Below are 46,128 nucleotides of genomic sequence, written 5' to 3' on the forward strand. Positions count from 1 at the left end.
ATTGTATTGATGCTCTTGGACAATTTGGATGATTTCCCGATCCGACAGCTGAAATTGTATGACAATGATGGGGAGCGGCAAGACAAGATAGCCGGCGCCTGTGAAGTGTTGGTTCGAGAAAGGGCTCCGCACATTCAATTTTTAGCGACAACCGATCCGGAAGAGGCGTTTTCCGATGTTGATTTTGTCATGGCTCATATCAGAGTGGGCAAATATGCGATGCGCGAGCTCGATGAAAAGATCCCTCTGAAATACGGAGTCGTCGGCCAGGAGACGTGCGGACCCGGAGGGATTGCGTACGGAATGAGGTCGATTGGCGGCGTCCTTGAGCTCATTGATTATATGGAAACTTATTCACCTGATGCGTGGATGCTGAACTATTCAAACCCGGCTGCAATCGTTGCCGAAGCGACGAGAAGGCTGCGGCCGACATCAAAAGTGCTGAACATTTGCGATATGCCGATCGGTATCGAAGACAGGATGGCTCAAATTCTCGGGCTGTCATCACGAAAAGAGATGGTCGTCCGTTATTACGGTCTTAATCATTTTGGCTGGTGGACGTCAATTTGTGATAAAAACGGCAATGATCTGATGCCGGCGATCAAGGAGCACGTCGGGAAGTTCGGCTATATTCCTGAACACGAACATGAAAAGGCTGAGGCCAGCTGGAACGACACGTTCAAAAAAGCGAGGGAAGTATATGAACTCGATCCTGAGACGCTTCCAAATACGTATTTGCAATATTATTTTTATCCCGATGACATGGTGAAAAAATCAAACCCTGAATTCACGCGGGCGAACGAAGTAATGGAAGGGCGGGAAAAATTCATTTTCGGCGAGTGTGAAAAAATCGCAAAAGCCCAATCCAGCGCCGGCAGCAAAATCAAAATTGATGATCATGCTTCATATATTGTCGACCTTGCGCGCGCCCTTGCTTTTAATACCGGTGAACGGATGCTGTTAATTGTTGAAAATAACGGAGCGATCCAAAACTTCGATTCATCGGCGATGGTTGAGGTGCCTTGCATTGTCGGCAAAAACGGTCCGGAGCCGATCACAATCGGCAAGATACCGCAGTTCCAAAAAGGGCTGATGGAACAGCAGGTGTCTGTTGAAAAGCTTGTCGTTGAAGCCTGGATTGAAAAATCGTATCAAAAGCTTTGGCAGGCTCTGATTTTGTCGCGCACCGTGCCGAATGCAAGAACAGCCAAACTGATTCTCGATGATCTGATTGAAGCGAACAAAGCATATTGGCCGGAGCTCTCCGCGGAACATCTTCAGCCGTCGCTTTAAGGATAAAAGCGCCTGGGCTCCTGAGCCATACCGGCCAGCCCAGGCATATCTCCCATTTATTCTCGTATTTTATATAATAGAGACAGAGAATAAATGGGGTGAAAATGATGCAGTTGGAAGAATTAATGAACAAGCATTATAAAAAATTGAACGAAAACGACTTTCATGTTTTGAAATATATTTTGAACCATCAAGACACTTGCTACAAGCTGGGCATCAACGAATTAGCAAAGAAATGCAACGTATCCCGCACATCGATTTTAAGGCTTTCTCAAAAATTGGATTTCAGCGGGTACAGTGAGTTCAGGGTGTTTCTGAAATGGGAGGCCGAGAAACGGGAAGAAGAGCGGGAAGATTGCCGTTCCTTTGAATGCCTCATGAGGGATATGGAAGCAAGCATGAAGTATTTGAAAAATACGGATTTGCGCAAGATGTGTCAGCTCATTGACGAAGCAGACCGCATTTTTGTCTATGGTTCAGGTACCGCTCAGACCACGTGCGCTTATGAGCTGCAGCGAATGTTTGTTTCTCAGCACCGTTATTTGACGGTGATCAAAGATCAAATCGATTTCCACCTCATGTTTCCTGATTTTAGCCCGGCCGATCTGATCATCATCATTTCGCTGTCAGGAGAAACCCCGTCGCTGATTCCGCAGGCACAGTCTCTGTCGGCAAAAGGCATTCCTTTTATCTCTTTGACTAATTTGAAAAATAATCTGCTCGCCCAGCTCACGCCTTACAATCTCTATGCGCCGAGCCAGACGGTGACGGTTTATCCAAAAACGGAGCTGACAGCTTTTGCGCCCTTTTTTCTCGTTGGGGAAGCGCTGTTTCGCAGCTATGTCGACTATGCTGAAGAAAAGAAAAATCAGGAATAACAGGGGGGATTCGCATTGATGCAAAAAGTACAGCGATTCGGAAGCGCCATGTTTGTGCCGGTTTTGCTATTTGCCTTTGCCGGGATCGTCGTGGGCCTCAGCACATTATTTAAAAATGAGCAGCTGATGGGAGCGCTTGCCCGTCAGGACACCTTTTGGTATCAATTCTGGTATATCCTTGAAGAAGGCGGCTGGACTGTCTTCAGGCAAATGCCGCTGCTGTTTGCGGTCGGAATTCCGATCGCACTGGCGAAAAAAGCGCAGGCGAGGGCATGTTTGGAAGCGCTTACTACCTATCTGACCTTCAATTATTTTGTCAGCGCCATTTTGACAGTATGGGGCGATTTTTTAGGTGTTGATATGACACAGGAAGCCGGAGGAACAAGCGGACTTGCGGAAATCGCCGGCATCAAAACCCTTGATACGAACATTATCGGGGCGATTCTGATTTCATCGATTGTCGTTTATATCCACAATCGCTACTTTGATAAGAAGCTGCCCGATTTTTTAGGAATATTTCAAGGCTCTTCATTTGTCGTTATCATTTCATTTGCGATCATGCTTCCGGTAGCGCTTGCGACCGCGTGGATTTGGCCGATGGTGCAGGGCGGCATTGCGTCGCTGCAAAGCTTCCTTGTCGCCTCAGGAGCATTCGGTGTATGGGTTTACACATTTTTGGAAAGAATTTTGATCCCTACAGGCCTGCATCACTTCATCTACACGCCATTTGTTTTCGGCCCGGCCGTAGTTGAAGGCGGAATTGTCACCTATTGGGCGCAGCATCTCAGCGAGTTCTCGGCAAGCTCTGAGCCGTTGAAAGAGCTCTTTCCTCAAGGCGGATTCGCGCTCCACGGAAACTCTAAAATCTTCGGAATTCTGGGGATCGCGCTCGCGATCTATGTAACAGCCAGAAAAGAAAAGAAGAAAATCGTTGCCGGTCTGCTGATTCCGATCACGCTGACAGCGGTGATTGCGGGGATCACGGAGCCGATCGAATTTACGTTTTTATTCATTTCGCCGCTGCTGTTTTTCGTACACAGTCTCTTGGCCGCGACGATGGCAACCTTGATGTATGCTGCAGGGGTTGTCGGAAATATGGGCGGCGGTTTAATCGAGATTTTAACGCTCAACTGGATCCCTCTGTTTCATCAGCATGGCAGCACTTATATTTTTCAAATTTTGATCGGCTTGTCTTTCACCGCCATTTACTTCTTCGTATTCAGGTTCTTGATTGTAAAATTGGATATCGCCACACCGGGGCGTGAAAAAGACCAGCAGCAGGAGACCAAATTTTATTCGAAAAAAGAATACAAGGCGAAAAAAGAGTCCGAAAAAGAGGTTTCTGCTGCGCAGGAAATGGATGAAACCGATCAGGCGGTTCTTTGCATCAAAGCGCTCGGCGGAAAAGAAAACATAGCTGAAGTGACGAATTGTGCGACAAGACTGAGAGTCAGCGTGTATGATGAATCGAAAGTGGAGCCGGACAGTACGTTTAAGTCCTTTGGCGTTCACGGTGTCGTCAGAAACGGGAAAGCCTTGCAAATTATCATCGGTCTTTCGGTTCCGCAAGTCCGTGAAAGGGTTGAGAAGCTGCTGGATCAATCATAATTGTGCCGGGGAAAATAGCATCTCCTGAAACGACAAATGCAAGTTGCGGAGACTTGCATGTACGATTGGGGGATGCTCTTTTGATGCAGAGACAAGCTAACGCTTCACAGGTTATCCGCATTAGCTCGCTGCATGCCAATTCCCGTTTATTATCTTTTTTTGCAGTTCAGCACGTAAATTTCATTCTTCAGCTGTTCAGATGTTTTAATGACGACTTTTTCGCTGCCCTGAAAATCCAATATGCCGTCGTATCTTTCGATGACTTCGTCAATATGTTTGAAGTGGCGGACATGGGCGCGAGAATCATAGTTAGGCACAGAAATCACCATATCGCTCCCTTGAGGAAGACTTGATAAAAACGCCTTGTCTTTCTCGATATGCTCTAATACTTCCAGCAAAACAAAAACATTGTATTTTTGCAGCATCCGGACGATCGCCTCGTCATATACATTCCCTTCGATGAAAGTAAACGAGGGATTATACCTTTTGGCTTCTTCAAGCATTCCTTTGGAAAAATCGATGCCTAAATATTTTCTGTATCCTTTGTCATATAAAAGCTTTGCGAATCTCCCTGTGCCGCAGCCAATATCAACAATCGTTTCATCTTTGGACTCCGGCAATAGACGTGCAGCTTCTTCATACACCTTTTTCCAAGGGCTTTTTTCAAGCGGAATCAGATGTCGGTCAATAAATTGATCATAAAACTCAGCGGGCATTTCCGTTCCCATGTTTTTCACCTCGAAATCTTTTAAATCATCAGTAATAGAAATATATGTCCGAAAAGAAAATGCGTGCGGGAACAATCCCGCCGGATAAGAAAAATGGATCCATTCATCACCGTTTCCGCTGCTCCAAAAAATCTATTATCGCGTCTGCTATTTCTTGTGCGCGCGCATGATAGGTATGCCGCGAATGAACGAGACGGTAGCCGTTGTCTGTGATACGCTGCCTTTCTTTTTCGTTTTGAAGATAGTATTTTGCTTTATCATAAAAGTCTTCAACTTCACAAGCAATGAAATGGGTGCCGTCTTTAAAACCAAGATCGTAAATATCTTGATTTGGTTCCGCCAGCAACAACGTTCTGCAGGCAGGAGCTTCAAAAAATTTCAACAACGGGTAGCGAAGGGTGCTTCCGCACGTGAAAAATATCTTGGCCCTGTTCAGTTCCTGGGCATACTTTTCATTCAAAAAAGCCTGCTTGATTTCTTCTTCATCAGTTATGACATTGCCGGGATGGGGGTGGTGAACAAACCCTTCTTCATGCTTCATGGTCTGCAGTACAGCTTCCCTAAAAAGGTATTTTCCTTTTGGGGGGTATCTTTTGTTTCCTTCATGCACGAGTCCCATGAGCAAATAGTCTATCGTTTTTTTCAACTTCCAGTCCTTGAATATTTCTGGATCAACTGCCCATGGAACCCATCTGAATTTTTCTTCATACTGGGGATATTCATTTAAAAAATGCTCTTTTGTCACTGAAAAAATTAAATCAATTTGGTTTTCTTCGAAATAGCTGCTTCTGATCTGTTGATTAAAATGAGAATCGATCACAAACGCGCCGGTGGGGATGTTTGTATCCTTGAGCCCCCTTATGTTTGGGGATAATGAGAAGCCGTAGGCAATGTCGTAGTGGAAAATGAAATCAGGGCGAAATTGGATTTTGTCCAAAATATCCGGAAGATAGCCGTCTGTATGCCAGTACATGACTTCGGCAAACTCCTCCAGAGATTTCATCATTTTATACTTTACTTCATGTTTGGGCATGGTCTTCCAAAACGTTTTAATCAGAACTAATATTTTCAAGCATCTCCGCATTTCTTTCTCCTCTCAGGAAGTAATCTTTCCCTATTTAATATATGAGGATTAAAAATTGATGTTCAGGCAAGCATGAAAAGGCGGGGATCTGAAAAATATGCGGAATAAAACGGCAAAACAAAAAGGCGATGCACTTGAGATGCACGCCTTTTTTAATGATTTTCCCGTTCATTGGCGCCGTCCGGATCGATCCATTCCTGCGACCATTTTTCCATTCCTTTAAGGACCGATTCGAGCGCCTGTCCTTTTTCAGTCAGGGAGTATTCGATCCGCACCGGAGTTTCTGGATACACGTGCCGGTGGATGATGCCTTCGTGTTCGAGTTCTTTTAATCTTTCGGATAACAGCCTTCCGCTGATGGGAAGGGAAGATTCTATATGGCAAAACCGCTGCGGTCCGTTAAGAAGCTGGTGAATGATGAATCCATTCCAGCGCTGACTTATCATTTTCATTCCTTTTTCGAATTTCGGACATAAAGATGATAGGCTCATATTTCTCACCTCTCTAGGTCTATTATAACGGTATATCAATGAATGAGCAAAGCTCATAAAATGTCTTGACGTAAGTTTCTTATTTATATATACTAACTTACACAAAGTAAGTAACGAACGAAAAAAGGAGGACACTGCAGACTTCTTATGCGGATGATATGTTGATAGATGGATAAAGTTGGTGTACGTCATTGGTCTTTTAAATAAAAAATAAACTAGAGGAGAAAATAATGAACAACAAATACGAATTAGGTGCATTTATTTTACGTTTGGTTACCGGTCTTACATTTTTGCTTCACGGTCTCTCAAAATTTCAAGGCGGGATTGAAAATACTGTAGGATTTTTTAGCAGTGTCGGAATTCCGGGCTTTCTCGCCTATATCGTAGCGATTATCGAATTGGCCGGAGGGGCTTTAATGATTCTCGGGCTCGGTACGCGTGTGATTGGCCTTTTATTTGCGATTGTCATGCTGGGGGCCATTTTCACTGTTAAGCTATCCGCCGGATTCATGGGAACGGATGGAGGCGCAGGCTATGAATTTGATGTAGCGCTTCTTGCAATGTCTATATACTTGGGCTTGAGCGGAAGCCGCATGCTGTCTCTTGATGGTTTATTCCGTTCCAAAGGGCAGGAGAAACCAAGGAAAGAAGGAAAAACAGATGACGCAGCAAATCCACCCGGGCACTGAGCTCGGATATGTAAAGCTGAAGGTGAGCCGTCTTGAAAGATCGGTTTCTTTTTACAGGGATGTGATCGGTTTTCAAGTATTAAAACGTGACGGAAAAACGGCGGAGTTCACAGTTGACGGGAAAAATCCGCTTCTGATTATTGAGGAAATTCCAAATGCTGTTGTGCTGCCTGAAAGATCGGCAGCAGGCCTTTATCATTTTGCCATTTTGCTTCCAAATCGAAAGCAGCTCGGCATGGCTGTGAAGCATTTGCTCCGCTCCGGCATTGAACTCGGCCAGGGAGATCACCTTGTCAGCGAGGCGCTTTACTTGTCAGATCCTGATCAAAACGGAATTGAAATCTACCGGGACCGCCCGCGTGAGGGCTGGAAGCGTGATGAACAGGGGAACTACGTAATGGGTACGGAGCCGGTTGATGTCCAAGGTCTTCTTGAAGAAGCCGATGGTCACGAATGGCAAGGTCTTCCCTCTGAAACAAAAATCGGACACGTCCATTTTCATGTCAAGGATTTAAAGCTGGCGAAAGAATTTTACCACTCTGTGCTGGGATTTGATATCACAGGAGATTATCAACACATGTCAGCGCTTTTCGTCTCTGCCGGAGGCTACCATCACCATATCGGCTTAAACATCTGGGCCGGACAACATGCGCCATTTGCTCCACTTAATGCGGCAGGCATGGCATATTACACGGTTCTTCTCCCGAGTCAGGCGGAATTGGACTGCATCGTGAAAAAACTGAAAAGCTCAGGTTATGCCGTTGAGCATCAAGAAAACGCATGGTTTGTTAAAGACCCGGCTTCAGGCATTGATATCAGGTTGACTGCTTGAAAAGGCGAAACTTTAGTTTCGCCTTTTTTTTATGCCATTCAATCAAAGGACAACAATAGCAAAGAATGAGAATAAACAGACATTAATAACAAAGATTCAGGGGCGGCAGCTGTGCTAACATGAATTTGAAAAATTGGAAATGAAACAGGGGTGAAGGTTGATGGCAAAAAGCCTGACTGGCAAGGCGAAACATCCGCCTGTCTGGAATCCGAATGTTGACGGCGGGCGGTTTTGCAATCCCGTTCTTTTCATGGACTACTCAGATCCCGATGTCGTTTGGAAAGGCAGCGACTTTTTTATGGCGGCCTCGAGTTTTTCCTGTTTTCCCGGAATTCCCGTTTTGCACTCTACAGATTTGGTGAATTGGTCTTTGATCAGCCATGTGTTTGACGAGCTCCCCTTCGGCGAATACGAGGCCCCTGCTCACGGCAAAGGAGCATGGGCGCCGAGCATTCGGTACCATAACGGGGAATTCCTGGTGTATTTCGCTACGCCTGATGAGGGAATCTTTATGAGCAAAACATCAGATCCGTTTAAAGGATGGGAGCCTCTCATACACGTCAAAAAGACAAAGGGCTGGATTGATCCTTGTCCATTTTGGGATGACGACGGAAATGCCTATTTGATCCACGCCTATGCCAACAGCAGAATCGGAATCAAGAGCAAGCTGAATCTCTGCCGAATGAAAAAAGACGGAACGGCATTGGAAGACGATGGCGAGATCGTCTTTGACGGTACGCTGAACCACCCTACCATTGAAGGGCCGAAACTGTATAAAAAAGACGGCTATTATTATATCTTTGCCCCGGCCGGAGGGGTGAAGACAGGCTGGCAGACGGTTTTGCGGAGCAAGCAGATTTACGGTCCCTATGAAGATAAGGTTGTCCTCCACCAAGGAAATACAGCGATTAACGGTCCGCACCAGGGAGGCTGGATTGAGCTTGATTCCGAAGAATCATGGTTTATCCACTTTCAAGATCGCGGAGCATTCGGCAGAGTAGTGCACCTTCAACCTGTCCGCTGGATCGACGGCTGGCCGTTGATGGGCGAAGACATAGACGGCGACGGGATCGGCGAACCTGTTTTGCAATGGGAAAAGCCGAAGACAAACGCCAAAGAAGTGAAACAGCCCTTTGACCATGCCAATGATGATTTTTCTTCAGATCGCCTTGCGCTTCATTGGCAATGGGAAGCGAATCCGAAGCAAGACTGGTACTCTCTCAGCGCCACTCCCGGCCGGCTTCGCTTGTACAGCCGCGGCATCCCGCATCCGTTCAAACTGAGCCGTCTGCCGAACCTTCTGATGCAGAAATTTTCGGGCCCAAGCTTTACAGCAACGGTCAAATTGTCGCTAAACGCCTTCTCGGACACTATGCTGGCCGGCTTGGCTGTAATGGGAAGGGAATACGCCTATCTCGGCTTTTCGAAATCGGAAAACGGCTATCGGCTTTCTGTATACAAAGGCCGTATGGAAGGTGAACAGGAAGATGTCAAAACAGAAGAGCACGGTGTACAGGCGGAAACGGTCTATTTGCGCGTGACTGTTGATGAACAGGCGGTGTGCCGTTTCAGCTACAGCATGGATCAGCGTCATTTCACACAGATTGGGGATTCGTTTCAGGCTGTTCCCGGGCGATGGACGGGTGCCAAGGCAGGTGTATATTGCACGGATACCGGAGGAGCAGACGGACAGGACGGCTGGTGCGATATCAATTGGTTCAGGGTCGAACCGGCAGGAGGGGAATGTCATGAATGGTGAACACACATATACGAACCCGGTGTTGACCGGTTTTCACCCAGATCCTTCAATTATCAAAGTCGGGGAAGATTTTTACATGGTGAACTCAACGTTTCAGTATTTCCCGGCAATCGTTATTTCCCACTCTAAAGATTTAGTCCATTGGAAGATCATCGGCCACGGAATTACGGAGAATGACAGATTGGATCTGTCTGATATCAAAGATTCACACGGCATTTGGGCGCCCGATATCTCGTATCATGACGGAACCTTCTACATTTTCGCGACACACAGGCTGAACGGACCGACCGTCATCAACGGACGAGAGCTGATCCGCAGGCAAATCATGATCAAGTCCAGCCGTCCTGAAGGCCCTTATTCAAAGCCCGTTTTCATTGATGAAGGAAGCGGCATCGATCCGTCTCACTTTGTTGATGACGACGGGAAACACTATATGCTGCTCAGTCCTGCTTGCACGCTCTTTCCTTTAAATGACGAGTGCACAGAAGTTTCCGGCGAGCCGGTTCAGATTTGGGAAGGGACCGGCAGAAGGGCGCCTGAAGGGCCGCATGTGCTGAAAAAAGACGGGTATTACTATGCGATATTGGCGGAAGGAGGCACCGGATATTCCCACTCGATCACGATAGCCCGCTCGACGCATTTGTACGGTCCTTATGAGCCCTGCCCGTATAACCCGATATTAACGCAGACAGACCCGGATGCTCCGATTCAAAGAGCGGGGCACGGCAAGCTCGTTGAAACCCAGAATGGAGAATGGTGGGCGGTGTATCTATGCGGGCGGCCCAATGAGGGAAACTATACAACGGTTGGCAGGGAGACCGCTTTGGATCCCGTCGAATGGAAGGATGACGGCTGGTTTGTCATCAACGGCTTGAACGGCCCGAGTCTGATCCAGCGCGCTCCCAACCTTCCTCCGGTCAAATGGGATGAAAAGACTTTCGACGATTTTGACGATGATACGCTCGGTCTTGACTGGCAGTTTGTCAGAAATCCCGACCATTCAGGCTGGTCTTTGACCGAAAGACCGGGATATCTCAGGCTATGGACAGGTGATTGGGATTTACACGACATCCGCGCAAAAAATACGGTCGTCAGAAGGGAAAAGCACCACCAATACAGCGCCGGCGTGAAACTCGACTTTTCACCTGCGGCGTCCGGCGAGCAAGCGGGGATCGTCTGCTACTACAGCACGCATAATTATTTGAAATGCTGTCTGACCTATGAAGAAGGATTAAAGATCAAGGTCATGGAAAATCGCTCCGGCTTCCAAAAAACGCTTGGGGAAAAACATGCCGAAGCCGGCCCGCTGTATTTAAAAGCCGTCATCAATAAGCAAAAGAGGGATTTTTACTACAGTTATGAAGGGAAGCATTGGCATCACGCAGGCGGTACTTATGATGCCCGTTTCTTAAGCGATGAGGGGTCGCGTGACGCAAAAGGACATACAGGAACGATGGTGGGGGTATTCGCCAATAATGGCGGAAGCGGCAGAAAGGCCGTCGCTGATTTTGACTGGTTCCGTTATACCGCATATTAAATGTCTCTGCTTTTTTTCCTGTATTGAAGCGGCGGGATGCCGACGATTTCTTTAAATACTTTATTAAAGTGGCTGATATGCTTAAAACCGGTATCCGCGGCGATGTCCAATATTTTCTCGTCTGTATCACGAAGCCGTTTTTTCGCTTCGCGGATTCTGATATGCCGGATATACTCCTGAAGATGAAAGCCGGTCACTTTTTTAAACACTCTGCTTAAATATGATGGGCTGATATAAAATTGTCCGGCCAGCCCGTTTAATGTCATCGTTTCTTGAAAGCTGCCATTGATATATGAAGCGATTTCCGAGATTTTTTCATCCATCGGGTGAAGCGGCCGTGTTTGATTGCGTCCGCCGCCCGCAAGGCTCCGGTAAATGGTAAAAAGCAGCTGAAACAATAGCGCCCTCACGACATCTTCGTGTCCTTCTTTTTTCAGCTTGCACTCCTTCTTCATCTCCATCAGCAGGTGTTCGACTGCCGCCTGTTCACGGAGGGAAAATGCGATGAAATTTTGATGTTCCGGAAACGGAAGCAGCCGATAATGGCTGCACTCAAGCAATGGTTCAATGAAATTGTGCGAGAAATTAATCAGGATGCGTTCGAACTCTTGAACTTCCGTGCTTGACGTTCGGTGGAGGTCGTGGGGGTTGATGATGATCATCGAGCCTTTTTCCGCGGTATAGACGCTTTGGTTAATAAAATACGTGCGTTCTCCGCTGAGCAGATAATACAGTTCATAGCCTTCATGAACATGCGGCGCGTTCATCTCGGTAAATCCTTTTCTCTGCATATATTGAATCGAAAAAGAATGCTCGGCTATGAAATATTTAGGATGGAGCATGTCGGGCATTCCTCCTTGAAAACGTTTTCTTATCAAGCGGGAGGGATCATATGAAAAAGTTATGTTGCCTGATCTTGATCTTGGTTTTTTCAGCGGGCTGCACGCAGCAAAAGGCGTCAACAGAAGAGGGCGGGGCGCTTGAAATCGATTGGCTCGTACCGCTCCACACGCCGCAGCCTCCGAAGGAGAAGGCGCTTGAGATCATTGAAGACAAAACGAATACAAAGCTGAAGCTCATTTGGGTTCCGGATTCAACAAAAGAAGAGCGGATCAATACAACGCTTGCTGGCGGAAGCATGCCTAAAGTGATGACATTGCCTGATCTTGAAGATTCAGCGGTTGTCAGCGCGCTGCGGTCGGGAATGTTCTGGGAAATCGGTCCGTATTTAAAAGACTATCCGAATTTAAGAACGCTTGATAAAACCATTTTAAAAAATATCTCGGTTGATGGCAAAGTTTACGGGATTTATAGAGAAAGGCCGATGGCCAGACAGGGAGTCGTGATTCGGAAAGATTGGCTCGACAATCTCGGCTTGGAAATGCCGGAAACCGTTGATGACCTTTATAAAATAGCAAAAGCGTTCACAGAACAGGACCCCGATCAAAACGGAAAAGACGATACGATCGGTCTTGCCGACCGCAATGATCTCACCTTCGGAGCGTTTAAAACCTTGGCTTCGTACTTTGGCGCACCGAATGAATGGGGGACCGACGAAGACGAAAATCTGTTTCCTTATTTTAAGCATGAGGCCTATAAAGACACAATGGCATATATGAAAAAGTTTTATGAAGAAGGCCTGATGAACCGGGACTTCGCGGTGACAAGCAAAACGCAGCAGCAGGATTTAGTGATTCAGGGAAAAGCGGGAATCTACATCGGCGCAATGAGCGATGCCATGAACTTGCGTGATCAGGGACTCGCTTTGAATCCCGAATTTCAGCTTGAGATCGCAAACCTGATCAAAGGCCCCGACGGCAAGGAGCGCACATGGGCGCTCGGCGGTCATGGCGGGATGTTCGCCATTTCGAAATCAAGCGTCAAGACTGAAGAAGAGGTCAAAAAAATTCTCGCATTTTTTGACAGAATCGCTGAAGAAGACCTCAACAATTTAATGCTGTATGGAATAGAAGGCGTACACTATGAAAAGAAAGGCGACAGCGGCTATTTTCGAAAACAGGAATACTACCATCTGTGGGAAGCGGAAATTCAGCCGTTAAACCAGCTGATCGGCATCAATAAACAAGCTTTAAAAAGCGCTGAAGATCCACTGCGCGCCAAAAATGAAAAGCTTGAGGAGGACAACCGGGCAATCGCAGTCCAGAATCCGGCCGAACCGCTGTATTCCGCTGCACAGATGGACAGGGGAACAGAATTGAAGAAAATCATCGATGACGCCACATTCAAATTTATTCTCGGGGAAATCAATGAAAAAAGCTTTGACAAGGCAGTCGTAAAATGGGAGAAGCATGGCGGCGGAACGATTATGAAAGAGCTGAATGAAGATCTGAAAAAGGCAAACTAAACAGAAAAACCCTTTCCGTTTTTTCAAAAGGAAAGGGTTTTTCATCATATTTGCTCCAAGTTCATTTTCTTTAAATTCTGCAAAATAAACAATATAATTCCATCAAAGGACGAAAAGGAGGAAGCGATATGCAGACTGCCGTTATATATGCACACCCAAATCCAAACAGTTTCAACGGAGCCATTTTAAATCAAGTCATAAAGGCGCTTGAGGACGGTAAGCATTCTTATGACGTCATTGATTTGTATAGAGACCGGTTTGTGATCCCGTTCTATTATTTGATGAAAAGAAAAGGCGTTCTGATATGAAGCGCGACCCGGAAACCGCCGAATATCGAAGAATTGTCAAAAACGCCGACCATCTGATTTTCATTTATCCGCTTTGGTGGGGCGGGATGCCGGCGATCATGAAAGGATTTATTGACCGCGTTTTTGTAGCCGGAGAAGCTTATACATATCAAGGAAAGCTGCCAAAAGGCCTGCTGAAGGCGCCTACGGCTTCGGTTTACTACACGGCTGACGCCCCATCATGGTATTTGCGGTTTTGGCGGCGGGATGCCGACTGGGTGACGGTTAAAGATGTGATGTTGAAGTTTTGCGGCGTACGGCGGGTAAGGCGACTGCTGTTTGCCGGTGTGAAAGACAGCTCCGACGGAAAACGAACGCAATGGCTTGACCGTGTCTACCGGTCTATAGCTCCTGCAGATCGGGGGATCAGCGAATGAAAAAGGATCTGAAATGGCTGGATTGGGCAAAGGAAATTCAAGCCATCGCCCAGGCGGGGCTTGCCTATACAAAAGATGACTTTGATCGTGAACGTTTTGAGCGGCTTCGCGAGTTGAGCTGTGAAATTATCGCCGATTATGCGGAAACCGATTTCTCAAAAGTGAAAGAGCTTTTTGCCGGAGAATCAGGCTATCAAACACCTAAAGTCGATGTGAGAGCCGTGATTTTTAAAGATCATAAGCTCCTCCTTGTCCAGGAAAAAGCAGACGGTAAATGGGCGCTGCCAGGCGGATGGGCAGACATCGGCTTTACGCCGAAAGAAATTGCGGTTAAAGAAACGCTTGAAGAGACAGGTTTGAAAGTCAAGGCGCACAAACTTTTGGCGGTCATGGATAAAAAGCGCCACAACCACCCTCCTTCCGCCTTCCACATCTATAAGCTGTTTATTGCCTGTCAAATTGTCGGAGGCAAGGCGGAAGCGGGGATGGAAACGCAAAACCTTGGATTTTTCCCATTGGAGAATCTGCCTGAATTATCGGAAGCAAGGAATACGTATGAACAGATCGAATACCTTTTTGGAAAGCATGATGCAGTGTATTGCGACTAGGGGAGGAACAGACAATGGATCAGTTGAAATATCCGATCGGCACTTTTTCAAAACCGCTTGAAGCGGAAGAAAGGGAACGGAAAAAATGGATCGGGGATCTGAAGCAAGCGCCGCATCTCCTGAGTAGCGCGGTGGCGGGACTAAATGAAGAACAGCTTGATACGCCGTACCGGACCGGAGGCTGGACTGTCCGGCAAGTCGTTCACCATCTTGCCGACAGCCATATGAACGGCTATATTCGAAGCAAATTGGCACTGACTGAGGAGGCGCCTTTGATCCGCACGTTTGACGAACAGAATTGGGCCGGACTTACCGATGCCAGAACGCTCGATCCGGCTTTGTCGCTGGCGCTTTTGAACACGCTGCATCTGCGCTGGACCGCTTTTTTTGAATCTTTAACAGAAGCGGATTTTGAAAAAGCGTACATTTATCCTGACACAGGAGAGGAAATGAAGCTGTATCAAGCGCTCGCTCTCTATGTGTGGCACTCACACCACCATATTGCCCATATTACAGAGCTTCGAAAAAGAATGGGTTGGAACTGAAAAAACGCGCCGCTGCGCGTTTTTTGTTTACCGTTTGTTTTCAGGGGGGATGGTTAACACTAACATAACAGCAGAATCGTTGGTTTTTGCTTTTTCTAGCCGGTAAATTAAGGTAAGATATATGAGTTATCACTCAAAACGTGATGGATTTATCCTGTGATTAGAGAGAAGTGGTTTTTCATGAAAAAAAATGCGCTGGCGATTTTAAGGATTGTAATTCCGGCGGCTGTTCTTTTGTTTGTCTTTTTTCAAGCGAAAAAAGAACTGGCCGGGCTGTCTTTTAAAGCAACATTTTTGATTATCGATCAAATTAATCGGGTTGACCTGTTTATCCTTGTTTTTCTCGGACTTGCCGCCATTTTGGCGATGACATTATACGATTTTGTTCTGGTTCGCTCACTCGGAATGAAGGTTTCGAAATGGAAGACGATCAAGGTGTCCTGGATCGCTAACTCGCTTAACAATGTTCTCGGGTTCGGCGGATTGTCCGGTGCAGGATTGAGAACGATCCTTTACAAAGAGCATGTTGATGATGTGAAGAAGCTGATCAGGGGGATCGCATGGCTTGCGTCTTCGATTCTTCTCGGGCTGTCTGTCCTCTGCCTTCTCGTCCTTGCCGGGATTCTGCCTGCCGGAGATCTGTTTACAGAAAAAGCGTGGGTGCTGCTGGCTGTTACCGGTACGGCGATAATCGCTCCCGGTGCGGCCATCATTTTAATGATCAAAAAGAGGAGAAGCGCAGGAGCCGAAAAAGGCATGCGGCTTTCGGTCTTCTTTTCGTATTTGGGTGCATCTGTGATCGAGTGGTTTGCCGCTGCAGCGGTTATGTATTATTCCCTTGTAACGATGGGGGTCGATTTAGATGCGAAAACCGTTCTCGGCGTTTTTACAATTGCATCTGTAGCCGGAATGATCAGTCTCGTTCCCGGCGGATTCGGTTCGTTCGACCTGCTTTTTTTGGTGGGGATGAGCAAGCTTGGGGTTGATCAGGAAATCACTCTGACGGCGATTGTGCTTTACAGGCTTGCCTATTCGTTTATCCCTTTTGTATTCGGCCTTATTTTTGCAGCAGCCGATTTGACTGGGAATACAATGAAGAAGCTCGAAGAAAAGCCGATTATTGCCCCGGCAATAGAAACGACCAATATTCTGTTGATTTTACACAGAGCGCTGTTATTCAGACTGCTGAACGGTTCGCTTTCAGTCATCGCGTTTTGCAGCGGAGCGATTGTGATCGCATCCGTGGCGCTGCCGATTGACAGGATTACATTGATACCGAATATTCCGAAGTACATGCTGGTGTTTTTTAACGGCTTGTCCCTCAGTTTCGGCTTGATTTTGCTGATCCTGCCGCTGGAGCTTTATCGGAGGACAAAGAGATCTTATTATATGACGCTGACCGCTTTGGTTCTTGCCTTTCTGTTCACGCTTTTTAAAGGTTTTAATATTAGCGCGGTCTTCATGATTCCTGTGGTATTTGTCCTGTTTGTCCTGCTGAGGGGGCAGTTTACAAGGGAGCGGGCTGTCTACACATTTGGGCAAATCGCATGGGGAGCTTTTATCTTTCTCTTTACTTTGCTGAATTACAATATTATCGCTTCAAACATTTGGGAGGCGCTCGGCCATATTCTCGTAAAAGATTATTTCATTCACAGTGAACGCCATGTCGACTTCGCGACGTTTTTTGCATTATTTTTCGTTCCGCTGTATTTCGTTGTTTTCATCTGGACGTTTAACAGGAAAACGAAAGAGGTCGGTGAAGCTCCTGACCCGGAGAAACTGGAGGCATTCTTAAAAGAAAAAGGCGGAAACGCTTTGAGTCATTTGGGTTTTTTAGGTGACAAGCGGTTTTTTTATTCAAGCGACGGGAATGCGCTGATTCAATTCGCCAAAGTCGGCCAGCGTCTCGTTGTGCTCGGCGACCCGTCCGGCCTGGAAGGCTCGTTTCCGCTCGTGATCAAAGAATTTCTTCATACGGCTGACCAAAAAGGGTATCTTGTCATTTTCTATCAGATCGAACGAGAAGACATGGGGCTCTATCATGATTTCGGATACCGTTTTTTCAAGCTTGGAGAAGAGGCGATTGTCGACCTTGACACCTTTACAATCACCGGAAAAAAGCGGGCCGGGTTAAGGGCGATTCACAACCGCTTTGAACGGGAAGGGTATACATTTCATGTCGAACAGCCGCCGTTTTCGGCAGAATTCCTCAACGAGTTGAGGCAGGTATCTGATGAATGGCTCGGCCGAAAAAAAGAAAAAGGCTTTTCGCTCGGGTTTTTTCATGAAGATTATTTGCAGAAAGCGCCGATTGCCGTTTTAAAAAGCGAAGAAGGCGAGATCGTCGCGTTTATGAATATCATGCCGATGTACCGCGAAGGGGAAATATCCATCGATCTGATGCGCTATTCGAAGAAAGCGCCGAAAGGAATCATGGATGCGCTGTTCATCTATTTATTTCAATGGGGAAAAGAACAGGGCTACACGGCCTTCAATATGGGAATGGCCCCTTTATCGAATGTAGGGACATCGTTTCAGTCATTCTGGACGGAGCGATTAGCCGCTGTGATTTTCAACAATGTCAGCTACATGTACAGTTTTAGCGGACTGCGGTCTTTTAAAGAAAAATATAAACCGGTTTGGCGGGGAAAATATTTAGCCTACCGGAAAAACCGATCTCTCCCGGTGACGATGATCCTTGTGACGAGGCTGATCGGAAGGAGAACGAAGTGAGGCCGTTTTTTAAAACGGTCTTTTTTAGATTGCCATTGTAAGAAGCAATGAAAGGCGGTATACTGCAAATGATTGGAAGGAAAGGATCGAACTCGACAAATGGGGGATCAAAATGAAGCAAATTGAAGTATTAAGATATGATGCATTTTCAAAGACGGCGGGTCTGGGAAACCCGGCGGGCATCGTGCTTGAAGCAGACGGATTGACCGATCGTGAAATGCAGAAGATCGCTGAACAGGCAGGCTATAACGAAACGTCTTTCCTGCTGCCGAGCGAGTCGGCCGACATAAGGATCCGCTACTTTACGCCGGGCCATGAAATGAATCTATGCGGACATACGACTGTTGCTTCACTTTATGCGCTTCTGGAAAAAGGCGCGATCGAAGCCGGGGCGGAGTTGAAGGTCGAAACAAAAGCGGGTGTTCTTTCCGTGTATACCGCTTCTGACGGCAATCAGCGGTTTTTGGTGACGTTGGAGCAGGCGCCACCGAGTTTTCAGTCATTCACAGGAAGCAGAAGCCAACTGGCGGAAGCGCTGGGGATCAGCGAAGCGGACTTTCATGAAGCATTGCCCGTTGTTTACGGCAGCACAGGGATATGGACATTGCTTGTGCCGGTGAGAGATTTGGCCGCAATCCGCAGGATGAAGCCCGTTCAAGCTGAATTCCCCAACATTTTAACCGAAATGCCGCGGGCATCAGTCCACCCGTTTTGCCTGGAGACGATTCATCGGGATTGCCAGCTTCACGGCAGGCATTTTTCATCGCCTTATTCCGGAACGAGTGAAGATCCTGTCACAGGAACAGCATCAGGAGTGATGGGCGCTTATATGAAAACGTACGGAAAGGAATTCTGTGAAGAGGGCCGGACTGATTTTCTAATCGAACAGGGTCAGGAAATGGGAAAAGACGGAAAAGTGAAAATCGAAGTTGCGGAACAAAACGGCATCATGAAAGTGCGGATGACAGGAACCGCTGTATTTGCTGAAAAGCAGAGCTTCGAGGTGTAAAACAGATACCGCCTTTTTTTAACGAGTGATGATCATTGCAAACGCCAGCGGTAAACATTATAATCAACAATGATAATCATTTTCATTTGAGGGGGCGGCCACATGAACGACACGCTGGAAATTCAAAGTATTCGCGATTGTGTCAGAAATAGAAGAACGATTCGAAAGTTTAAACAGGATCCGGTGCCGAAAGAAGTGGTGCTGGAACTCTTGGAAGATGCGGTTTATGCGCCGAACCACAAGCTGACAGAACCGTGGCGGTTCATTTATATCGGGACGGAAAGCGGGAAAAAGAAGCATGCCGACAATTTAAAAGCGGCGTTTAAAGAGCTCAAGCCGAATATGCAGGAAGAACAAATCAATAAGTTCAGAGAGCATATTCTCAGCGTTCCGGCTTTTCTCTTCGTTATTATGAAAGAAGACGAAAACGAACGGGTCAGAAGAGATGATTTTGCAGCTGTCAGCTGTTTGATCCAGAATCTTCAGCTTCTCGCTTGGGAAAAAGGCATCGGCATGGTATGGAAGAGCGGGGAAGTTCTTTCTCATGAAACATTGCACAGGTTAATGGGGCTGAAGCGCGATGAGCGGGTAGCAGCTCTCTTGCAGATCGGATATCCTGCGGAAATTCCTGAAGCGAAGCACAGGACCCCGGCAGCACAGCTACTGACCGAATTAACTTAAAGAATGAGGCCCGGGAATCCCGGGCCTCGATTATTATTTTGACTGCCGCTTTTCCGCGCGCTTATCAGCCGCCTGCATGCGGGCTTGTGCTTCGCGGTCATCCTGATCGGCGAGTTCCGCAGAATATTCCTCGTATACTCCGTCAGCTTCTCTCTTATACTGATCAGGAACTTGAGGGAGCTTTTGCTTGTTTTTGTCACGGTTTTTGTGGATTGCATTTCTGCCCATATGATCACTCCTCATCAATAATCGGCCGGTCAAGCTTTATTGTTCGCTGATCAGGCTCCCGCTATGCATTACGATTTTTCCCTTGCGGCGCGCTCAGCCCTTTTAAATTCGCGCGAATATCTGACTTCCTGCGTCTTGTTCAGAGAGGATTTAAAATGCTCTCGTTTTTTCTTGTCAGCCATCTTTTCAAGCCTCCTCAAAACCTCAGTTATTCACAGGCTGTCCGTTTCAACGGCATTTATACAAGTTTTAAGCTTCTTTTAACCGGCGGTTTTCCTCTTCGAATGTTCTCATGCTGTACAGCGTGTACATATCTTTCGGAATTTCATACAGGTGAAATGTATCGCTGCCGGCCCAGTCAAGATCAGTCTTGACGGCATAGGGGAGCTTTTCCGCCGCTTTGAGGGAGCGCATATTTGTTTTTCTGATTTTCATAAAAACGGCTTCGATTTGCTTTTCATAAAAAAGCTCGCAAAAAAACGCGTCTTTCGCCCGTTGATTCAAGCCTTTTCCATGATAAGGTTTGCCGAGCCATGTGCCAAGGAAGCCTTTTTGATCTTCGATTTCATACAAGCTGATGCAGCCGACAGGGTTTTCCCATTCATCAAGTATCGTTCGCGATATCAGCTTTCCCTGTTCTTCTTCTTCGATCATGTTTTTGACATGAAACATATACTCTTCAATCGTCTCCGCTTTATTTCTGACAAAAGGGAAGACATCCGGATGGATCATAAGTTCAAAAAGTGCATAGCAGTCGGTCAGTTCCCGTTTCTTCAGCATGGCAGCCCCTCCTTAGTTTGAGGGCGGCTTTTACAGCAGAACGGGACGCATAAATCCACCCTCGGAATTTTTTAATTTGCGGAAACAGTTGTCCGCGTATCTTGCACATCCATTAAAAAATTCGGGGTGGGAATCGAACCCACTAAAACCAGAGACCTGGTGGCGCACCATTTGCCTTCCCTGTATTGTATGCTGCTAAAAAGATACTTACATTTTACGCAGCTGGGAAAGGAAAAGCTACAAGGCTTTTGTTGGGAAAACAGCTTTTATGTCAAAAGGTGTTGCAGGGCATCTTCCAGTTCGGGATATATGAAATGATAGCCGTTCTGAAGCGCTTTTTTCGGGAGGACGCGCTGCCCTTTCAGCACGAGCATGCTCATTTCTCCGAGGATGCCTTTTATTACAAATTCGGGAACCGGGAGCCAGTGGGGGCGCTTTCCTACTTTCGCGACGGTTTGTCCGAAGGTTTCCATCTGAACGGGATTCGGTGCCGTGACATTAACAGGGCCGGACAGCTGAGGCTGCTCAATCGCTGATAATATCATGCCGACGACGTCTTCGATATGAATCCACGGCACCCATTGCTGCCCTGAGCCGACGCGTCCGCCTGCAAACAATTGATAGGGGAACACCATTTTTGGGAGCGCCCCTCCGTCTTTTCCAAGCACCATGCCAAAACGCATCCAGACGGTGCGGATGCCAAGCGCTTCAATTGGTTCGGCTGCTTTTTCCCACGAAGCTGTCGTTCTGCTTAAAAAATCCTCAGCTGAGACGGGGGATTCCTCTGTGAATGTCTGTTCAAGACTCGTTCCGTAAATGCCGACTGCGCTCGCCTGAATGAAGGTGTTCGGCTTCTTCCGAAGACTTTGTATGATGCGGGCCGACTCCTGCACGGAGCGGAGGCGGCTTGCCGCGATTTCCGCCTTCGTTTTTTCATTCCAACGGCCGAAAAGTGATTTTCCGGCTAAATTGATCCAAACATCGATATCGGTCAGCTCTGTTTCAGGGCGGGTGCCGTTTTTTTGCCAGAGAACGTAAGAAGTGTTTTTTTGTTCGGTTTCAGCCGGTTTTCTTGTTAAAATATAGACGTGATGTCCCTGGGCGGTTAAGGCGTTTGTCAAATGCTTGCCGATAAAACCCGTCCCGCCGGAAATCGCAATCTTCATCATGATTCCTCCCTTTCATGATCATTAACCTTATTGTAAAAGAAGAAAACAAAAGAAGGGAGTTATTTATGCCATATATTACAAAGATTTCTGCCCAGAAAAACAATGAAGAACGGGTCAATATTTTTCTGGATGAAAAGTATGCGTTCAGCGTCGACCTGGACGTGCTCGTCAAGTTTGACCTGCGAAAAGGCAAAGAGCTTGATGAGCTTGATATCATTGAGATTCAGTACGGAGACGACGTTAAAAAAGGGTTCAAAAGAGCGCTCGATTATTTGTCATACCGGATGCGCTCGACAAAGGAAGTTAAAGACCATCTCAAGAAAAAAGACGTCGCAGACTCCGCGATCACAGAAATCCTGCATATGCTTAAAGGTTATAAATATTTGGACGACCGCGAATTTGCGGCTGCATATGTCAGCACCCACAGAAAAACGAGCGGCAAAGGCCCCGATGTCCTATTCAGAGAGCTTAAATTGAAAGGGATCGATGATGAACTGATTCAGGAAGCGCTCAGTTCGTTTTCGTTTTCCGATCAGGTCGAGGCCGCGGTCAAGCATGCGGAAAAAGTGCTGAAAAAAGAAAAAAAGCTGTCCTCCAAAGAGACGAAACAGGCCATCGAACAGCACCTTGTCAGAAAGGGGTTCTCCTTCGATGTCATCTCGGCCGCGCTTCAGGAAACGGATTACGAAAACGACGACAGCGCTGAAAGGGAAGCGCTTGAGAAGCAAGGGGAAAAAGCGATGAAGAGGTGCGGTTATGACGGATCATACGAAACGAAAATGAAGGTCAAACAGCATCTGTTCAGAAAAGGCTTTTCAATCGACATGATTGATCAATTTTTAGATGAAAAGGGATGAGAATATGGAGAAAAGATACAGTGAAATGACTGCACACGAACTGCACCAGGAAATCGCGGGTCTGACCGAAAAGGCAAGAAAAGCGGAACAAATGGGGATTGTGAATGAACTGGCCGTCCACGAACGAAAAATCGCGATGGCGAAAGCTTACCTTCTTGATCCGGCCGATTTTAAAGCCGGCAACGTATACGAAATCGAAGATGGGGGCGACGATTTCCATATCCGCTATATAAACGGCGTGTTCGCCTGGGGATACCGTCTTTCGTCACCTGATCATGAAGAGGCTCTGCCGATTTCTTTATTAAAAGAAAAGGGCTAAGCCAAAAGCTTAAACCCTTTTCGCAAATGTTATCTTGTCCGGATGCGCGTGTTGCGCTGGAGAATGATGAGGTCCTGGGTCTGCTGCGTTTCTCCGTTTACCTGCGCGCGCGCATGCTTTGTGTTTGCCCATGGCTGCGGATAGTTTTGCGTTTTCATCTGGTTAAAATCGTTTGTATACGGTTTGCGATTTGCACACAAAAGAAATCACTCCATCCCAGAAAAGTTTAGCGTTTGCCGGAAGCCCTCATTCTTTCTTGCGGATGAGTATTTGTGCTTCCGTCAGGGCGCTTTGAAGCAAAATCATCTTTGGCCCGGGGCTCGCCTTCAAATTTATTGTTGTTCATGTTCGGAAAGCCTCTTGATTTATTTCGCATCTCTTTTAGGCTCCTCCAATCAAGTCCATAATGTTTGCGTCTTCGGTTCGGAAGACGTAAGGTTAGTATATGAAAAGGACGACGTTTTCAAAAAGAAAGTTTTTTCCTTAGGGAAAGGGGGAAAAGCCAAGTGGAAGAGTACTTTGAAAAGCTGACAAATGCGCTTCTTGAAAAAAATCATATGCTGAGTTACGCACAAGCCAGAACATGGGTTGAACTGCTGTGGGGGGATTTCGAGGCGACATTTGCAAAGGCCGGCCACCCGTACAGAGGAAAAGAGCTGACAGAGCGTGTCGTCAAAGAGTGGATTGAGCACTATGGCAGCAAGTTGCATTTATTTCAAAATGATAAGCCTTCTTACAAGGATCTGTTCTCCGGAGGCCGCGGGCTGCTTCATTAAGCATTTCTTTCGAAAAGAATGATTGGCGTGAAAGCGATTGTCATTGGTTCCGGATTGCCGGTGCCAGCGCCGCATATCAAAAGGAGCCCGGATGGCGCATGAAGGGCGTGAAGGCAAGGCGAGGCCGGAGCGGGAGCCGTCTGTCCGTTGAAGCGAAGACTGGTGTAAGCTTGCCTGATCAATGACCATTACATTGTGTCATTCGCCGATTCCCGGGTTGTCGGGAGGAGCCGCAAGAGGAGCGGGGTCACGGTTTCGACTGCAGCATAACGGCGTGAAGTCATGAAAAAAGCTCTGTCTGCAGCGTTCGGTCTTCCATCATGGAACAGTCGGAGAAATCAAATCCGGTTTTCACCCGATGACAAAGGGCATATTAAGGGGAAGGATTTGATTGCGGCGGCGGGCTTTGACCTCCGGTTTGACAAGCGGTCCTTACGAGGTTTTCCCTGCGGCTTCTTTGGCTTTTGGTGAAGAGCAGGGGTTTAATTTGGAAAAATATGATTCAATGCGAAAAATGTCGTAAAATGGGAAAACCATTAGGTTATCGTGTTTGATTCTAAAGCAATATCATTTTTTTACCACTTGTTCATAGATGTCTGATATAATGACAAAATAATCTTGTAGAAAATAGTACAGCGTGCCCACAGTTTTCCTTTTGTTGTGTGGGAAGCGGCTAGATGCAAGTATCCTGCCAAACGGATGCCGGATGCAATTTTATTATGTCCAAAAGAGGTGCCTTTAAGTGAAGAGAGGATTCGTTTCAATCATTATTCCTTCATACAATGAAGCAAGCAATATTAAATTGATTTATGAATCGTTGAGGAACGAATTTCAATCCATTGATTATGATTATGAAATTTATTACATAAATGATGGAAGCACTGATCAAACATTGGAGGAAATTAAAAAGCTAGCCGAAAAAAGCAAGCGTGTGAAATATATTTCGTTTTCACGGAATTTCGGCAAGGAGGCAGCCATCCTTGCCGGTTTTCAGCATGCCCGCGGCGATGCCGTTGTGGTGATGGATGCGGATTTGCAGCACCCGACATACCTCCTGCACGATTTTATTAAAGGGTATGAGGAAGGCTATGATCAAGTGGTCGCCCAGCGCAACAGAAAGGGAGACAACCCTGTGCGCTCCTACTTGTCGTCCCTTTATTACCGCTTTATCAATAATGCCGTGGAAGTCGATTTAAGGGACGGCGTCGGCGATTTTCGTCTTTTAAGCAGAAAAGCAGTCAATGCGATGCTGAAGCTGAGCGAAGGCAACAGGTTCTCAAAAGGGCTGTTTTGCTGGATCGGTTTTGACCAAAAGATTGTTTATTACGAGAACGTCGAAAGGAAAAACGGAAAGTCCAAGTGGTCGTTCCGCCACTTGTTGAACTATGGAATCGACGGGGTTGTGTCGTTCAACAACAGACCGCTGAGAATTTGTTTTTACGCCGGTATTTTTATCCTTTTTCTATCGCTTATTTATATCGCTGCGACATTCATCAGAATCTTAAAATACGGTGTGATCGTTCCCGGCTATTTTACGATTATTTCCGCCGTCCTGTTTCTCGGCGGCATCCAGCTTCTCAGCCTCGGAATCATCGGCGAATACATCGGGCGCATTTATTATGAGACGAAAAAGCGGCCTCATTACTTAATACAGGAGGCAAACATCGCTCATGGAGAAACTCATGAAAATCGTGAATCCTGAATTTATTCGCTTCGCCGTCGTCGGTGCAGTGAATACTTTGAATTACTATGCGGTGTATTTGCTGCTGCATGTTTTGCTTCAGTTGAATTATATGGTTTCTCATATTGCCGCTTTTTTCGTCAGTCTTGTGATTTCTTTTTTCTTGAACTGCTATTTTACATTTAAAATCAAGCCGACGCTGGCAAAGTTTTTGCAATTTCCGCTGACACAGCTGTTTAATTTGACGGTATCTTCTTTGTTCGTCTACACGTTTGTGAATTTTTTCAAGATGAACAGTGAGGCAGCTCCGCTTGCCTCCATGTTTTTAACCGTTCCTCTGACATTTTTAGTGACAGGGAAGATTTTGAAAAAAGACAGGGGAAGAGTATGAAGAAAACAGTTTTTTTATTTGTGATCGCAAGCGTTGCAGTTTCCTTGGCCGCCCATTCCTTTTTTCTGTATGAATGGGCGCATGACCGCTACATGACTGGGAACGGCGACGGACTTGCACAAATGATTATTTTTAAGTCGTTTCTTTTTGAACAATACAAACAAGGGAACTTCTTTTATTCGTATTCTTTCGGTCTCGGAGGCGGGATCTACAGCCAGCTTGGCTATTATTTCACGACGTCTTTTGTCTTCATCGCTTCATCCGCAGCCATTTTTCTGATGCAGCTTTTGCATTTGGCCGGGGATGCGGACCCTTTGTTCTGGGCGCAGGCCTCTGTATTCATCAGTGTCATTAAGCTCAGCCTGATCATTTTAGCGGCAGCGTATGCGTTAAACGGCATGGTGAAAAACAAGCTTGCCGCCTTTACAGGTGCGGTCTTGTACGGTACGTCGGTCATCTATTTCAGGCACACGGTGTTCTGGGAATTTTTCAGTGACGCCATGCTGTGGCTGCCGCTGCTTGTCGCCGGAGCCGAGAAAGTTATCAGGGAAAAGCGGACAGGACTGTTTATTACGGCTTGTTCTTTAACGCTGATCAATAACTTTTATTTTGCCTATATCAACTTGATTTTCATTGCGATCTATATTATCTTCCGCTGGCTGATCCGGCTAGACCCGGAAAAGGAAGCGCCGAGGTGGAAGCAATTCGGGATGTTCGCCGCTTCATGCCTGATTTCTTTCGGAATCAGCGCGGTTTCCTTTGTGCCTGCAGTTTACGGATTTTTAAACAATTTACGGCCGCCGTATGAACAGGCTGTCGCTGTATACGATCTGACGGACAACATTCTGTTTTCCAGCCGCATTGTCTTGCTGCCGGCTGTCTTTATGCTGTTCTTGTTCGCGTTTTCGTTCTATAAAAATAAAACGTTCAGGCTGTTTGCCTCAATCAGTGTGCTGCTTGTGCTTTTGCACTACAGCCCGCTTGCGGCAAGCGCGTTCAACGGTTTCTCCGCTCCGCAGAACCGCTTTGAATACCTGCTCGCTTTTACGATCGGGGGAGCGGCGGCCGCAGGAATGACAGAACTGAAAAACATCAGGCGGAAAGAGATGATATGGTCCATCCTGCTCGCCCTTCTGGTTTATATCGCGGTCATTTGGCGAAAAGACGTGGATTTATCACTGATGCAAAATTGGAGCATGCTTGTGCTTCTGTTCCTGACAATCGCCATCTTTACGGCGGCGGGGTTTCAATATAAGAAATCGCAGCTTTTTTTGCAAGCCTGCATTTTATTATCGTCCGTTCTCGTAGCGAACACGTATCAGAAATATGTTCTGTCTGAGTCAAGCGGCATTAAAGACGTCACAAAAAGCTATTTGACCAGCAATGAGTACAATGGCGAAGAACAGCGCCGCCTCTTAAACAACATTCGAAAAGACGATGACGGTGACCCGTATACAAGAATCGACTGGATGAACGGCGTGCGCAACAATACTCCGCTGATGCAGGATTTTAACGGCTTCAGCGCCTACTCAAGCATTCTCAATCGCGATCTTCTCCTGTTTTATTGGGAAGACCTGCAAATCGATATGGGAAGGGAAAGCGTCAGCCGCTACGCATCGATGGGCGACCGGGCCAATTTGTACAGCTTGCTGTACGGCAAGTATTACATGACGGAAAAAGAGAATGCCGCCAATGTTCCGTACGGGTTTAGCAAAACGGATGAATCAGAGCACTACGCGGTCTATAAAAACAAATACACCATGCCGTTTATCCGGACCGCGCGGACAGTATTTACGGAAAAAGATTTAGCGGATGCGCCTGTTTTAGCGCGGGAGCATGCGATGCTTGAAGGAATCGTGCTTGAGAATGGCGATGATGAAAAAGTGCAGCCGCCGGACGTTCCTGATTTGATGAAGCAGACGAAGCTGAAAACCGAAGGGGCGAGCTATCATAACGGCGTCCTCGACGTCACCGCCGAAAATGGCGGCATCGATCTCATTCCCGAAGGCGGGCTTCCGAAAGAAGGCGACTATTATGTCGGATTTTATTTAAAAAGCCTTGCAAAAGACCAATTCTTTAACTTGCGGGTCAATGATTATGTAACATCAAGAAAATCGAACGAGTCGATTTACAAAACAGGTGTTTACGATTTAACGATCAGGGTCCCGAAAACAGATAAAATTTCAATCAGGCTACCAAAAGGGAAATATCAATTGGACCATTTGAGCCTGCACCAGGAAGACTATCAATTGCTGAAAAAAGCGGCCGCCGAAAAAGCGCCGGCCGCCGACTTGGACTGGCGGAACAATCAAGTGTCCATCAGCTTTGACAATCAAAATGGAGACCGCTACATGGTCCTGCCGGTTCCGTACGAAAAAGGCTGGGAAGTCACTGTAAACGGAAAACCGCAAACCGTCCATAAGGCAAATTACGCGTTTATCGGATTTTCAATAGAAAAAGGGAAAAACGACATCCGGCTCGTTTATTACCCGCCGTACTTCAAAGCTGCCTCGGCCGTGACAGTCATCAGCCTCATCATCGGAATCTGGTACGGCAGAAGGAGAAAAAAGCTTGGCTCTTAAACAGAGCCAAGCTTTAATTTTTTCTGAAGTTTTTCCTCGCTGAAAATCCATCCCGTATAGGAGGTGATTAATTCGAGCGTGTCTCTGTCGATGTGCGCGATCGCCACGAAAGGGTAGTGTCCTTTGCTGCGGTATCGCAGATCGATAAAGCGGACTTCGTAGTGATCCTTATACGTATCGATCTCCCATTTGTAAACCGGTGAGAATGAAAGAAACGCCGAAATGTTCTTATCCTGTTTCGCCGCTTTCATCACGTCCGTATCCGGCACAGGCACCCTGTTGAAGGTGTCAACGATGACGACGTTTCCGTCCATGCTTCGTCCGACGTAAAAAGCCGATTTTGCTTTGACGGCAATTCGCCACTGCCTGAATTTCATCGTAGGCGAAATAATGATTTCTTCAATATCTTCGATTTTTTCACGGAGTTCATGCTTGATGTTCCTCTGCATGAAATACCTCACCAGATAATAACCGGCCAAGACGATGTAAAGAGCCAAAAATGTATAGCCCTGATGCGCGCCTGCCAGCCAAAAGGCGATGGCTATGAGATGGCTGACGAAAATAAACGGATCAAATGTATTAATCAAGCCGAGCGCTACCCATTTCCTTGAAAAAGGTCTGATCGCCTGTGTTCCGTATGCATTAAAAATATCCACGAACACATGAAGCGCGACCGCGGCAAAGGTCCAAAGCCACAGGTGAAGCAGATTGGCTTCGGGATAAAAGAGCATGAGAATGCCCGGAATCATCAGCGACCAGGCGAGAACAGCGGGGATGGAATGGGTGAATCCCCTGTGGTGCCTAATATAAACAGCGTTGTTTTTCAATTTCAAAACGGTATCGATATCCGGAGCCTGAGATCCGGCGATTGTCGCAATCATCACGGCTTGAGCCATTGATGGGTCCATTCCGACAACTGGATCAAGCGTCGCAATGCCTCCGAGTGCAACGCCCATGACAACATGTGTGCCAGTATCCATTGGTGACCTCCCCTAATGGTGCTAGAAAATCATTTTATTTTCCAAAAACAGAACGAACGACGGACCTTGCCTGAAATATTTAACGCTTTTGCTTTCTTCACTTTTAATGTAACATGTTATCGTATATGCATATAGTTTACAACAAAAAGCCGAAGTAACAAAAGATCGGTATGCAAATGTGACGTGCACAGGCAAGGAGAAGTTTCATGATGGATCTGCAAAAGAAATTAGAGCAAAAAAACATCAAACAATTTCAAGAAGATTTAATTTCTTGGTATGAGCAAGAAAAACGGGATCTGCCATGGCGCTCAGACAGCGACCCTTATAAGGTATGGGTGTCAGAAGTGATGCTTCAGCAGACGAGAGTGGATACGGTGATTCCTTACTTCAACAACTTTATCGAAAAATTCCCGACCGTTGAAGCGCTCGCTGAAGCCGACGAAGAAAAAGTGCTTAAAGCCTGGGAAGGACTGGGATACTATTCAAGAGTTCGGAACTTGCAGAGCGCTGTCAGGGAAGTCCACGAACGATACGGAGGAGTGGTTCCTCCTTCAAAAGAGGAATTCGGCAGCTTAAAAGGTGTCGGCCCTTATACAAGAGGCGCGGTGCTAAGCATCGCCTACAATCAGCCGGTACCCGCGGTGGACGGAAATGTCATGCGGGTCATGTCACGGATTCTTTCCGTATGGGATGATATCGCAAAGCCTAAAACCAAAACCCTGTTTGAAAAAATTGTCGAAGCGTTTATTTCTGAAGAAAAACCGTCCGAATTTAACCAGGGGCTGATGGAGCTTGGCGCTGTCATCTGTACGCCGAAATCGCCATCCTGCCTTCTCTGTCCCGTCCGAGAACACTGTTCCGCTTTTGCAGAAGGCTGTGAAAAAGAGCTTCCGGTTAAAAGCAAAAAGAAAAAACCCTCGGTAAAAACTCTTGCAGCCGTTGTCCTGACTGATGAAGAAGGATACATCTATATCCATAAAAGACCGGCATCAGGCCTTTTGGCAAACCTTTGGGAATTCCCGAACACAGAAACGCAGAAAGGGCTGAAGCACGAGCGCGAGCAGCTTGCGGCTTTTTTGAAAGAAGCAGCCGGAATAGAGGCCGAAATCGGTCCGCTTGAAGGAATCGTAGAACACGTGTTTACACACCTTGTCTGGAACATTTCTGTCTTTTTCGGGAAAACGCTCGATCAACCGGATGATTCATACTTTAAAAAGGTCACGAAAGAAGAGCTCGCTGAATATGCCTTCCCGGTTTCGCATCAGAAAATATGGAATATGTATATGAAATAGGCAGCTTGACTGTGCATGCTGCCCGTTAGTCGTACTGGATGGTGGTGCCGTGCGTATAATCGGCTTCCTGGCGGCGCAGTCCGCCTCTTGCTTGAATTTCTTTCACAACCTCCAGGTATTCGGCATGCCCTTCTTCATTAAGGAATGGCATGATTTGCTGGAAGGCGCGGTGAAAATAGAGAAGCTCCGCATCTTTCCACTCGTTTTTCGGCGTGTGGTCGAGCTCGCTCATATCGCGTCCTACGTACATAAGGCGAATGCCTCCTTTTTGATCGTGTTATGAGCTATTTTTTATCAGATTTTTAATCACTATACTAGGAGATGAATGACAAATGGAACAAAGAAAATGTGCCCTTATTACAGGAAGCAGCCGCGGCGTCGGCAAAGCAGCCGCCCTGAGGCTTGCCGAAAACGGCTACAATATCGTCATCAACTATGCAAGAAGCAAAAAAGCGGCCCTTGAGACGGCTGAAGAAATCGAAAAGCTCGGTGTCAAAGCATTGGTCGTCAAGGCGAATGTCGGGCAGCCGGCGAAAATAAAAGATATGTTTCAGCAAATCGAGGAAGCCTTCGGCAGACTGGACGTGTTCGTCAACAATGCTGCATCCGGCGTATTACGCCCCGTCATGGAGCTTGAGGAAAGCCATTGGGACTGGACGATGAACATCAATGCGAAAGCTCTGCTATTCTGCGCGCAGGAAGCGGCAAAGCTGATGGAGAAAACGGGAGGCGGCCACATTGTGAGCATCAGTTCGCTCGGTTCGATCCGTTATTTGGAAAACTATACGACAGTCGGCGTTTCAAAAGCTGCGCTTGAATCATTGACAAGATATCTCGCTGTTGAGCTTGCGGTGAAAAACATCATCGTCAATGCGGTTTCCGGAGGCGCGATCGATACAGACGCCCTGAAGCACTTCCCGAACCGCGAAGAACTTTTGGAAGATGCCCGGCAAAATACGCCTGCCGGCCGCATGGTTGAGATTAGCGACATGGTCGATGCGGTGGAGTTTTTAACGTCAGGGAAAGCGGATATGATCCGCGGACAGACGATCATTATTGACGGCGGCCGTTCACTGCTCGTGTAAATTTTTCGCGTTCAATGAATAGGATATCATCCTCCTGCACAATCTAATGGTCGTGGAGGTGATATACAATGGCTAACCAACAATCCAAAACAAACGCACAAAAAGTAAGACAACAAAACCAAGCTTCTGCACAAGGTGGTCAGTTCGGCACTGAATTTGCCAGCGAAACTGACGCGCAGCAAGTAAGACAAAATAACCAACAAGCTGAGCAAAAAAAACAGCAAAACAGCTAATCACTGAAACAGGAAAAAGCACTTCACCATCGGATGAGGTGCTTTTTTCTTTTCGTTTTTTTGATCCGACAAAACATCCGAATCTTAGCCACAATCAGTCAAAGGACATCCGGCATGTATAGAGAAATGTTAGTTAGGCAATAAATGGAGTAGAGCATAGAATGGAGGATCCCGAATGCCGGAATTTGAAAACTTGGTTCAGGGGCAGATGGAGATTATGGATAAGCTGCTGTATCTGCAAGCGGAGATTGAAAGATGCCAGAAAATTGAAAAAGAATTGGCTGCCCTTGAAAAGAAAGCCCAGCTTTTATCGATCCGGGAAGATATATCCCAGAAGCGGAAAGATCTTGCTCAAATTCAGGATTTATTCCAAAAGCAGACGGAGCAGGTGATTCAGGCTTATCAAAGAATCGAAGCATGAGCCTCTCTTTATCGTTTTTAGAAAAGAGCCATTCCTGTTCGGGAGTGGCTGTTTTATTTTCATTTTTTATTTTCAAACGTTATAATAAATAAAAGAACTGTCGGACAGGCGATGTGACACACTGACTTGTAAGGCTTTTGCAAAGAAAGTAGGGGAGAAAAACATGGGCTTTCCCAAGGAAGGAGAAACCATTCAAATTCATAGCTATAAGCACAATGGACAGATTCATCGGATTTGGAATGAAACAACGATTTTAAAAGCAACGGAATTGTGCATCATCGGCGCCAATGACCGGACAATGGTCACAGAATCTGACGGCCGGACATGGGTGACGCGAGAGCCCGCAATTTGTTATTTCCATGCAAAGCAGTGGTTTAACGTCATCGGCATGCTTCGCGAAGACGGGATTTATTACTATTGCAACATCAGCTCGCCGTTTGCTTTGGACGATGAAGCCATCAAATACATCGACTATGATTTAGACGTGAAAGTCTTTCCGGATATGACGTATCATATTCTTGATGAAGATGAGTACGCGGATCATAAAAAGGCGATGAATTATCCGAAGGAAATCGACGGCATTTTAAGGTACCACTTAAATACGTTGCTGCATTGGATACACCAAAGAAAAGGCCCGTTTGCATCTGAATTTATTGATATTTGGTATGAACGGTATTTGCATTATACAAAATAAACCTGAAAAACCTGTTGAGACCAACAGGTTTTTTGCGGTGTACTCACACATCAAGATATAGAGGGGGGAAGACGTGTGGGGGTAATCAGAAGGTACATGGAATTTGTGAAGCCGTATAAATGGAAAATCGTTTTGACGGTTTTAATCGGTATTATTAAATTTTCTATTCCGCTGGTCATCCCGCTTCTGCTGAAATACGTCGTTGACGACATCATCCAGGGGAGCGGAACCACTGAAGAAAAAACATCCACATTATTCATGGTAATGGCGGTTATGTTCGCCATTTTTTTGGTGCTTCGGCCGCCTGTCGAATACTATCGGCAATATTTCGCACAGTGGACGGCAAGCAAGGTGCTTTATGATATCAGGGACAAGCTGTTTGCACACATTCAAAAGCTGAGCCTCAGGTATTATGCAAACACCCGCGCAGGAGAAATCATTTCAAGGGTCATCAACGATGTCGAGCAGACAAAGGAATTTGTCATCATCGGGTTGATGAACGTATGGCTTGACGTGATGACGATTTTTATCGCCATCGCCATCATGCTGACGATGGATGTGAAGCTGACGCTTATTTCGATCGTGCTGTTTCCGCTTTACGGACTGTCTGTTAAATTCTTCTACGGCAGGCTCAGAAAGCTGACGAGAGAACGTTCCCAGGCGCTGGCCGAGGTGCAGGGCCACCTTCATGAAAGGGTTCAGGGGATGCCTGTCATCAGGAGTTTTGCGATCGAAGATTATGAACAGAAGCAATTTGATCACGAGAACGCGAATTTTCTCGGCAAAGCAATCCGCCATACGGCCTGGAATGCCAAAACGTTTGCCGTCGTCAATACGGTTACAGACCTCGCTCCGCTGATCATCATTACGGTTGCGGGTTACCATGTGATTCACGGGTCCCTTACTGTAGGAACGATGGTGGCGTTTTTCGGATATATTGAACGCCTCTACAACCCGCTGCGCCGCCTGATCAATTCATCGACAACATTGACGCAGTCGATCGCATCGATGGACAGGCTGTTTGAATTTATTGATGAACCGTATGAATTAAAAGATAAACCCAATGCTGTAAAAGCAGAGCGGTTAAAAGGAATTGTTGAATTCAAAAATGTTTCCTTCCAATACGAAAAGTCGGAAGAAATGATTCTGCAGAATCTTTCTTTGAAAGCGGAACGGGGCGAAACGGTCGCACTCGTCGGGATGAGCGGAGGCGGAAAATCAACGCTCGTCAGCCTCATTCCGAGATTCTACGATGTCTCAGCCGGAAGCCTGGAGATCGACGGCATCGATGTGCGCGATTACCAGGCGCAGAGCCTTAGAAACCAAATCGGCATGGTGCTTCAGGATACATTTTTATTCAGCGAATCGGTACGTGAAAACATATCGATCGGAAATCCCGAAGCTTCGATGGAAGACATCATTGAAGCGGCAAAAGCCGCGAATGCCCACGATTTTATTATGGAACTGCCGCAAGGCTATGATACAAAGGTCGGAGAAAGGGGCGTCAAGCTGTCCGGAGGCCAAAAACAGCGGATATCAATCGCCAGGGTGTTCCTGAAGAATCCGCCTCTCTTAATTTTGGATGAAGCGACATCAGCGCTTGACCTTGAAAGCGAGCACTATATTCAGGAAGCGATGGAAAAGCTCGCGAAAGACCGGACGACCTTTATCGTTGCCCACAGATTGTCGACGATTACCCACGCTGACAAAATCGTCGTCATCGAAAACGGACGTGTCGCGGAAGTCGGCACACATGACGAATTAATGAGCCGCGACGGCCACTATAAGCATTTATTTACCATTCAAAAATTAAACTAAAACCGCCAAAAGCCTGACTTTCGTTTGAAGCCGAACGATTGTCAGGCTTTTTCTTTCCATGCAAATTTCGTACATATTTCCTATCCCGTCTAAATACAATTTAAAAAATACAAGCTCCGGAGGTGTATAAGTGACAAAAGAAAAATTGCTTGAAGTATCGGATTTGTCGATTTCGTTTCACCAGAAAAAGTCTGAAACCCCGATTGTGCAAGGCATTTCTTTCGATCTCCATCCCGGAGAAATCATGGGAGTCGTCGGAGAGTCCGGCTGCGGCAAGAGCGTCACCTCTTTGGCTTTAATGGGGCTGAACGCAAACACCCGGACGACGGGCCGGATCAAGTTTCAAAACAAAGATCTTCTCATGCAGTCTGAAAAAGAATGGAGACAGATGCGCGGCAATGACATCGCAATGGTTTTTCAAGAGCCGATGACCTCCCTCAACCCCCTTTTCACAATTGGCGATCAATTAACAGAAGCACTCTCCAGCCATACCAATATTCATAAAAAAGAAGCAAGAAGAAAAGCCGTTCAAATGCTGGAAACCGTCGGCCTGCCGAGGGCGGACCAGCTGATGAAGCAGTATCCCCACGAACTGTCGGGAGGCATGAGGCAGCGGGTCATGATCGCAATGGCATTAATTTGCGAACCGAAGCTGCTGATCGCCGATGAACCGACAACAGCTCTCGACGTCACCATCCAGGCCCAGATTCTGTCCCTGCTGAAAAAGCTCAATGCCGAATTTAACACAGCCATTCTCCTCATTACCCACGACCTTGGCGTCGTTCACAATACATGTGAACGCGTGATGATCATGTATGCCGGCCGGATCGTTGAAGAGGGCGGTGTCACCGCTGTTTTTGACAGTCCGAAACACCCTTATACAAAAGGCTTGTTCGCCTCTATTCCGGCATTCACAGACAAATCCGAGCGGCTGTCTTCGATTGAGGGGCAGGTGCCGAAGCCGGGATCGATTAAAAAAGGCTGTATGTTTGCGCCGCGATGCCCCCATAAACATGAACGCTGCATTGAAGAAGCGCCTGGATTGAACAAGCTGAAGGATGATCATGCTGTAAGCTGCTTTCTCTATGAAGAGGAAGGTGTTTTCACATGAATCGCGAACTGCTGAGCGTTCAAGAACTGAAAACGTATTACCGCGTGTCCCGTAAGAAAATCGTGAAAGCGGTCGATGATGTTACACTGTCAGTTGAAAAAGGCGAAATCTTAGGGGTTGTCGGGGAATCCGGCTGCGGAAAATCGACCTTAGGAAAATCGATATTGCGGCTGACCGAACCGACTTCGGGAAAGGTGACTTTTCTCGGGCAGGAGATGACAGGCCTTGATGCAAAAGATCTTCGCAATATGAGAAGGCATATACAAATGATTTTTCAAGACCCGTACGCTTCGTTAAATCCGCGCATGAAAATAAAGGATATTTTGGAAGAACCGCTGATCGTTCATCAACTCGGAAAGAAGGCGGAAAGGAGAGAGGTCGTGCGCTCGATGCTTGAAATTGTCGGCCTTGATGCTTCATACGGCGACCGGTACGCACACCAATTCAGCGGCGGTCAGAGGCAAAGGATCGGCATTGCAAAAGCGCTGATCACTAAGCCAAAACTAATCATTGCCGATGAACCTGTCTCCGCGCTTGATGTATCCGTTCAGGCGCAGATCTTAAATCTGCTGAATGATTTGCAGGAGGCATTCGATTTAACGTTTCTGTTTATTTCTCATGATCTCGCAGTCGTTCGCTATATCAGCGACAGGGTGGCCGTGATGTATTTCGGAAAGATCGTCGAGATGGCGGACGCCGAATCGTTATTTAGAGAGCCGAAACACCCGTATACAGAAACGCTGTTAGCGGCAGTACCGGTCATCGGCAAAGGCGAAGCGGTTCATACGGCACCGGATATTGCCGCGCCCCGCATGAGTGAAAAGGGCTGTCCTTTTTACAGCAGATGCATGAAGCGGGCAGCGGTTTGTCTGGAAGCGGAGCCGCCTCTTGAAGAGACTGCGGACGGGCATTATGTCGCATGCCATTTTACCAATAAGGAGGCAGTACGATGAAAAAGAAAAGCTGGCTGATCTGTTTGGGAATGATTCTGTCTGTTTCCGCTTTTTTAATGGGATGCTCCGGTAACGAAAGCGGAAAAAACGACGGAGAGACGAACGGGGGAAAAGATACGCTGATCATCGGCAGAGGCGGTGATTCAACATCGCTTGATCCGATCACAACGACAGAAGGCGAAGCGTTTAAAGTGACGATCAATATGTTTGAGACCTTGCTGAATTACGGAGAACAAGACACTACGCTGAAGGAAGGCCTCGCGGTCAAATGGGACGCTTCAGATGACGGTTTGACCTACACACTGGAGCTGAGGCAAGGCGTGAAATTCCATGACGGAACGGATTTTAATGCAGAAGCCGTCAAATACAATTTTGAGCGGTGGATGAACGGGGATGAAGAAAAATTTCCTTACTACGGCATGTTCGGAGGCTATAAGAAAGATGAGGGGCATGTCATCAAAGATATAAAAGTGCTCGACGACCATAAGATTCAGTTCATTTTAAAACGCCCGCAAGCGCCGTTTTTAAAGAATCTTGCCATGACTTCATTCGGGATTGCGAGTCCTGCCGCCATCGAAAAATACGGCGAAAAATTCAGGGAGCACCCCGTCGGCACGGGCCCTTACAAATTTGTCGAATGGAAGCCGAACGACCGGATCGTTCTTGAAAAAAATGAAGACTATTGGGATCAAGGTAAACCAAAATTGGAGAAGATCATTTTCAGAGCCATTCCTGAAAACTCAGCCCGCCTAAATGCGTTGAAGACGGGCGAAATCGACCTAATGGACGGCGTCAATCCGTCTGATATCGAAAGCATCAAAGCAGACGCCAATCTGAAAACATTTGAAAGGCCTTCAATGAACGTCGGGTATCTCGGAATGACGACGACAAGAAAACCATTTGACAATAAGCTGGTCCGCCAGGCGCTGAATCATGCTGTTGATAAACAGGCGATTATCGATTCCTTCTACGGAGGCCTCGCCGAATCTGCCAAAAACCCGCTCCCTCCTTCACTTGAAGGATACAACGATCAGATAAAGGAATATCCGTATGATTTAAAAAAGGCAAAAGAACTCTTAAAAGAAGCCGGATTCCCGGACGGGTTTAAAATGAAGCTTTGGGCAATGCCTGTTCCGCGGCCATATATGCCGGACGGTATGAAAATAGCCGAAGTGATTCAATCAAGCTTCGAAAAAATCGGCGTCAAAGCGGAAATCGTCACTTACGACTGGGCGACGTATTTGGATAAGGTGAGCAAAGGGGAAGCTGACGCGTTTTTGATGGGCTGGACCGGAGACAATGGAGATCCGGACAACTTCATTTATACCCTGCTTGATAAAGATAATATCGGCGGTAACAACTATACGTACTTCAGCAATGACGAGCTTCATGACATCTTAATCGAAGCGCAGTCAGACCCTGACCAAAAGAAGAGAAATAAACTGTATCAAGATGCGCAGGAGCTCCTCCATGAAGAATCGCCTTGGATTCCGCTTGTCCATTCCACGCCGATTTTGGCCGGTTCAAAAGATATCGAAGGATATGCTCCGCATCCGACAGGGAGTGAAGTATTGTCCGGCGTAGAGTTTAAATAGGTGGTGACAGCCATTGCTTGCGTACTGTTTAAAACGGACGGGGATGCTGATCCCCGTTCTCATTGGCATGACACTGGTCGTTTTTTCGATCATCCGCTTTATTCCCGGCAACCCCGCCCAGGTTATTCTCGGCCAGAGGGCGACAAAGGAAGCGGTGCAGCAGCTGACCATCCAGCTCGGCCTTGATCAGCCGTGGTATGTGCAATACGCCAGATATATCGGGGATTTGCTGAAAGGGGATCTCGGGACATCAATCCGCACGGGAGCGGCGATTACGCAAGAAATAAAGCCGTATTTGTTCGCCACTCTCGAGCTTGCTTTTTTCGCGATGCTGATCGCAGTGTTTGTCGGTGTGAATGCCGGAATCATCAGCGCGTGGTTTAAGAATTCGGTATTCGACTATATTGCGATGCTGGTTGCTTTAATTGGCGTGTCGATGCCGATTTTTTGGCTTGGTCTGATGGGCCAGTGGTTCTTTTCGATCGAGCTCGGCTGGCTGCCGACAACGGGAAGGGAGAATGTCAGAAATCCGGTCGAAGCCTTTACTTACATTCATACACTGGACACCCTTTTACACGGAAGATTTGATCAGTTTGCAGAAACCATCCGCCATTTAATTCTGCCGGGAACCGCTCTTGCCACCATTCCCGCCGCGATCATTGCGAGAATTACAAGGGCCAGCATGATAGAGGTGCTGCAGTCCGATTATATCCGCACGGCAAAAGCAAAAGGCGTGCATATGTTTTTCGTTATCTATAAGCACGGTTTAAAAAATGCGTTCATTCCGGTGTTGACCGTCATCGGCCTGCAAACCGGACTTTTACTGGGCGGCGCGATTTTAACGGAGACGATTTTTGCCTGGCCCGGCATCGGCCGGTACATTTATGATGCGATCAGCTACCGCGACTACCCGGTTATCCAATCGGGCATTCTCGTGATCGCCTTCATCTTCGTCATGATTAACTTCATTGTTGATCTGCTGTACGCTGTCATCGATCCGAGAATTAAATATTAGGAGGCGGGAAATGTGGTTGTGCTTCAAAATGAACAGCAGAGGGAGGACGTGAAGGTGCGTTCGCCTTTGGCGGAACATATTCGGCGGTTCTTTGAGCATAAACTGGCTGCCGCCGGCACGATTTTAGTCGCGCTGTTTATCCTGCTGGCCATCTTCGCGCCGCTCATCGCACCCTATGGAATAAACGACCAGTCACTGTCAGACAGGCTTGCCGCTCCGTCTGCTGAACACCTTTTTGGAACGGACGATTTTGGCAGGGATATTTTTTCAAGGGTGCTGTACGGCGCGAGGCTGTCTTTATGGGTCGGCTTTTTCTCCTGTCTGGCATCGGCCTTGGCGGGGACGCTGTTAGGGCTGATCGCCGGTTTTTACGGCAGATGGGCTGATGCGTTGATTTCGCGGCTGTTTGATATCATGCTCGCGTTTCCCAGCATTCTGCTGGCGATCGCCATTGTGGCGATTCTCGGGCCTTCCCTTGAAAATGCCCTGATTGCCATCGCCATCATCAACGTTCCGACGTTTGGCAGGCTCGTTCGTTCAAAAGTGCTCAGCATCAGGCAGGAGGAATATGTCTTATCTGCGCGTGCTGTCGGGATGTCCAATATGAGGATGATGTTTAAACACATTCTTCCCAACAGCATGGCCCCGGTTATCGTTCAAGCGACACTGAATATTGGAACGGCGATTATAGAAGCGGCCGCGCTCGGATTTTTAGGGTTGGGGGCGCAGGCGCCGAACCCGGAGTGGGGAAAAATGCTTGCAGATGCCCGGCCTTATTTGGCGCAGGCCCCGTGGGCATTATTTTTTCCGGGATTTGCGATCATGCTGACCGTGCTCGGCTTTAATCTGATGGGAGACGGCCTGCGCGACACCCTTGATCCGAAAATGAAGGAAGGAAAATAAAAAAACCGGTTAACGTATTCGTTAACCGGTTTACTCTTCCTCAACTTCAAGCTCACTGTCTTTTTTGTGGTACGTCTGAAAGCTTGTGAGCAAGGTTTCCAAATGTTCAAGCTGTTCTCGGTATTCTACGGTGCTCGCCATAATGGTCAGCATATTGTAGTCCAACAGTTCTTCTTTCAATTTGTCCTGGTTTTTCAGGAATGATTCGGTCAAGTGCTGTTTGTACACGTCTCCTTCTTCGTGAAGGTCGACGTGATCCTGCGTTTTAATCCTGCCGACGAATCTCATTAAAATTCGCTCGTGCCAATGGAGAAGATAATCAAGCTCTTCGACCAGCGTTTCTTGAAATTCTTCAGGCATATGACAAAACTCGTTTTCAAGCCGGTGCAGTTTTTTCAAAGCATCAAGCGCGCGGTTTGATGCAATAATCGCCTGTCTGAACAGCACGAGCTTTCGCTGTTTTACATATGTGGAACGTTTTAAATAGCTTCTTTCTTCTTTGTAAAGCAAGTAAAGGTGATCGACCTTCATCATTTTTTCTTTCAGCTTTTCAATGTCTTCTTTCAGCATGGAGTGTTCCGTTGTCTTCCGCGTCAACAATCTGATCCATTTAATGACTTCATCTGTATTTTCAACAACATGGCTGACGAGCTTCGTTTCATATTTAGGCGGCAGAAAAATCAGGTTGACCAGGAACGCAGACAATACACCCAAAATAACCGTTCCGGTTCTCACCAAGGCAAACCATAAAAAGTTGTCGCCGGAGCTCTCCAATATGGCAATAACGGTGACGAGAGCGATCGAAATTGTATTCTCGATCTTCAGCTTCAGGTTGATCGTAATGACGATTACCGCCGTCAATCCGATGATGATCGGACTGGGTTCGAAAATAAGTCCAAAAATAATGGCTGTGGCAGCTCCGATTATGTTCGCCTGCACTTGATCGACAATCGTCAAAAATGAACGATAGATCGAAGGCTGTATCGCGAAGATAGCCGCGATTCCCGCGAAGACAGGAGTCGGAAGGCCGAGCCAAGACGCGAGGTAAAGCGCAAGCGTAATGGCAATGCCTGTTTTGAAAATACGGGCACCAAGTTTCATTAGGCTGTACTTGCATCCCTTTCTATAATAAAATTCGTTCTTTACAGAAAATGAATTGTATTGAACATTCCCTCTCTGTTAATTTGCCAAACAATAAAGTAATATACAGCGATCTTCCGAAATATTCAACCCATTTTTAAGAAAAAACAAATCATTGACAAAAAAGAAAAACAAGCCGGTGAAAAGTGCCTGTTCACCGCGTTTACAAAGTGCTCCGCATTTGATAAAAAGAGAGCGGACCCGCTCTCTTTTTATATGCGTTGTTTCAATTGTTTAAATGAGTCATCCACGGCTTTAAGCGTCGCTTTAATGTCCTCTTCCGTGTGCGCGGTGGTGATAAACCATGCTTCATATTTTGAAGGCGCAAGATTAACACCGCGCTCAAGCATCAGTTTGAAAAAGGCAGCGAACATTTCTCCGTCCGTATTTTCGGCTTGCTCATAGTTTTCGACTTTTTCGTTCGTAAAGTATACGGTGAGCGCGCCTTTAAGACGGTTGACAGTGATGTTGATGCCGTGGGTTTCGGCATGTCCCAGGATACCTTCTTCAAGCATAGCGCCGAGGAGGTCAAGTTTTTCGTATGTGCCTTTTTCTTTCAGCACTTCAAGGCAGGCGATACCTGAGAGGATCGAAGCCGGATTCCCCGCCATCGTGCCCGCTTGATAAGCAGGTCCGAGCGGTGCGACTTGTTCCATAATCTCTTTTTTGCCTCCGTATGCGCCGATCGGCAGGCCGCCGCCGATGATTTTGCCAAGCGCCGTTAAATCAGGTTTGACGCCAAGCAGATCCTGGGCGCCGCCGTACATAAAGCGGAAAGCGGTGATAACTTCATCATAGATGACGAGCGCCCCTGCGTTATGCGTCAGTTCATTGACCTGTTCGAGGAATCCGCTCTTCGGTTCGACGATCCCGAAGTTTCCGACAATCGGTTCAACGAGAACTGCCGCAATATCGTCCCCCCATTTATCGAGCGCTTCTTTATAGCTGTCGATATCATTGAAAGGAACGGTAATCACCTCGTTGGCGATGCTTTTTGGAACCCCCGCTGAATCAGGTGTGCCGAGCGTTGACGGACCTGAACCGGCCGCCACCAGCACAAGATCGGAATGGCCGTGGTAGCAGCCGGCGAACTTGATGATTTTCGTCCTGCCTGTATAGGCCCGGGCGACGCGAATCGTCGTCATCACAGCTTCCGTTCCCGAATTGACGAATCTTACTTTATCCAAGGCAGGAATCGCTTCTTTAAGCATCTTGGCAAATGTCACTTCATGCTTTGTCGGCGTGCCGTAAAGCACCCCGTTCTCAGCAGCTGTTTGAATCGCTTTTGTGATATGCGGGTGAGCGTGACCCGTAATAATCGGTCCGTAGGCGGCAAGATAGTCTATGTATTTGTTGCCGTCCACATCCCAAAAATAAGCGCCGCTTCCCCTCTCCATCGCGACGGGAGAACCTCCGCCGACCGCTTTATAAGACCTTGAGGGGCTGTTGACGCCTCCGACTATATGTTGAAGAGCTTCTTCATGAAGCTTTTCAGATTGAGTATGCTGCATAATATCCTCCTCATTTCTGCACCTTTTATCTATTTCTATATTGTAACACGAGGCGGACAGAGCGCAAAAAGAAGCCGCCGAACATTTGAACAAGACGGCGCTGTTTTTTATAATGGGGGAAAGCAAGCGATTAAACATAACAGGAGGCAAAACAATGACTGTTGAAATTGGACAAAAGGTGCCTGATATTGAACTGCTCGGTGATCACGGAGAAAAAGTAAAGCTGTCGGATTTTGAAGGAAAGTATGTCGTGCTCTATTTTTACCCGAAAGATATGACGCCGGGGTGCACAACGGAAGCGTGCGATTTCAGAGACCGACATGAAAGCTTTGCTGAACTTGATGCCGTCATCATCGGAGTCAGCCCTGACGACCAGACAAGACATGAGAAATTCAAGCAGAAACACGATCTGCCGTTTCTGCTGCTCGTCGATGATGAACACAAGCTCGCTGAAAGCTTTGACGTATGGAAGCTGAAGAAGAATTTCGGCAAGGAATACATGGGTGTCGAAAGGTCGACATTCCTGATTGATAAAGAAGGCCGCCTTGTGAAAGAGTGGCGGAAAGTAAAGGTAAAAGACCATGTCGCAGAAGCGCTTCAAGCAGTAAAAGAAATCGCGGAAGCGTAAAGCTCTTGCGGGAGGCCGGACTGTATTTTAGTTTGGTCTCTTTTTAAGCTCATATTCGTCTGTCTGACCGGACATGCTGATCATATCGGCCTTTTTCGCCTTAAAAATAGCTTTTTCACAGGGATTGGAATTGACAAAGATTCTGATCAGGAGTTACACTAATTATAAACGTTATAATGTAAGAATTTTTTTTAGAAGAGAGGTGCATGACGATGGCTGAACATAACCTGAAAGAAGCGTTGGAAGCGTTGAAGGAAACCGGGGTTCGAATTACTCCTCAACGTCATGCCATTCTGGAATTTCTCGTGAATTCTATGTCTCATCCAACTGCAGATGATATATATAAAGCTCTGGAAGGGAAATTTCCAAACATGAGCGTAGCAACGGTTTACAACAATTTGCGGGTTTTTAAGGAATCAGGGCTCGTTAAGGAATTAACGTACGGAGATTCCTCCAGCCGGTTTGACTTCGTGACATCCGAGCATTATCACGCAATTTGCGAACGCTGCGGGAAAATCGTCGACTTTCATTATCCCGGCCTCGACGAAGTGGAGCAGCTGGCTTCACATGTGACAGGATTCAAAGTCAGTCACCATAGACTGGAGATATACGGTTTATGTCAGGAATGCGACAAAAAAGAAAGCCATTAAAAAGAGCTGGCCGCTTTTTTAACGGTCAGCTTATTTTTATTGCAGTATCTACTGAGACTTTCGATTATACGATTCGTTAAACTCTTTTCCTTCGAGGTTTTTATCCAGTGTCAGAGGCTCCCTGCAATGCATGCACATATCGACCCGGCCTAAAATCTTGGTCGGTTTTTCACAGTTTGGACAGACGACTTGAACCGCTTTCGTTGAAAGCATGCCGATCCAAAAATAAACCGCTGTGCTCAACAAGATAGACAATACCCCCAAGATCATAAACACCGACATCAAGAGGATCGAGGACCTAAAGAAGATCCCGACATACATAATAATGAAGCCTATAAATACAAGGCTTAACGCAAACGTTCTGATTTTGTTGATTTTGCTAGAGTATTTTGCCATATCCATCCCCCTGTCTCTAATATAGCATAGAAAAGATGTGTTATTCTTTAATTAAAACGAATCAATTGGAAAATTTCTATAGAGAGTTTTGGGGAAATTGATTATAATAATTCAATGTGTTTTCAAAATAAAGGAGTTTTTATTGGCTCGTAGAAATAGGTAGAAACAAAGAGAGAAGCTTTTAGAGCAACGCATTTACATCGTATTGGAGGAATGGTGATGGAAAATCTTCTCCGTCCGATTTACCAAGAAAGAGCAAGCCGCCCTGACACACTCGCTGTCATGCTGATTGAGAGGAGAAATCAAACCTCATCTGCGACAGATAATTTTGATGCGGCATTGTTGATTATCGTTAATAAGGCTGAAGACCCTGTATTCGTGAAGCATTATGAGTTCGACGGAAAAACGGCTTCTCTTCATATTATTTCTGTTGAACAGCTTCAGGAATGGATTTTGCTCGGAACAAATAGAAGAATCATAGACTGGGTCCTCAATGGAAAGGTGCTTTTCGACCGAAACGAATTTATCGCCAAGCTGATTGAGCAGCTTAATACATTTCCGTTTTCAGAAAGAAAACTAAAAATCGGACTTGAATATGGGAAATTAATCAGAAGATATATAGAAGGGAAATCGTTTTTTGAGGACGGTCAATTTTTGGACGCCTACAATTCCATCGTACACGCCCTCCATCATTTGGCCAGAATCGAAGTGATCGATAAAGGTTTTCACCCAGAAGTTACGGTATGGAACCAAGTCCGCCACATGGAGCCTCAGGTTTATAAATTGTATAAGGAATTAATTGAGAGCAATGAAAGCTTGCAAAAACGGCTGGAGTTATTATTCCTCGCAAGCGATTTTCTCATTCATTCAAAAGCCGAAATCGGGGCCGCACATATTCTCAATGTCATGGATGAAAAAGAGGTTTGGCAATTTGCTGATCTTCTCAAGCATCCGGATCTCAAGTATTTCACGGCAGACCTGGGAGTCATACTGGAGTTCTTGGCTGAAAAGGACTTAGTTGGAGTCAAGCCGATTGAGACAAAGGGCCAAAAGATTTTTCACCGAGGATATTTTATCAAAAAAAGTGTTGACACTAATTTATAACGGTGATATATTATTAAGCGTCGCTGTTAGCGGAACGGTTTTTGAACTGAAAGCAGCAGCGACGAAAAAACAAAAAAACATTTGACACTCCTTGTTGAAAATGTTATACTAATAAAGTCGCTTCGGACAGGAGCGGAAATGATCTTTGAAAACTAAACAAGACAAAACGTACCTGTTAATTCATTTTTTATAAATCGCACAGCGATGTGCGTAGTCAGTCAAACTACTTTATCGGAGAGTTTGATCCTGGCT

At 46.6% G+C, this 46,128-nt stretch carries 47 protein-coding genes and 2 pseudogenes (1 of these 49 cut by a window edge); 34 read left to right on the forward strand and 15 right to left on the reverse strand.

Annotated features, from left to right (window positions below; all coding sequences use genetic code 11):
* From glvA to ACH97_RS22340, 3 genes are all read left to right on the forward strand, one after another.
* Window positions 1–1,293 carry the 3' portion of a maltose-6'-phosphate glucosidase gene (gene glvA / locus ACH97_RS22330; protein ID WP_020450600.1) on the forward strand. 57 nt of this gene lie to the left of the window's left edge, so only the last 1,293 of its 1,350 coding nucleotides appear in the window; its start codon lies beyond the left edge, outside the window; the stop codon is at window positions 1,291–1,293.
* A 107-nt stretch (window positions 1,294–1,400) separates the two neighbouring features.
* Window positions 1,401–2,171: a MurR/RpiR family transcriptional regulator gene (locus tag ACH97_RS22335; RefSeq protein ID WP_048350626.1), complete on the forward strand. Its 771-nt coding sequence runs from the start codon at window positions 1,401–1,403 to the stop codon at window positions 2,169–2,171.
* Window positions 2,172–2,186: 15 nt separating this feature from the next.
* A complete protein-coding gene (locus tag ACH97_RS22340) occupies window positions 2,187–3,779 on the forward strand; it encodes an alpha-glucoside-specific PTS transporter subunit IIBC (RefSeq protein ID WP_048350625.1) in 1,593 nt (530 codons plus the stop codon).
* Between the two features lie 149 nt (window positions 3,780–3,928).
* Here the strand turns inward: ACH97_RS22340 and ACH97_RS22345 are convergent, their stop codons facing one another.
* The 3 genes from ACH97_RS22345 to ACH97_RS22355 all read right to left on the reverse strand — a co-directional run bounded on the left by ACH97_RS22345 (window position 3,929) and on the right by ACH97_RS22355 (window position 6,082).
* Complete coding sequence (locus tag ACH97_RS22345; protein WP_026580631.1) at window positions 3,929–4,507, reverse strand: class I SAM-dependent methyltransferase; 579 nt, start codon at window positions 4,505–4,507, stop codon at window positions 3,929–3,931.
* A 106-nt stretch (window positions 4,508–4,613) separates the two neighbouring features.
* Window positions 4,614–5,591, reverse strand: a complete 978-nt coding sequence (locus tag ACH97_RS22350) for a glycosyltransferase family protein (protein ID WP_023855896.1) — start codon at window positions 5,589–5,591, stop codon at window positions 4,614–4,616.
* A gap of 152 nt (window positions 5,592–5,743) precedes the next feature.
* Window positions 5,744–6,082, reverse strand: a complete 339-nt coding sequence (locus tag ACH97_RS22355) for a winged helix-turn-helix transcriptional regulator (RefSeq protein ID WP_020450605.1) — start codon at window positions 6,080–6,082, stop codon at window positions 5,744–5,746.
* 230 nt (window positions 6,083–6,312) lie between these two features.
* On the opposite strand from ACH97_RS22355, the gene ACH97_RS22360 reads away from it, so the two are divergent.
* From ACH97_RS22360 to ACH97_RS22375, 4 genes are all read left to right on the forward strand, one after another.
* The gene (locus ACH97_RS22360; RefSeq protein ID WP_048350624.1) at window positions 6,313–6,771 is read left to right on the forward strand and encodes a DoxX family protein; all 459 of its coding nucleotides are present in this window, start codon (window positions 6,313–6,315) and stop codon (window positions 6,769–6,771) included.
* A complete protein-coding gene (locus ACH97_RS22365) occupies window positions 6,743–7,603 on the forward strand; it encodes a VOC family protein (protein ID WP_048350623.1) in 861 nt (286 codons plus the stop codon). The genes ACH97_RS22360 and ACH97_RS22365 overlap by 29 nt, the downstream gene beginning before the upstream one ends.
* A gap of 160 nt (window positions 7,604–7,763) precedes the next feature.
* A complete protein-coding gene (locus tag ACH97_RS22370; RefSeq protein ID WP_048350622.1) occupies window positions 7,764–9,362 on the forward strand; it encodes a glycoside hydrolase family 43 protein in 1,599 nt (532 codons plus the stop codon).
* Window positions 9,352–10,899 (forward strand): glycoside hydrolase family 43 protein, encoded by a 1,548-nt coding sequence (locus tag ACH97_RS22375; RefSeq protein WP_048350621.1) that lies wholly within the window; start codon window positions 9,352–9,354, stop codon window positions 10,897–10,899. Before ACH97_RS22370 ends, ACH97_RS22375 begins: the two co-directional genes overlap by 11 nt.
* On the opposite strand, the gene ACH97_RS22380 is transcribed toward ACH97_RS22375, so the two are convergent.
* Window positions 10,896–11,741 carry a helix-turn-helix transcriptional regulator gene (locus tag ACH97_RS22380; RefSeq protein WP_020450610.1) on the reverse strand — a complete coding sequence of 282 codons (846 nt, stop codon included), beginning with the start codon at window positions 11,739–11,741 and terminating at the stop codon, window positions 10,896–10,898. The two genes, ACH97_RS22375 and ACH97_RS22380, sit on opposite strands and share 4 nt — an antisense overlap.
* A gap of 50 nt (window positions 11,742–11,791) precedes the next feature.
* Here ACH97_RS22380 and ACH97_RS22385 point away from each other — a divergent pair, with 50 nt between their 5' ends.
* The 7 genes and pseudogenes from ACH97_RS22385 to ACH97_RS22415 all read left to right on the forward strand — a co-directional run bounded on the left by ACH97_RS22385 (window position 11,792) and on the right by ACH97_RS22415 (window position 19,564).
* Window positions 11,792–13,264: an extracellular solute-binding protein gene (locus ACH97_RS22385; protein WP_035339176.1), complete on the forward strand. Its 1,473-nt coding sequence runs from the start codon at window positions 11,792–11,794 to the stop codon at window positions 13,262–13,264.
* 128 nt (window positions 13,265–13,392) lie between these two features.
* A pseudogene (locus ACH97_RS22390) lies at window positions 13,393–13,988 on the forward strand (NAD(P)H-dependent oxidoreductase).
* A complete protein-coding gene (locus tag ACH97_RS22395; RefSeq protein WP_048350617.1) occupies window positions 13,985–14,596 on the forward strand; it encodes an NUDIX hydrolase in 612 nt (203 codons plus the stop codon). The pseudogene ACH97_RS22390 and the gene ACH97_RS22395 overlap by 4 nt, the downstream one beginning before the upstream one ends.
* 14 nt (window positions 14,597–14,610) lie before the next feature.
* The gene (locus tag ACH97_RS22400; protein WP_020450614.1) at window positions 14,611–15,141 is read left to right on the forward strand and encodes a YfiT family bacillithiol transferase; all 531 of its coding nucleotides are present in this window, start codon (window positions 14,611–14,613) and stop codon (window positions 15,139–15,141) included.
* Between the two features lie 180 nt (window positions 15,142–15,321).
* A complete protein-coding gene (gene mprF / locus ACH97_RS22405; protein WP_025810187.1) occupies window positions 15,322–17,874 on the forward strand; it encodes a bifunctional lysylphosphatidylglycerol flippase/synthetase MprF in 2,553 nt (850 codons plus the stop codon).
* A gap of 112 nt (window positions 17,875–17,986) precedes the next feature.
* On the forward strand, window positions 17,987–18,883 hold the full coding sequence (locus ACH97_RS22410; protein WP_048350616.1) for a PhzF family phenazine biosynthesis isomerase: 897 nt from the start codon (window positions 17,987–17,989) through the stop codon (window positions 18,881–18,883).
* Between the two features lie 102 nt (window positions 18,884–18,985).
* Window positions 18,986–19,564 (forward strand): nitroreductase family protein, encoded by a 579-nt coding sequence (locus tag ACH97_RS22415; protein WP_020450617.1) that lies wholly within the window; start codon window positions 18,986–18,988, stop codon window positions 19,562–19,564.
* Between the two features lie 33 nt (window positions 19,565–19,597).
* Here ACH97_RS22415 and ACH97_RS22420 read toward each other — a convergent pair whose 3' ends face one another.
* The 4 genes from ACH97_RS22420 to ACH97_RS22430 all read right to left on the reverse strand — a co-directional run bounded on the left by ACH97_RS22420 (window position 19,598) and on the right by ACH97_RS22430 (window position 21,738).
* Complete coding sequence (locus tag ACH97_RS22420; RefSeq protein ID WP_020450618.1) at window positions 19,598–19,792, reverse strand: YfhD family protein; 195 nt, start codon at window positions 19,790–19,792, stop codon at window positions 19,598–19,600.
* 68 nt (window positions 19,793–19,860) lie between these two features.
* Entirely contained in the window at window positions 19,861–19,974 is a 114-nt protein-coding gene (locus ACH97_RS23290) for a YfhE family protein (protein ID WP_023856002.1), read from the reverse strand.
* A 67-nt stretch (window positions 19,975–20,041) separates the two neighbouring features.
* Entirely contained in the window at window positions 20,042–20,572 is a 531-nt protein-coding gene (locus tag ACH97_RS22425; protein ID WP_020450619.1) for a GNAT family N-acetyltransferase, read from the reverse strand.
* Window positions 20,573–20,838: 266 nt separating this feature from the next.
* The gene (locus tag ACH97_RS22430; RefSeq protein WP_048350615.1) at window positions 20,839–21,738 is read right to left on the reverse strand and encodes a TIGR01777 family oxidoreductase; all 900 of its coding nucleotides are present in this window, start codon (window positions 21,736–21,738) and stop codon (window positions 20,839–20,841) included.
* Window positions 21,739–21,806: 68 nt separating this feature from the next.
* Here ACH97_RS22430 and recX point away from each other — a divergent pair, with 68 nt between their 5' ends.
* Together recX and ACH97_RS22440 are read left to right on the forward strand one after the other, a co-directional pair.
* Window positions 21,807–22,598: a recombination regulator RecX gene (gene recX, locus ACH97_RS22435; RefSeq protein ID WP_048350619.1), complete on the forward strand. Its 792-nt coding sequence runs from the start codon at window positions 21,807–21,809 to the stop codon at window positions 22,596–22,598.
* Between the two features lie 4 nt (window positions 22,599–22,602).
* On the forward strand, window positions 22,603–22,917 hold the full coding sequence (locus ACH97_RS22440) for a YfhH family protein (protein WP_025810180.1): 315 nt from the start codon (window positions 22,603–22,605) through the stop codon (window positions 22,915–22,917).
* A gap of 29 nt (window positions 22,918–22,946) precedes the next feature.
* Here the strand turns inward: ACH97_RS22440 and ACH97_RS23295 are convergent, their stop codons facing one another.
* A complete protein-coding gene (locus tag ACH97_RS23295; protein WP_003179922.1) occupies window positions 22,947–23,117 on the reverse strand; it encodes a YpzG family protein in 171 nt (56 codons plus the stop codon).
* 26 nt (window positions 23,118–23,143) lie between these two features.
* Window positions 23,144–23,293, reverse strand: coding sequence for a small, acid-soluble spore protein K (locus tag ACH97_RS22445; protein WP_003179924.1), 150 nt, complete (start codon window positions 23,291–23,293; stop codon window positions 23,144–23,146).
* A 130-nt stretch (window positions 23,294–23,423) separates the two neighbouring features.
* On the opposite strand from ACH97_RS22445, the gene ACH97_RS22450 reads away from it, so the two are divergent.
* The 4 genes from ACH97_RS22450 (at window position 23,424) to ACH97_RS22465 (ending at window position 28,347) form a co-directional block, all read left to right on the forward strand.
* Window positions 23,424–23,693, forward strand: a complete 270-nt coding sequence (locus tag ACH97_RS22450; protein ID WP_020450622.1) for a YfhJ family protein — start codon at window positions 23,424–23,426, stop codon at window positions 23,691–23,693.
* Between the two features lie 742 nt (window positions 23,694–24,435).
* Window positions 24,436–25,395 (forward strand): glycosyltransferase family 2 protein, encoded by a 960-nt coding sequence (locus ACH97_RS22455; protein ID WP_048350614.1) that lies wholly within the window; start codon window positions 24,436–24,438, stop codon window positions 25,393–25,395.
* Complete coding sequence (locus ACH97_RS22460) at window positions 25,364–25,765, forward strand: GtrA family protein (RefSeq protein ID WP_020450624.1); 402 nt, start codon at window positions 25,364–25,366, stop codon at window positions 25,763–25,765. The genes ACH97_RS22455 and ACH97_RS22460 overlap by 32 nt, the downstream gene beginning before the upstream one ends.
* Window positions 25,762–28,347: a YfhO family protein gene (locus tag ACH97_RS22465; protein WP_020450625.1), complete on the forward strand. Its 2,586-nt coding sequence runs from the start codon at window positions 25,762–25,764 to the stop codon at window positions 28,345–28,347. Before ACH97_RS22460 ends, ACH97_RS22465 begins: the two co-directional genes overlap by 4 nt.
* Here the strand turns inward: ACH97_RS22465 and ACH97_RS22470 are convergent.
* Window positions 28,344–29,327: a metal-dependent hydrolase gene (locus ACH97_RS22470; RefSeq protein ID WP_020450626.1), complete on the reverse strand. Its 984-nt coding sequence runs from the start codon at window positions 29,325–29,327 to the stop codon at window positions 28,344–28,346. The genes ACH97_RS22465 and ACH97_RS22470 overlap by 4 nt on opposite strands.
* 206 nt (window positions 29,328–29,533) lie before the next feature.
* On the opposite strand from ACH97_RS22470, the gene mutY reads away from it, so the two are divergent.
* Window positions 29,534–30,619: an A/G-specific adenine glycosylase gene (mutY, locus tag ACH97_RS22475; protein WP_020450627.1), complete on the forward strand. Its 1,086-nt coding sequence runs from the start codon at window positions 29,534–29,536 to the stop codon at window positions 30,617–30,619.
* A gap of 25 nt (window positions 30,620–30,644) precedes the next feature.
* On the opposite strand, the gene ACH97_RS22480 is transcribed toward mutY, so the two are convergent.
* Window positions 30,645–30,869, reverse strand: a complete 225-nt coding sequence (locus tag ACH97_RS22480) for a hypothetical protein (RefSeq protein ID WP_020450628.1) — start codon at window positions 30,867–30,869, stop codon at window positions 30,645–30,647.
* An 82-nt stretch (window positions 30,870–30,951) separates the two neighbouring features.
* Between ACH97_RS22480 and fabL the strand changes: the two genes are divergently transcribed.
* From fabL to ACH97_RS22530, 10 genes and pseudogenes are all read left to right on the forward strand, one after another.
* Window positions 30,952–31,704 (forward strand): enoyl-[acyl-carrier-protein] reductase FabL, encoded by a 753-nt coding sequence (gene fabL / locus ACH97_RS22485; protein WP_026580620.1) that lies wholly within the window; start codon window positions 30,952–30,954, stop codon window positions 31,702–31,704.
* A gap of 83 nt (window positions 31,705–31,787) precedes the next feature.
* Window positions 31,788–31,937 (forward strand): annotated as a pseudogene (locus ACH97_RS22490) (gamma-type small acid-soluble spore protein); the annotation flags it as partial.
* Window positions 31,938–32,112: 175 nt separating this feature from the next.
* Window positions 32,113–32,358 (forward strand): YgaB family protein, encoded by a 246-nt coding sequence (locus ACH97_RS22495; RefSeq protein ID WP_003179940.1) that lies wholly within the window; start codon window positions 32,113–32,115, stop codon window positions 32,356–32,358.
* Window positions 32,359–32,521: 163 nt separating this feature from the next.
* A complete protein-coding gene (ntdP, locus tag ACH97_RS22500; protein ID WP_003179942.1) occupies window positions 32,522–33,052 on the forward strand; it encodes a nucleoside tri-diphosphate phosphatase in 531 nt (176 codons plus the stop codon).
* A 75-nt stretch (window positions 33,053–33,127) separates the two neighbouring features.
* Window positions 33,128–34,870, forward strand: a complete 1,743-nt coding sequence (locus ACH97_RS22505; RefSeq protein ID WP_020450630.1) for an ABC transporter ATP-binding protein — start codon at window positions 33,128–33,130, stop codon at window positions 34,868–34,870.
* 130 nt (window positions 34,871–35,000) lie between these two features.
* Entirely contained in the window at window positions 35,001–35,981 is a 981-nt protein-coding gene (locus tag ACH97_RS22510) for an ABC transporter ATP-binding protein (protein WP_023855992.1), read from the forward strand.
* Window positions 35,978–36,934 (forward strand): ABC transporter ATP-binding protein, encoded by a 957-nt coding sequence (locus ACH97_RS22515; protein WP_048350613.1) that lies wholly within the window; start codon window positions 35,978–35,980, stop codon window positions 36,932–36,934. Before ACH97_RS22510 ends, ACH97_RS22515 begins: the two co-directional genes overlap by 4 nt.
* Window positions 36,931–38,529 (forward strand): ABC transporter substrate-binding protein, encoded by a 1,599-nt coding sequence (locus ACH97_RS22520; RefSeq protein WP_043054196.1) that lies wholly within the window; start codon window positions 36,931–36,933, stop codon window positions 38,527–38,529. The genes ACH97_RS22515 and ACH97_RS22520 overlap by 4 nt, the downstream gene beginning before the upstream one ends.
* 13 nt (window positions 38,530–38,542) lie before the next feature.
* Window positions 38,543–39,544 (forward strand): ABC transporter permease, encoded by a 1,002-nt coding sequence (locus ACH97_RS22525; protein WP_020450634.1) that lies wholly within the window; start codon window positions 38,543–38,545, stop codon window positions 39,542–39,544.
* A 12-nt stretch (window positions 39,545–39,556) separates the two neighbouring features.
* Complete coding sequence (locus ACH97_RS22530) at window positions 39,557–40,447, forward strand: ABC transporter permease (protein WP_057957869.1); 891 nt, start codon at window positions 39,557–39,559, stop codon at window positions 40,445–40,447.
* A gap of 30 nt (window positions 40,448–40,477) precedes the next feature.
* On the opposite strand, the gene ACH97_RS22535 is transcribed toward ACH97_RS22530, so the two are convergent.
* The gene (locus ACH97_RS22535; protein WP_020450637.1) at window positions 40,478–41,548 is read right to left on the reverse strand and encodes an FUSC family protein; all 1,071 of its coding nucleotides are present in this window, start codon (window positions 41,546–41,548) and stop codon (window positions 40,478–40,480) included.
* Window positions 41,549–41,799: 251 nt separating this feature from the next.
* Window positions 41,800–43,098 (reverse strand): glutamate-1-semialdehyde 2,1-aminomutase, encoded by a 1,299-nt coding sequence (locus ACH97_RS22540; RefSeq protein ID WP_035339165.1) that lies wholly within the window; start codon window positions 43,096–43,098, stop codon window positions 41,800–41,802.
* Window positions 43,099–43,252: 154 nt separating this feature from the next.
* Between ACH97_RS22540 and bcp the strand changes: the two genes are divergently transcribed.
* Both bcp and perR read left to right on the forward strand, forming a co-directional pair.
* Complete coding sequence (gene bcp, locus ACH97_RS22550; RefSeq protein ID WP_023855987.1) at window positions 43,253–43,726, forward strand: thioredoxin-dependent thiol peroxidase; 474 nt, start codon at window positions 43,253–43,255, stop codon at window positions 43,724–43,726.
* 212 nt (window positions 43,727–43,938) lie between these two features.
* Window positions 43,939–44,376, forward strand: coding sequence for a peroxide-responsive transcriptional repressor PerR (perR, locus tag ACH97_RS22555; protein ID WP_003179961.1), 438 nt, complete (start codon window positions 43,939–43,941; stop codon window positions 44,374–44,376).
* A gap of 48 nt (window positions 44,377–44,424) precedes the next feature.
* Here perR and ACH97_RS22560 read toward each other — a convergent pair whose 3' ends face one another.
* Window positions 44,425–44,772: a YgzB family protein gene (locus ACH97_RS22560; RefSeq protein ID WP_020450640.1), complete on the reverse strand. Its 348-nt coding sequence runs from the start codon at window positions 44,770–44,772 to the stop codon at window positions 44,425–44,427.
* A gap of 219 nt (window positions 44,773–44,991) precedes the next feature.
* Here ACH97_RS22560 and ACH97_RS22565 point away from each other — a divergent pair, with 219 nt between their 5' ends.
* On the forward strand, window positions 44,992–45,876 hold the full coding sequence (locus ACH97_RS22565) for a nucleotidyltransferase-like protein (protein WP_020450641.1): 885 nt from the start codon (window positions 44,992–44,994) through the stop codon (window positions 45,874–45,876).
* The last annotated feature ends 252 nt before the right edge of the window (window positions 45,877–46,128 follow it).

Origin of the sequence: Bacillus paralicheniformis (assembly GCF_001042485.2) — a bacterium.
In the GTDB taxonomy this organism is placed as follows: domain Bacteria; phylum Bacillota; class Bacilli; order Bacillales; family Bacillaceae; genus Bacillus; species Bacillus paralicheniformis.

Coding starts and splice junctions, on each gene's coding strand:
- ACH97_RS22465 (WP_020450625.1), top strand. CDS start 25,762: ATGAAGAAAACAGTTTTTTTATTTGTGATCGCAAGCGTTGCAGTTTCC.
- ACH97_RS22425 (WP_020450619.1), bottom strand. CDS start 20,572: ATGCTGAAGAAACGGGAACTGACCGACTGCTATGCACTTTTTGAACTT.
- perR (WP_003179961.1), top strand. CDS start 43,939: ATGGCTGAACATAACCTGAAAGAAGCGTTGGAAGCGTTGAAGGAAACC.
- ACH97_RS22400 (WP_020450614.1), top strand. CDS start 14,611: ATGGATCAGTTGAAATATCCGATCGGCACTTTTTCAAAACCGCTTGAA.
- ACH97_RS22355 (WP_020450605.1), bottom strand. CDS start 6,082: ATGAGCCTATCATCTTTATGTCCGAAATTCGAAAAAGGAATGAAAATG.
- ACH97_RS22360 (WP_048350624.1), top strand. CDS start 6,313: ATGAACAACAAATACGAATTAGGTGCATTTATTTTACGTTTGGTTACC.
- ACH97_RS22445 (WP_003179924.1), bottom strand. CDS start 23,293: ATGCGAAATAAATCAAGAGGCTTTCCGAACATGAACAACAATAAATTT.
- ACH97_RS22565 (WP_020450641.1), top strand. CDS start 44,992: ATGGAAAATCTTCTCCGTCCGATTTACCAAGAAAGAGCAAGCCGCCCT.
- ACH97_RS22420 (WP_020450618.1), bottom strand. CDS start 19,792: ATGGGCAGAAATGCAATCCACAAAAACCGTGACAAAAACAAGCAAAAG.
- ACH97_RS22535 (WP_020450637.1), bottom strand. CDS start 41,548: ATGAAACTTGGTGCCCGTATTTTCAAAACAGGCATTGCCATTACGCTT.
- ACH97_RS22410 (WP_048350616.1), top strand. CDS start 17,987: ATGAAGCAAATTGAAGTATTAAGATATGATGCATTTTCAAAGACGGCG.
- mutY (WP_020450627.1), top strand. CDS start 29,534: ATGATGGATCTGCAAAAGAAATTAGAGCAAAAAAACATCAAACAATTT.
- ACH97_RS22385 (WP_035339176.1), top strand. CDS start 11,792: ATGAAAAAGTTATGTTGCCTGATCTTGATCTTGGTTTTTTCAGCGGGC.
- ACH97_RS22375 (WP_048350621.1), top strand. CDS start 9,352: ATGAATGGTGAACACACATATACGAACCCGGTGTTGACCGGTTTTCAC.
- ACH97_RS22440 (WP_025810180.1), top strand. CDS start 22,603: ATGGAGAAAAGATACAGTGAAATGACTGCACACGAACTGCACCAGGAA.
- ACH97_RS22370 (WP_048350622.1), top strand. CDS start 7,764: ATGGCAAAAAGCCTGACTGGCAAGGCGAAACATCCGCCTGTCTGGAAT.
- ACH97_RS22380 (WP_020450610.1), bottom strand. CDS start 11,741: ATGCTCCATCCTAAATATTTCATAGCCGAGCATTCTTTTTCGATTCAA.
- ACH97_RS22335 (WP_048350626.1), top strand. CDS start 1,401: ATGCAGTTGGAAGAATTAATGAACAAGCATTATAAAAAATTGAACGAA.
- ntdP (WP_003179942.1), top strand. CDS start 32,522: ATGGGCTTTCCCAAGGAAGGAGAAACCATTCAAATTCATAGCTATAAG.
- ACH97_RS22470 (WP_020450626.1), bottom strand. CDS start 29,327: ATGGATACTGGCACACATGTTGTCATGGGCGTTGCACTCGGAGGCATT.
- ACH97_RS22415 (WP_020450617.1), top strand. CDS start 18,986: ATGAACGACACGCTGGAAATTCAAAGTATTCGCGATTGTGTCAGAAAT.
- ACH97_RS22345 (WP_026580631.1), bottom strand. CDS start 4,507: ATGGGAACGGAAATGCCCGCTGAGTTTTATGATCAATTTATTGACCGA.
- ACH97_RS23290 (WP_023856002.1), bottom strand. CDS start 19,974: ATGGCTGACAAGAAAAAACGAGAGCATTTTAAATCCTCTCTGAACAAG.
- ACH97_RS22560 (WP_020450640.1), bottom strand. CDS start 44,772: ATGGCAAAATACTCTAGCAAAATCAACAAAATCAGAACGTTTGCGTTA.
- fabL (WP_026580620.1), top strand. CDS start 30,952: ATGGAACAAAGAAAATGTGCCCTTATTACAGGAAGCAGCCGCGGCGTC.
- bcp (WP_023855987.1), top strand. CDS start 43,253: ATGACTGTTGAAATTGGACAAAAGGTGCCTGATATTGAACTGCTCGGT.
- ACH97_RS22365 (WP_048350623.1), top strand. CDS start 6,743: ATGACGCAGCAAATCCACCCGGGCACTGAGCTCGGATATGTAAAGCTG.
- ACH97_RS22515 (WP_048350613.1), top strand. CDS start 35,978: ATGAATCGCGAACTGCTGAGCGTTCAAGAACTGAAAACGTATTACCGC.
- ACH97_RS22520 (WP_043054196.1), top strand. CDS start 36,931: ATGAAAAAGAAAAGCTGGCTGATCTGTTTGGGAATGATTCTGTCTGTT.
- ACH97_RS22480 (WP_020450628.1), bottom strand. CDS start 30,869: ATGTACGTAGGACGCGATATGAGCGAGCTCGACCACACGCCGAAAAAC.
- ACH97_RS22495 (WP_003179940.1), top strand. CDS start 32,113: ATGCCGGAATTTGAAAACTTGGTTCAGGGGCAGATGGAGATTATGGAT.
- ACH97_RS22395 (WP_048350617.1), top strand. CDS start 13,985: ATGAAAAAGGATCTGAAATGGCTGGATTGGGCAAAGGAAATTCAAGCC.
- mprF (WP_025810187.1), top strand. CDS start 15,322: ATGAAAAAAAATGCGCTGGCGATTTTAAGGATTGTAATTCCGGCGGCT.
- ACH97_RS22430 (WP_048350615.1), bottom strand. CDS start 21,738: ATGAAGATTGCGATTTCCGGCGGGACGGGTTTTATCGGCAAGCATTTG.
- ACH97_RS22460 (WP_020450624.1), top strand. CDS start 25,364: ATGGAGAAACTCATGAAAATCGTGAATCCTGAATTTATTCGCTTCGCC.
- recX (WP_048350619.1), top strand. CDS start 21,807: ATGCCATATATTACAAAGATTTCTGCCCAGAAAAACAATGAAGAACGG.
- ACH97_RS22540 (WP_035339165.1), bottom strand. CDS start 43,098: ATGCAGCATACTCAATCTGAAAAGCTTCATGAAGAAGCTCTTCAACAT.
- ACH97_RS22350 (WP_023855896.1), bottom strand. CDS start 5,591: ATGCGGAGATGCTTGAAAATATTAGTTCTGATTAAAACGTTTTGGAAG.